At 63.9% G+C, this 55786-nt stretch carries 53 protein-coding genes and 1 tRNA gene; 30 read left to right on the top strand and 24 right to left on the bottom strand.

What is annotated here, in order from left to right; genetic code table 11:
- The first annotated feature begins 173 nt into the window (after positions 1 to 173).
- Together rlmB and rpiA are read left to right on the top strand one after the other, a co-directional pair.
- A complete protein-coding gene (gene rlmB / locus FSO04_RS19160) occupies positions 174 to 917 on the top strand; it encodes a 23S rRNA (guanosine(2251)-2'-O)-methyltransferase RlmB (protein WP_063496380.1) in 744 nt (247 codons plus the stop codon).
- A 43-nt stretch (positions 918 to 960) separates the two neighbouring features.
- A complete protein-coding gene (gene rpiA / locus FSO04_RS19155; protein WP_154561401.1) occupies positions 961 to 1656 on the top strand; it encodes a ribose-5-phosphate isomerase RpiA in 696 nt (231 codons plus the stop codon).
- Between the two features lie 77 nt (positions 1657 to 1733).
- On the opposite strand, the gene FSO04_RS19150 is transcribed toward rpiA, so the two are convergent.
- On the bottom strand, positions 1734 to 3017 hold the full coding sequence (locus tag FSO04_RS19150) for a glycosyltransferase family 4 protein (protein ID WP_154561399.1): 1284 nt from the start codon (positions 3015 to 3017) through the stop codon (positions 1734 to 1736).
- A gap of 176 nt (positions 3018 to 3193) precedes the next feature.
- On the opposite strand from FSO04_RS19150, the gene FSO04_RS19145 reads away from it, so the two are divergent.
- The 3 genes from FSO04_RS19145 to FSO04_RS19135 all read left to right on the top strand — a co-directional run bounded on the left by FSO04_RS19145 (position 3194) and on the right by FSO04_RS19135 (position 5348).
- Complete coding sequence (locus FSO04_RS19145) at positions 3194 to 4411, top strand: glycosyltransferase family 4 protein (protein WP_154561397.1); 1218 nt, start codon at positions 3194 to 3196, stop codon at positions 4409 to 4411.
- 218 nt (positions 4412 to 4629) lie between these two features.
- Positions 4630 to 4929 (top strand): type II toxin-antitoxin system HigB family toxin, encoded by a 300-nt coding sequence (locus FSO04_RS19140; RefSeq protein WP_154561395.1) that lies wholly within the window; start codon positions 4630 to 4632, stop codon positions 4927 to 4929.
- Positions 4926 to 5348, top strand: coding sequence for a helix-turn-helix domain-containing protein (locus FSO04_RS19135; protein WP_154561393.1), 423 nt, complete (start codon positions 4926 to 4928; stop codon positions 5346 to 5348). The genes FSO04_RS19140 and FSO04_RS19135 overlap by 4 nt, the downstream gene beginning before the upstream one ends.
- A 94-nt stretch (positions 5349 to 5442) precedes the next feature.
- Here FSO04_RS19135 and FSO04_RS19130 read toward each other — a convergent pair whose 3' ends face one another.
- From FSO04_RS19130 to FSO04_RS19085, 10 genes are all read right to left on the bottom strand, one after another.
- Complete coding sequence (locus tag FSO04_RS19130; RefSeq protein WP_154561391.1) at positions 5443 to 7833, bottom strand: polysaccharide biosynthesis tyrosine autokinase; 2391 nt, start codon at positions 7831 to 7833, stop codon at positions 5443 to 5445.
- Positions 7834 to 7858: 25 nt separating this feature from the next.
- Positions 7859 to 9052, bottom strand: coding sequence for a polysaccharide biosynthesis/export family protein (locus FSO04_RS19125; RefSeq protein ID WP_154561389.1), 1194 nt, complete (start codon positions 9050 to 9052; stop codon positions 7859 to 7861).
- 37 nt (positions 9053 to 9089) lie between these two features.
- On the bottom strand, positions 9090 to 10043 hold the full coding sequence (locus tag FSO04_RS19120) for a glycosyltransferase family 2 protein (protein ID WP_154561387.1): 954 nt from the start codon (positions 10041 to 10043) through the stop codon (positions 9090 to 9092).
- A 2-nt stretch (positions 10044 to 10045) separates the two neighbouring features.
- Positions 10046 to 11431 (bottom strand): undecaprenyl-phosphate glucose phosphotransferase, encoded by a 1386-nt coding sequence (locus tag FSO04_RS19115; protein WP_154561385.1) that lies wholly within the window; start codon positions 11429 to 11431, stop codon positions 10046 to 10048.
- Between the two features lie 45 nt (positions 11432 to 11476).
- A complete protein-coding gene (locus tag FSO04_RS19110; protein WP_154561383.1) occupies positions 11477 to 12211 on the bottom strand; it encodes a Crp/Fnr family transcriptional regulator in 735 nt (244 codons plus the stop codon).
- Positions 12212 to 12840: 629 nt separating this feature from the next.
- A complete protein-coding gene (locus FSO04_RS19105) occupies positions 12841 to 15465 on the bottom strand; it encodes a glycosyl hydrolase 2 galactose-binding domain-containing protein (RefSeq protein WP_168435743.1) in 2625 nt (874 codons plus the stop codon).
- Between the two features lie 30 nt (positions 15466 to 15495).
- Positions 15496 to 16557, bottom strand: coding sequence for a DUF1839 family protein (locus FSO04_RS19100; protein WP_154561381.1), 1062 nt, complete (start codon positions 16555 to 16557; stop codon positions 15496 to 15498).
- A complete protein-coding gene (locus FSO04_RS19095) occupies positions 16554 to 17609 on the bottom strand; it encodes an amino acid--[acyl-carrier-protein] ligase (protein ID WP_154561379.1) in 1056 nt (351 codons plus the stop codon). The genes FSO04_RS19100 and FSO04_RS19095 overlap by 4 nt, the downstream gene beginning before the upstream one ends.
- 1 nt (position 17610) lies before the next feature.
- A complete protein-coding gene (locus FSO04_RS19090) occupies positions 17611 to 18909 on the bottom strand; it encodes an acyl-CoA dehydrogenase family protein (RefSeq protein WP_154561377.1) in 1299 nt (432 codons plus the stop codon).
- Positions 18906 to 19157, bottom strand: coding sequence for an acyl carrier protein (locus tag FSO04_RS19085; RefSeq protein ID WP_154561375.1), 252 nt, complete (start codon positions 19155 to 19157; stop codon positions 18906 to 18908). Before FSO04_RS19085 ends, FSO04_RS19090 begins: the two co-directional genes overlap by 4 nt.
- A 345-nt stretch (positions 19158 to 19502) precedes the next feature.
- On the opposite strand from FSO04_RS19085, the gene FSO04_RS19080 reads away from it, so the two are divergent.
- Genes FSO04_RS19080 through FSO04_RS19055 form a run of 6 tightly spaced genes read left to right on the top strand, consistent with a single transcriptional unit; the run spans position 19503 to position 27510 of the window.
- On the top strand, positions 19503 to 20036 hold the full coding sequence (locus FSO04_RS19080; protein WP_154561373.1) for a GNAT family N-acetyltransferase: 534 nt from the start codon (positions 19503 to 19505) through the stop codon (positions 20034 to 20036).
- Complete coding sequence (locus FSO04_RS19075; protein WP_154561371.1) at positions 20036 to 21583, top strand: O-antigen ligase family protein; 1548 nt, start codon at positions 20036 to 20038, stop codon at positions 21581 to 21583. The genes FSO04_RS19080 and FSO04_RS19075 overlap by 1 nt, the downstream gene beginning before the upstream one ends.
- A 30-nt stretch (positions 21584 to 21613) precedes the next feature.
- On the top strand, positions 21614 to 22792 hold the full coding sequence (locus FSO04_RS19070) for a glycosyltransferase family 4 protein (RefSeq protein WP_154561369.1): 1179 nt from the start codon (positions 21614 to 21616) through the stop codon (positions 22790 to 22792).
- The gene (locus tag FSO04_RS19065; RefSeq protein WP_154561367.1) at positions 22789 to 23943 is read left to right on the top strand and encodes a glycosyltransferase family 4 protein; all 1155 of its coding nucleotides are present in this window, start codon (positions 22789 to 22791) and stop codon (positions 23941 to 23943) included. Before FSO04_RS19070 ends, FSO04_RS19065 begins: the two co-directional genes overlap by 4 nt.
- Positions 23944 to 23956: 13 nt before the next feature.
- The gene (locus FSO04_RS19060; RefSeq protein WP_154561365.1) at positions 23957 to 26353 is read left to right on the top strand and encodes an NHL repeat-containing protein; all 2397 of its coding nucleotides are present in this window, start codon (positions 23957 to 23959) and stop codon (positions 26351 to 26353) included.
- Entirely contained in the window at positions 26350 to 27510 is a 1161-nt protein-coding gene (locus FSO04_RS19055; protein ID WP_154561363.1) for a glycosyltransferase, read from the top strand. Before FSO04_RS19060 ends, FSO04_RS19055 begins: the two co-directional genes overlap by 4 nt.
- Positions 27511 to 27630: 120 nt before the next feature.
- Here the strand turns inward: FSO04_RS19055 and FSO04_RS19050 are convergent, their stop codons facing one another.
- Complete coding sequence (locus FSO04_RS19050; RefSeq protein WP_074284441.1) at positions 27631 to 29088, bottom strand: oligosaccharide flippase family protein; 1458 nt, start codon at positions 29086 to 29088, stop codon at positions 27631 to 27633.
- Between the two features lie 218 nt (positions 29089 to 29306).
- Here FSO04_RS19050 and FSO04_RS19045 point away from each other — a divergent pair, with 218 nt between their 5' ends.
- From FSO04_RS19045 to lepB, 8 genes are all read left to right on the top strand, one after another.
- Positions 29307 to 30305 carry a glycosyltransferase family 2 protein gene (locus FSO04_RS19045; protein WP_154561361.1) on the top strand — a complete coding sequence of 333 codons (999 nt, stop codon included), beginning with the start codon at positions 29307 to 29309 and terminating at the stop codon, positions 30303 to 30305.
- Between the two features lie 157 nt (positions 30306 to 30462).
- A complete protein-coding gene (locus tag FSO04_RS19040) occupies positions 30463 to 32406 on the top strand; it encodes an alpha/beta fold hydrolase (RefSeq protein ID WP_168435742.1) in 1944 nt (647 codons plus the stop codon).
- Between the two features lie 98 nt (positions 32407 to 32504).
- Positions 32505 to 33338, top strand: a complete 834-nt coding sequence (locus FSO04_RS19035) for a class I SAM-dependent methyltransferase (protein ID WP_154561359.1) — start codon at positions 32505 to 32507, stop codon at positions 33336 to 33338.
- Between the two features lie 90 nt (positions 33339 to 33428).
- Positions 33429 to 35039, top strand: a complete 1611-nt coding sequence (locus tag FSO04_RS19030) for a mannose-1-phosphate guanylyltransferase/mannose-6-phosphate isomerase (RefSeq protein ID WP_154561357.1) — start codon at positions 33429 to 33431, stop codon at positions 35037 to 35039.
- Positions 35014 to 35721: a flavin reductase family protein gene (locus FSO04_RS19025; protein ID WP_233468810.1), complete on the top strand. Its 708-nt coding sequence runs from the start codon at positions 35014 to 35016 to the stop codon at positions 35719 to 35721. Before FSO04_RS19030 ends, FSO04_RS19025 begins: the two co-directional genes overlap by 26 nt.
- Before the next feature lie 414 nt (positions 35722 to 36135).
- Entirely contained in the window at positions 36136 to 36852 is a 717-nt protein-coding gene (locus FSO04_RS19020) for a FadR/GntR family transcriptional regulator (protein WP_154561355.1), read from the top strand.
- 141 nt (positions 36853 to 36993) lie between these two features.
- Positions 36994 to 37992, top strand: a complete 999-nt coding sequence (locus tag FSO04_RS19015) for a Gfo/Idh/MocA family protein (protein ID WP_154561353.1) — start codon at positions 36994 to 36996, stop codon at positions 37990 to 37992.
- Positions 37993 to 38110: 118 nt separating this feature from the next.
- Positions 38111 to 38809, top strand: coding sequence for a signal peptidase I (gene lepB, locus FSO04_RS19010; protein WP_154561351.1), 699 nt, complete (start codon positions 38111 to 38113; stop codon positions 38807 to 38809).
- A gap of 25 nt (positions 38810 to 38834) precedes the next feature.
- On the opposite strand, the gene FSO04_RS19005 is transcribed toward lepB, so the two are convergent.
- The 7 genes from FSO04_RS19005 to FSO04_RS18975 all read right to left on the bottom strand — a co-directional run bounded on the left by FSO04_RS19005 (position 38835) and on the right by FSO04_RS18975 (position 44290).
- Complete coding sequence (locus FSO04_RS19005) at positions 38835 to 39494, bottom strand: amino acid ABC transporter permease (protein ID WP_154561349.1); 660 nt, start codon at positions 39492 to 39494, stop codon at positions 38835 to 38837.
- A 107-nt stretch (positions 39495 to 39601) separates the two neighbouring features.
- On the bottom strand, positions 39602 to 40396 hold the full coding sequence (locus FSO04_RS19000; RefSeq protein ID WP_093632562.1) for a cystine ABC transporter substrate-binding protein: 795 nt from the start codon (positions 40394 to 40396) through the stop codon (positions 39602 to 39604).
- 116 nt (positions 40397 to 40512) lie between these two features.
- Positions 40513 to 41490 carry a quinone-dependent dihydroorotate dehydrogenase gene (locus tag FSO04_RS18995; protein ID WP_233464910.1) on the bottom strand — a complete coding sequence of 326 codons (978 nt, stop codon included), beginning with the start codon at positions 41488 to 41490 and terminating at the stop codon, positions 40513 to 40515.
- Between the two features lie 173 nt (positions 41491 to 41663).
- Positions 41664 to 42485, bottom strand: a complete 822-nt coding sequence (locus FSO04_RS18990; protein WP_168435741.1) for an arginyltransferase — start codon at positions 42483 to 42485, stop codon at positions 41664 to 41666.
- 116 nt (positions 42486 to 42601) lie between these two features.
- Positions 42602 to 43339, bottom strand: a complete 738-nt coding sequence (gene aat / locus FSO04_RS18985; RefSeq protein ID WP_154561345.1) for a leucyl/phenylalanyl-tRNA--protein transferase — start codon at positions 43337 to 43339, stop codon at positions 42602 to 42604.
- A 9-nt stretch (positions 43340 to 43348) separates the two neighbouring features.
- Entirely contained in the window at positions 43349 to 43894 is a 546-nt protein-coding gene (locus FSO04_RS18980) for an NUDIX hydrolase (protein WP_097392281.1), read from the bottom strand.
- A gap of 319 nt (positions 43895 to 44213) precedes the next feature.
- Positions 44214 to 44290, bottom strand: a tRNA-Met gene (locus tag FSO04_RS18975).
- A gap of 259 nt (positions 44291 to 44549) precedes the next feature.
- On the opposite strand from FSO04_RS18975, the gene FSO04_RS18970 reads away from it, so the two are divergent.
- Both FSO04_RS18970 and FSO04_RS18965 read left to right on the top strand, forming a co-directional pair.
- On the top strand, positions 44550 to 45047 hold the full coding sequence (locus tag FSO04_RS18970) for a heme-degrading domain-containing protein (RefSeq protein WP_154561343.1): 498 nt from the start codon (positions 44550 to 44552) through the stop codon (positions 45045 to 45047).
- A gap of 10 nt (positions 45048 to 45057) precedes the next feature.
- On the top strand, positions 45058 to 45390 hold the full coding sequence (locus FSO04_RS18965; RefSeq protein WP_372342008.1) for a DMT family transporter: 333 nt from the start codon (positions 45058 to 45060) through the stop codon (positions 45388 to 45390).
- Positions 45391 to 45415: 25 nt separating this feature from the next.
- On the opposite strand, the gene FSO04_RS18960 is transcribed toward FSO04_RS18965, so the two are convergent.
- Both FSO04_RS18960 and FSO04_RS18955 read right to left on the bottom strand, forming a co-directional pair.
- Positions 45416 to 45799: a hypothetical protein gene (locus FSO04_RS18960; RefSeq protein WP_154561456.1), complete on the bottom strand. Its 384-nt coding sequence runs from the start codon at positions 45797 to 45799 to the stop codon at positions 45416 to 45418.
- 64 nt (positions 45800 to 45863) lie between these two features.
- Entirely contained in the window at positions 45864 to 46055 is a 192-nt protein-coding gene (locus FSO04_RS18955) for a hypothetical protein (RefSeq protein WP_154561339.1), read from the bottom strand.
- Positions 46056 to 46320: 265 nt separating this feature from the next.
- Between FSO04_RS18955 and FSO04_RS18950 the strand changes: the two genes are divergently transcribed.
- A complete protein-coding gene (locus tag FSO04_RS18950; protein WP_154561337.1) occupies positions 46321 to 46605 on the top strand; it encodes a DUF1488 family protein in 285 nt (94 codons plus the stop codon).
- Between the two features lie 67 nt (positions 46606 to 46672).
- On the opposite strand, the gene FSO04_RS18945 is transcribed toward FSO04_RS18950, so the two are convergent.
- Complete coding sequence (locus FSO04_RS18945) at positions 46673 to 47683, bottom strand: NAD-dependent epimerase/dehydratase family protein (protein ID WP_154561335.1); 1011 nt, start codon at positions 47681 to 47683, stop codon at positions 46673 to 46675.
- A gap of 135 nt (positions 47684 to 47818) precedes the next feature.
- Between FSO04_RS18945 and FSO04_RS18940 the strand changes: the two genes are divergently transcribed.
- Positions 47819 to 48757, top strand: a complete 939-nt coding sequence (locus tag FSO04_RS18940) for a TetR/AcrR family transcriptional regulator (RefSeq protein ID WP_154561333.1) — start codon at positions 47819 to 47821, stop codon at positions 48755 to 48757.
- Between the two features lie 46 nt (positions 48758 to 48803).
- Complete coding sequence (locus tag FSO04_RS18935; protein ID WP_154561331.1) at positions 48804 to 49940, top strand: enoyl-CoA hydratase/isomerase family protein; 1137 nt, start codon at positions 48804 to 48806, stop codon at positions 49938 to 49940.
- A 19-nt stretch (positions 49941 to 49959) separates the two neighbouring features.
- Here FSO04_RS18935 and FSO04_RS18930 read toward each other — a convergent pair whose 3' ends face one another.
- Positions 49960 to 50385, bottom strand: a complete 426-nt coding sequence (locus FSO04_RS18930; RefSeq protein ID WP_154561329.1) for a hypothetical protein — start codon at positions 50383 to 50385, stop codon at positions 49960 to 49962.
- 521 nt (positions 50386 to 50906) lie between these two features.
- On the opposite strand from FSO04_RS18930, the gene ssuD reads away from it, so the two are divergent.
- From ssuD to FSO04_RS18900, 6 genes are all read left to right on the top strand, one after another.
- Complete coding sequence (ssuD, locus tag FSO04_RS18925) at positions 50907 to 52067, top strand: FMNH2-dependent alkanesulfonate monooxygenase (RefSeq protein WP_154561327.1); 1161 nt, start codon at positions 50907 to 50909, stop codon at positions 52065 to 52067.
- A 56-nt stretch (positions 52068 to 52123) separates the two neighbouring features.
- A complete protein-coding gene (gene ssuC, locus FSO04_RS18920) occupies positions 52124 to 52981 on the top strand; it encodes an aliphatic sulfonate ABC transporter permease SsuC (RefSeq protein WP_154561325.1) in 858 nt (285 codons plus the stop codon).
- Positions 52978 to 53982, top strand: a complete 1005-nt coding sequence (locus tag FSO04_RS18915; RefSeq protein WP_154561323.1) for an ATP-binding cassette domain-containing protein — start codon at positions 52978 to 52980, stop codon at positions 53980 to 53982. Before ssuC ends, FSO04_RS18915 begins: the two co-directional genes overlap by 4 nt.
- A 47-nt stretch (positions 53983 to 54029) precedes the next feature.
- Positions 54030 to 54245 (top strand): TOBE domain-containing protein, encoded by a 216-nt coding sequence (locus tag FSO04_RS18910; protein ID WP_011488137.1) that lies wholly within the window; start codon positions 54030 to 54032, stop codon positions 54243 to 54245.
- Positions 54246 to 54467: 222 nt separating this feature from the next.
- Complete coding sequence (locus FSO04_RS18905; protein ID WP_054034588.1) at positions 54468 to 54665, top strand: hypothetical protein; 198 nt, start codon at positions 54468 to 54470, stop codon at positions 54663 to 54665.
- Positions 54666 to 54772: 107 nt separating this feature from the next.
- Positions 54773 to 55015, top strand: a complete 243-nt coding sequence (locus tag FSO04_RS18900; protein WP_154561321.1) for a DUF6566 family protein — start codon at positions 54773 to 54775, stop codon at positions 55013 to 55015.
- Positions 55016 to 55278: 263 nt separating this feature from the next.
- Here the strand turns inward: FSO04_RS18900 and FSO04_RS18895 are convergent, their stop codons facing one another.
- On the bottom strand, positions 55279 to 55548 hold the full coding sequence (locus tag FSO04_RS18895) for a hypothetical protein (protein WP_120291432.1): 270 nt from the start codon (positions 55546 to 55548) through the stop codon (positions 55279 to 55281).
- Between the last annotated feature and the right edge of the window lie 238 nt (positions 55549 to 55786).

Genomic DNA, 55786 nt, shown 5'->3' with positions numbered 1-55786 from the left:
AAGGCTTGAACCGCGCGCATCGGGTACGTTGAAACGTACCGGTTGCGCGCGGTCTTCGTTTCATCGCAAAGAAGTCAGTTACCGAAGCAGCGACTCAAGCAACACAGCAAGCAGGTTCGCATTCATCACAGCAGCGCGCTTTCAAAGCGCGCTCAATCAAAGGTTTGTCAGTCATGTCACGTCTCAAGGTTCTATACGGTTTCCACGCAGTGACCGCACGTATGCGGCACGATGCGTCGACGGTCGAAGAGGTTTACTACGACGCCACGCGCAAAGACCGTCGCATGACCGAGTTCCTGCACGCGGCGAAAGAAGCCGGCGTGCGTCTGATCGCCGCCGACGAAACGCGTCTGTGGGGCCTCTCGCATACCGAGCGGCACCAGGGCGTGGTGGCGCGTGCGGGCGATATGCCGCTCGCGCAGAATCTGGCCGAACTGCTCGACGGCATCAACGGTTCGCCGTTGATTCTCGTGCTGGACGGCGTGACGGATCCGCACAACCTTGGCGCCTGCCTGCGGGTGGCCGATGCGGCCGGCGCGCATGCGGTGATCGCGCCGCGTGACCGCGCGGTGGGCTTGAACGCGACGGCAGCGAAGGTGGCGAGCGGCGCAGCCGACACCGTGCCGTACATCACCGTCACGAATCTGGCGCGCGCGCTGCGTGAGTTGAAGGACGCGGGCGTGTGGGTAGTCGGTACCGCCGGCGAGGCCACCAAGAGCCTCTACGAGACCGAGCTCGACGGTCCGGTCGCACTGGTGATGGGTGCCGAAGGCGAGGGCATGCGCCGCCTCACGCGCGATACCTGCGACGTGGTCATGCAGATTCCGATGGCGGGTACGGTCGAAAGCCTGAATGTGTCCGTGGCGAGTGGCGTGTGTCTGTTTGAAGCCGTGCGCCAGCGGTCGGTGAAGAAGTAAACTCCGGTAAACTCATCGTTTTTACTGCTCGCCTGCATTCCCCATGACCCAAGACGAACTCAAGCAACTGGTCGGCCAGGCCGCCGCCGACTATGTGAACGCCAACGTGCCGGAAGGCTCCGTGATCGGCGTCGGCACCGGCTCCACCGCGAACTGTTTCATCGACGCGCTGGCCGCCAGCAAGACCCGTTATCGCGGCGCCGTGTCGAGTTCGCTCGCCACCACCGCGCGTCTGCAATCGCACGGTTTCAAAGTGCTCGACCTGAACGAAATCGATTCGCTGCCGGTGTACGTGGACGGCGCCGACGAGATCGACCACAGCGGCGCGATGATCAAGGGCGGCGGCGGCGCGCTGACGCGCGAGAAAATCGTCGCGTCGGTGTCGGACGTATTCGTCTGCATCGCCGATGCGAGCAAGCTGGTCGACACGCTCGGCAACTTCCCGCTGCCGATCGAAGTCGTGCCGATGGCGCGTACGGCGATCGGCCGTCGCGTGACAGCGCTCGGCGGCGTGCCGGTGGTGCGCGTGACCAGGGAAGGTGTGCCGTTCATTACCGATAACGGCAACGAGATCATCGACGTCAAGGGTCTGCGCATCAGCGACCCGCGCGCGCTGGAAATGCACATCAATGCATGGCCGGGCGTGGTGACGGTAGGCCTGTTCGCGGGCCGCGGCGCGAATCTGTGCATGCTCGGCACGGATACGGGCGTCGAGACGATCGAATACAGCAAGAGCTGATCACCGCGCTTTTGCGGCCGCGAGCGAGCCTGCTTTAGCGGGCTCGCTCTGCTGCATTGGCGAGGCTCCGACCAGCATCAGCGCGCGGCGCGCCCAATCGCCTGCATCATTCGCTGCAAATACTGATCCACTGAAAACTCGGTTTGCGCATCGGCGAGCGCCTGATTCGCGAGGCGCTGCGCCAGCGCCGGATCGTCGCGCAATGCGCCGATCGCATCGGCCAGCGCGGCCACATCCCCCGGTTTCACGAGCCAGCCATTGCGCCGATGCCGCACGATCTCGGTCACGCCGCCCGCGGCCGCTGCGATCACCGGGCGCGCAGCCGCCATGCCTTCGACGATCACCCGCCCGAACGGCTCCGGCTCGGTCGAGGTGTGCAAGATCACATCCATCGCTTTCATCCACACGGGCACGTCGTCCTGAAAGCCCGCGAAACGCACGCGATCCGCGACGCCCAATGCCTCGGCCTGCTCATGCAGCCGTTGCGCGTACGCGTCCTCGCCGAATAGCGGTGCACCGACCAGCACCAGGTGCACGCCGGGCAGTCGCGCCATTGCTTCGAGCGCAATGTGCTGACCTTTCCACGGCGCGAGACGGCCGAACAAACCAGCAAGCCACGCATGCTCGGGCAAACCCAGTCGCCGGCGCAGTGTGGCTATGTCGCTGTCGTCGATGCGTTTGAACGCGTCGGCGTCGACCCCGTTGTAGATGACCGGCACCGAGTCGGCCGCGATGCCCGTCAGCGCGATCAGCGAGCGCTTCGATGCCTGCGAATTCGCAACCACGTGGTCAACTGCGAGGCGCACCAGCCACTTGATGACGCTTAACTGCACGCGTCCGAAATGCTCGCGCGTGAGGATGTCGTGCTGATACCAGATCACTGGTTTGCGATGCAGCGGTTTGCCGAGCGCGCCGAGCACGAGTGCCTTTTGTGTGTTGAGAAACAGCACGTCGAATTTTCGCGCGCGCGCCGCGATTGCGCGGACCTGGCGCAGGATGCCGGGCACAACGCGCAGGCAGTTCGACCCCGACGCTTGCCGAACGATGCCCGATACGCGCGCGTCGTTTAACACTTGCACGCGTGCGCCGAGTGTTTCGAGCCGCGCGCGAAATGGACCGTCGGAGAGCAGCACGACTTCGCTGCGCGCAATGCAACTGCCGGCCAGTTGCAAGAGCGCGAATTCAGCGCCGCCGAGTTGGCCGCTCTGGTCGACGAATAGCACGCTCGGGATGGTCGGCGAGAGCGTTGCCGAGCTTGCAGCCGATGCCGATGATGCGGGCGCGGCAGATGGATCGATCAGGGCCGGCTGAACCAGCGGCAAGGAATGAGCGAGGGGCGTAGCGTCGATCGTCGGGCGCATAAAGTGCAAAGTCGGGCGAAGTGATTGGACTCGCCATTCGCAAGAAGCGAATAGCGAGTCTTCATTATTCGCGGACTGTCGCGCGTCGAATGTGGGCATACGCACGCACGGCAAATGATGCGGCACTTACACTCGTTGCTATGGCCATGGGTCGTTAATCAATAGGCGGGGAGATCATGAAAGTGGCGATCGTGCACGACTGGCTCGTCGCACCTGGCGGAGCCGAGAAAGTGCTCGAACAGATCATCGAGTGTTTTCCCGATGCCGATCTCTTCAGCCTCGTCGATTTCCTCGAAGACCGCAGGCCGGTAGGCGGCAAACCTGTCACCACGTCGTTCATCCAGGGCCTGCCGTTTGCGCGGCGCCACTATCGCGCGTATTTGCCGCTGATGCCGCTCGCGATCGAGCAGTTCGATCTCTCGGGTTACGACCTCATCATCACGAGTTCTTATGCGGTCGCCAAGGGTGTGCTGGTCGGCCCGGATCAGACGCACGTGAGCTACGTGCATTCGCCGATGCGCTACGCGTGGGACCTGCAGCACCAGTATTTGCGCGAAGCGAATCTGACGCGCGGGCCGAAGTCATGGCTCGTGCGTGCGTTGCTTCATTATCTGCGCGGCTGGGATTCGCACTCGGCGAACAGCGTCGATCGTCTGATCGCGAATTCGCAATTCGTCGCGCGGCGCGTGATGAAAACTTACCGGCGCGATGCCGCAGTGATTCCGCCGCCCGTCGACGTGCACAAGTTCGAACTGTGCACGCACAAGGAAGACTTCTATCTGACCGCCTCGCGGATGGTGCCTTACAAGCGCATTGAACTGATCGTCGAAACCTTCAACGCGACGCCGCACCGCAAGCTGATCGTGATCGGCGACGGACCGGAGATGGCGGCGATTCGCGCCAAGGCCGGTCCGAATGTGACGATCCTCGGCTATCAGCCGTTCAAGGTTCTCAAGGATCATCTGCAACGCGCGCGCGCCTTCGTGTTCGCCGCCGAGGAAGACTTCGGCATCGTCGCGCTCGAAGCACAGGCGTGCGGCACACCGGTCATTGCGTTCGGCAAGGGTGGGGCGCTCGAAACAGTGGTGCCGATCGGCGAGGCACGTCCTACCGGCGTGTATTTCGCACGCCAAACGGTCGTGTCGATGCTCGACGCGATCGACCGCTTCGAGCGGCAGAGTGAACAGATCACACCGGCGGCATGCCGCGCGAATGCGGAACGTTTTTCCGCGGCGGTTTTCCGGCGCGCCTTCATGGCTGAGGTGACGCGCACGATCGCGGCATCGGGCTGGCGTCTGCGGGTCGCGGCAGCAGAGCGCGTCGAACCCGATCTGGCCACCGGGGATCTCGGGTGGCCCGGCGAACGCGCGCAAGGAGGCAGTTGGGGACGTTGACGCGCTCGCGTGCAGACCATGAAGCGCGACAGATTATCTCTTTATTCGCATATTGCGAACTTCGCTATATGCGAATAAAATGACTTCGTCGTACCGCAGTAAGCCATAGTGGGCTGTTCGGCCTATGCCGCCCGGCTGACTATCGGTGTCGAACCCGTCCCTTAGCCTCGCAGGTAGAGCGTGCTTGTCCAGTGCGCGTGTGCATGCGAGGAAATACGATGCGGGTCATTTCAAAGAAAGCGTTGCTGGACTTCATAAAGAGGCATCCGGAGGCGCGCAGTGCGCTGTTGACGTGGTACTCACTGGCGCAGGCTTGCCTCGCGTATGGCTATAACGACCTGGAGCAGACGTTCGCGGGCGTGGACTACGTACCGCCGCAATACACCGTTTTCGATGTAGGCGGCAACCGGTTCCGGATCATCGCGGCGATTCCCTACAACAGGCAGTCGTTGTTCGTTCGTCACGTATTGACGCATACGGAATACGACCTTTGGACGAGGAAGAATCTAAACTTATGAATGCCGATCGCCTTCCGGGAGCCTTTCCCGACATCGCTCAAACCTGGGCTGCCCTGCAAACCCAGTTGCCGATCACACCCATTCGTAATGAGCAGGACTATCAGAAGATGGTGCGGCTCGCCAACGCGCTCGCCGATCATCTGAACGGTAACGAGAAGGATCCGCTGGCCGATCTGTTCGCGATCGTCACCGACCTGATCGAAAGCTGGGAAGTGAACAACGTGACGATCCCGAAAGCGGAGCCGCGTGAGGTGTTGCGGCATCTGCTGGAAACGCACGGGCTCAAGCAGAAGGACCTGATCGGTATCGCATCGCCCACCGTGGTGAGCGATATTCTCGCGGGCCGGCGCGCCATCAGCAAAAAGGTGGCGAAGGCACTGGCCGCGCGTTTTCATACCGACGTCAGCGCGTTTCTGTAAACGAACGCGGCGCACAGCGCCAGTTGTGCGCCAATAAAAAAGGGCTGCGCCTCGATCCGGCGCAGCCCTTTCGCTTTACTGCTTTTAACCCGATCTATCGTGATCCGTGCGTATCGAGCGGATCGCCGGCGGAGTAGGTGTACGCGTAGGCATAGTCGTACGTGCCGTTCTTGTTGTGGCTCTTGAGCGGCACCGCATTCATCACGCCTCCCACCACCCGGGCCCGCGCGCGCCGCAGTTTCTTCAGCGCGTCGGCCACGTGGCCCTCTGTGTGAGCACCGGAGCGCATGACCAGCACCGTCGAACCGGCGATATGCGCAATCACCGCCGCATCGGCCACCGCCAGCAGCGGTGGCGTATCGACGATCACCAGATCGAACTCCTGCTCGAAGCGCGCGAGGATTTCACCGAAGCGCGACGACGTCAGAATCTCGGACGGATTCGGCGGATACGCGCCCGCCGCGATGAAGTGCAGGCCATCCACGCCCGTGGCGCGAGCCGCGACTTCGAGATCGACCTGACCCGTCAGCAGTTCGGTCAAGCCACCATTCGGCGAGCGGCCGAGATACTGCGCGAGACGGCCGCGCCGCAGATCGGCATCGATCAGCAGCACGCGCTTGCCCGATTCCGCGATCAATGCAGCGAGGTTCGCGCACAGAAAGCTTTTGCCGTCCGAAGGCGCCGGACTCGTGATCGCTACGATGCGGTTGGGCGCATCGACCAGGCCGAATTGCAGCGTGGCGCGCAGCCCACGCAGGCCTTCCACCGTGGTGTCGTACGGATGGGTCTTCACCAGCAGCGGCCGCATCGGCGTTTTGCCCGACGCAATGACGGTTTGCGTACCGACGGGCACCTGCCCCTGGCGGGCCGCCGCCGAACCAGGCCGAAGCGCTCGCATGACGCCCGACGATCCCGCGGACACTTCGGTCGGTGTCGACCTGGGGCCGTGCAGCGCTGCGGCGCGCATGGCGCTCAACTGCCGGTCGCTGCGCGCCTGTTCCGGGCTGAAGGCGATCGAGCCGAAGATCGGCAACTGGAAGCGCCGCTCGACGAACTCAGGATCGGCCACGCCGGTAAAGAACGTGTGCCGGCAAAACGCGAACAGAATCCCGCCGATGATGCCGAGCAGCGTGCCCGCCGAAATGATCAGCGCCGATTTGGGCCGCACCGGCTGGGACGGCAGCAAGGCGGCGTCGATGATATGCACGTTGCCGATCGTGCCGGCACGCGAAATCGACAGCTCCTGGGTTTTATTCAGCAGCGCCACATAAATTTCCTCGGCAACCTTCGCATCGCGCTGCAAGGAGAGGGCGTTGCGTTCGGAGCTCGGCAGCGTGCTGAAGTGATCCTCGAAACGGGCTTTTTCGCGCGACATCGCCGCCAGTTGCGCGTCCACCTGTTGCACCTCCGGGCTTTCTTCCGTGAAGCGCTGCAGCAGTTGCGCGCGCTGGATGCGCAGCGTCGCAATCTGCTTTTCGTAGTCCAGACCACCGGCGAGGTAGACGCCGGCCTCCTGGGTCGGCTGGAACGATCCGGCTTTCGACTGGTACTCCGACAACGCGGTCTCGGTCTTTTTCACCTCGGCGCGCAGACGCGGCAATTCACTGTTCAGGAAGCTCAGCATGTGGCTCGCTTCTTCCTGCGCGCGTTCTGTGCGTTGCGCCAGATACGACGCCGCCACCGCATTGGTGATCGCGGTGATCGCGTGCGGATCGGTGCCCATGTACGACAGTTGCACGACACCGGTGTCACGGCCTTTTTCGGCGACCTGCAATCCGGACGACAGGGCGGCGACCGCGTCCAGTTGATTGAAACGCGTCACGTAGAACTCGGTGCCGGGACGGGCCACCAGCGTCTTGACGAACAGTGTGACGTCGTTGCCGCTTGCTTCCTGACCCGCCACCCCGGTGAGGATCTGCTGCCCGAACGAGTCCGTCAGCTCATAGCGGCCGTAATCGAGCACGTGCAGTGTCAGGCGCGCGCCTTCCAGCGATTTCGGCACCGTGATCGACCCGACTTCGAATTGCTCGCCGCCCCACGCATACGAGTCCATTCCGAAGGCCGCGCCGAGCGGGCGGCCCGGATGCGCGAACCACGACGAAATCTTGCCGAGCACCGGCATGGTCTTCGCCGCCGTGCTGAAGTTCAGTTTGAACTGCTCGACCACCGGCTCGACCACCGCGCGGCTCTTGATGATTTCGATTTCCGCTTCGGTGCGCATCGGGGCCACCGAAGGCACGAGTGACGGCGTGTTCTGACTCTGCGAACCGTTGTTGCCGGTCTGCGTGTCGACCTGAAGCAGGGCGTCGGCGGAGTAGATCGGCGTGGCGAGCTTCGTATAGATCACCGCGGCGAGTATCACGCAACCGGCAATGGCGAGCACCCACCAGATCTGATCCATGATCATGCGCAGCAAGTCGCGCATCACCGCATCTTCGTCGCTGTTGGGCGCCGGTCCGTGATCCAGCATGTCGTACGTACTCATAGGAATACTCCGTTGCGAGCGTTGTTCACCGGCCCAACTGCACCGTGTAGAAGATGGACTGCAGAGTCGGCGTGATCTGTTCGAGTGCGCGGTTAAAGCGTGCTGCGCTCGAGACCTGCACGTACACCACATCTTTCGGCTGGAGTTCGAACTTGGTCATCAGCATCAACGCGTCGACCTGGGTCATGTCGAGCTGATAGACGTCGGGCGTGAGCGTCTTGTCGGCGCCGCGCAGCACGTAGACGAAGCGCGGGTCGCCGGTCTTGACGTCGAGGCTGCCGGCGCCGGTCAGCGCATCGGCGAGCGTCAGGCGGCCGCGGTTCATCGGCAGCGAAGTCGGCTTGTTCACTTCGCCGAGCACGAAGACGCGGCTGTTCGAGCGGTCCGGCACGTCGATGATGTCGCCGTCCTTCAGCAGCACGTTCTGTTGCGGATCGCCGGTTTCGAGCAGCGAGGCGACGTCGACCGTATAGCGCTTGCCGCTGCGGGTCACGCCCACGTTCTGCAGATCCGCGTCGGGCAATGCGCCGCCTGCGCGATTGATCGCGTCGAGAACGGTCAGCGGCGTATCGGTGATCGCTTCGGAGGCGGGCGTGCGCAGATTGCCGGTCACCTGCACCGACTGACTGTTGAAACCCGACACGCGCACATCGAGCTGAGGATTACGAATCGTCTTCGCGAGACCCCTCGTCAGCGATTCCTGAACCTGCTGCGCGGTCATGCCGAGCACCTTGACGCGGCCCACGCGCGGGAAAAAGATCGTGCCGTTGTTGGCGACGCGCACGGTCAGTCCGCCTTCGCCGCCGCCTGTCAGCGTCGGCGCGATCGGTGTCGCGCCTTGCGTCTGCGTAGGTCCGGGCGTTGGTGTTGCGCCGTTGCCGACGCCCGGCAGCGGCGGCACGCCGCCAAGTGTGCCGCCGGTCAGTTCCGGGTGATCCCAGACGATGATGCTCAACTGGTCGCCGATGCCGAGCCGGTAGTCGTAAGCACCGCGCGTCTGCGGCGTCAGGCACGACAACGGGCAGGCGGCCGGTACCGCGGCTGCGCGTTGCTGGCGAAAATAGCCGACGTCGATCGTGTGCACCGGAAACTTCTCGGCGGTCTGCTCCGGCGGAGCGGGCGGCTCCAGCCGGTTGGTGTCCAGATAGGGTCCTGGCGCCAGTGCACAGGCGCATAGAGATGTGGCCGCGAGCCCTGCGGCAATCGTTCTGATAGTCATTTTAGTGGTCCCTCGCGTGAAGCCGCGCACTGTTCGGTCAGCGCGCCGCCTCCTGCCATGCCCCGCGCATTGCGCGTAAACCAACTCTCCATTTGCGAAGCGCGAGTGCCACGCCGCCGCGCTCGAATGCCAACGACAATGCGCGCAGGAACCCCGGGTCCGCGCGATCGCCGATCAGCGTCGAGTAAACGACGAACGCCCATCGGCCGGGAGGCGTCAGGTATTCGCACATGATGAGTCGGAGATTGAATGACGCGTTATAGAAAGCGGCGTCGTTAAATGTGAAGCGCTGGTCTTCGTCGCTGCGCTGGGCCGGGAAGTGCTCCACCAGCAGCGTCGGGTCGTAAATCAGGGTCCAGCCGCGCCGCTCTACGTCCAGACTGAAGGCCATCTCGCAGTGAACCTGCGCGCCGGTGCCGCGCAAGCGGGCGTCGAAGCGCAGCGTGCCGATCGCCTCGCGGCGAAACGCCATGTTGACGCCCTTGAGCACCTGGACTTCGCGTGCCGCGCCGTGGCCGATATGGTGATTGCCGATGGTCCGGCCATACCAGCGCACGATGCCCACGCGCAGCTTCTGCCCCTGCAGAATGCCATTGCGTTCATGCACGATGTCGCGTCCGCCGAGGCCGCCGAGTGCCGGATCGCTTTCGAACGCGCGGACGATCCGCGTGATCCAGTCGGAATGCGGCGCGGCATCGTCGTCGGTGAAGCAAAGCACGTCGCCACTGGCGCTGTCGATACCGAGGTTGTAGGCGGCGACCACGCCCGGCTTGTGCACGAGCACGATCCAGCGGCGCGGGTCGGGCCGGTTCGCTTCGCGCGTGCGCAGCCAGTCGAGCGTCGCGTAATCGTCGTGGCGTGCGATCACGATCACTTCGTCGGCGCGGCGCTCCTGTGCATCGAGCGCCGCGAGGCAGCGCGCGAGATCGGCGGTGCGCCGGTACGTCGGCACGATCACGGAGACTTTCAGGGACGGTTTCCGGAGTGGCATGATCAGAATGCGTTGCGGCCGACGAACCCCTTGAAAATCGTGATGAACACGATCTTCATGTCGAACCAGAACGACCAGTTGTGGATGTAGAAGAGATCGAATTTGACGCGCGTTTCCATCTTTTCGACCTTGGTGGTGGCGCCGCGATACCCGTTCACCTGCGCCCAGCCGGTGATGCCCGGCTTGATCCGGTAGCGGTTCATATAGCCGTACACCTGATCCTTGTAGAGATCGTCGTGCTCGACCGCATGCGGACGCGGACCGACCACCGACATCTGGCCGAGCAGCACGTTCAGGAATTGCGGCAGTTCGTCGAGACTGGTGCGGCGCATGAAGCCGCCGAGTTTCGTGATGCGCGCGTCGTTGCGCGCGGCCTGCGTGACCTGGCCGTGCGCTTCGTGGTGCACGGTCATCGAACGGAACTTGTAGATCGCGAACGGCTGGCCGTCCACGCCTTTGCGGGTCTGGCGGAAAAACACCGGCCCGGGCGAGCTCAGCTTGATGCCGATCGCGAGCGCGATAAGCACGGGCGCGAGCGCGAGCAGCGCGGCCGCCGCGAACAGGCGGTCGAAGATCAGCTTGGGCCACATCTGCGGCGACGGGATGGGCGTGGCGCTCAGATTGAGCGTCGGTAAACCGACGACGTCGACCAGCGCGTGGTTGAACAGCGAGAGGCTGCGCACGTCGGGTATGAAGCGCAGATTCACGAAGTCATGCCTAAAGAGGCGCGTGAAGCGATAGATCGTATGTTCTTCCGAAAGCGGCAACGCGAGCCACACTTCGTTCACGTGTTCGTCGCGCACCTTGGCGGCGAACGCATTCAGATCGGTCAGCACCGGCAGGCGGCTGAGCCGCGCGCCATAGGTGCCGGCCGCTTCGATGCTGGTGTCGAAGACGCAGACCGGCTTGAAGCCGGCTTGCGGAGCATGGTCGAGATGCGCGAGCAAGGTGCGCGAGAAGCCGGGCGCGCCGACGATCGCGACCGTGCGGAAATTCATGCCGCGCCGGCGCACGCTGCGCAAGGCCACATGCACGAGGCACTTGGTGGCGATGATCAGCGCGCCGGAGATCAGCGTCGAGTAACCGAACCACAGGCGCGAAAGCGCATCCATGCGGTGCAGTGTGAACGCCAGAACAAGGGCGGTGGCGACCACCACCAGCCATGCGGCGGCGACTCTCAGCAGCATGGAGGGCAGTGCCTTGCCACGCCACGTTTCATAGACGCCGAAGCCGGGAAACATCAACAGCACGAGCACGCAGTTAAAGGCGATCAGGAGGCGCTCGGTGTCCGACAACGCAATCGGCGTCGAAAAGCGCATCCCGTGAGCGAGCAGCCCGCCCGCAATCACAAAGAGTGCGTCGAGACATCGCGCAGTATTCCTGAACATAATGATCTACCCTGTAATCGAACGATGCAGCCTTGAGTTGACTGCTTATTCGACGGTCTCGGCCTGGCGAAGACGCGGCAGCAGGCGGTCGAATTCCCGCTTGACGAGGCCGTAGCATTCGCAGGCGCGCGCTTCGAGACCCTTGCGATCGAGTATCTTGATGTGGCCGCGGCTGTGATGAATCAGGCCTTCGTCGTGCAACTTGCCGGCCGCTTCGGTGATGCCTTCGCGGCGCACGCCGAGCATGTCGGCGATCAGTTGCTGGGTGACCGTCAGATCGTTCGACGCCACGCGGTCCACTTCAATCAGCAGCCAGCGGCACAGTTGCTTGTTCAACGCGTGGTGGCGATTGCAGGCGGCGGTCTGCGCGACCTGCGTGAGCAGGGCGTGCATGTAAAGCAGCATCAGGCGGCGCAGGAAGTCTGAGCGTGCGAATTGCTGCTTGAGCGCCTGTGCGTTCATCCGGTAGGCGAAGCCGGCGCATTGCACCTGCACGCGGTTCGGCATGGTTTCGCCGCCCGTGAGCACCGGCACGCCGGTCATGCCTTCGCGGCCGACCGCGGCGATTTCGACCGAGCTGCCGTCTTCCATCGTCGAAAGCATCGAGATGATCGCGGTGGTCGGGAAGTAGACGTGATGGATCCGTTGACCTGAGTCGCACAGCAGTTGCTCGGTGCGCAGATGAACGAGTTCGAGATGAGGGGCAAGTGCTTGCCATTCGTGGGACGGCAATGCGCCGAGCAAATGGTTGCCGTGCAGATCTGATTGAAGTGTCAACATGATCGGTCCTTGCTGAAGCGGCGCACAGCGCAACCTCGTGTTTTTGATCCGATGCCTGCATCCTTGAATGAACGACGTGCTACCTGGCGAGCAGCGAGGATGAACAGGAACGGCCCCGTATTGGCCTGGTGCGCCACCGCCGTTCTTGTAGATCTCGTCGCGGCGTCGCGGTGTTGCGCTCTTTCTTTAGCGAGGAGCGTGCCAACCCTGGGGAAAACGAGTGCTGGTGCGGCGCAGCGAACAAAGCCCGAGCAGCGCGGGAAGCCAAAAGTGGCTTTTTGTTTCAATTCTGTACAACGCCTGCTTAACGCGCGCCCCCGGTGAGGGGTATTTTTATTCGAGTCAAGTCCTTGTTCGGATTGGGTTAGCGGCTGATGAGCGTCCCTTTGCGGGGGCTGTCTCACGGATGAACCAGCCTTTGCGTGTGCGTTATCGGGGGCCGTCCGGGTTGTGCCGGATTTGATTCATATGTGTTCCATGCGTTGCGTACGGTGGCGTACGCAACGCCTTTTTTGAAGACCGGAAAGTCGCGAAAAAACCAACAGTGACTCCGCAGACCAGACAGCTGGATTCGCGCAGCGCGAGGTTTTGCGCGCCTTGCGAAGGGATAGCTAGGTCAGGGGCGACATTCATCCGTAGATGATGGCGGATATCGCATTGATCGCGCGGACTTCGCCGGCGGGCACCCCGCATGTTGCATCAGCTTTAAACGCCGCGTTAGATGCGTGCGCAACGAGTTTCTCAACGGGGATGAGCGGTACGGCGCAGGGGCGGTTCGGCGGCAGATGGAACCAGTCGTGCGCGGCGCGGTAATGCGTGTCAATGATATGAACGAAGCGTGCAAAGCGCTTCGCTTCGATAATCAACTGCCAGCCGTCGGCGGTACGCTCGGCGCGGACCGTCAGACCGAGGTCGTGTCGTTCGCGGGCGCGCCGCTCTGGCAGATGAACCGCTTCTGACACGATCTTGCCGCTCGCCGGATCGCGCAGTGTTGCAATCGTGACGTCGTGGGCGCGCGGCCCGAAGCGGTATGCGTGCGTGAAATCGAAGAACTGGCCGAGGTGCCCGGCCGCGCCGATACGCTGCGCGCTGTGCGGCGCCAGTTCGACCGCGCGGCTGGCCGACGCGACCTTGACGCTGCCGTCGCGCAGGCAGACCAGCTCAAGTTGAGCGTGCAACGGCTCGGCACGTTCGTTCAGCAGATGGATATCGAGGCCGTTGAGGCCTTCGTCGATCATGACCACCTGGATGGGTTGCAGCGTCCGCGCGAGGCCGTGCAGGGCGCTTTTAGGCCGTCCTGTGGCGTCGATCAAGCCCCAGCCTGCGCCCGGCTGCAGATCCTGAAGCTGCCAGACCAGCGCGCCGCCGCACGCCGAGCCGGCGCGCCGCCATTCGGCGAATACGTCGCCCATCAGGTCGGCGACCACCGCGCGCGACAGATCCAGGTAGCGCTCAGGGTCTTCGTACCGCAACTGTGCCGGCTCGATGCCGTAGAGCGTCTGAAGATAGTGGTCGCGCACGTCGTCGAAGTCCCAGCCGGCGCCGGGGTCGCGCGGCACGGCTCTTTTCCAGCGCGGATCGTGCAGATGAATCGTGCCCAGCGCGTCGTGCAAGGTGGCGTCGTCCGGCACGTTGGCGAAGGCGAGGCATTCGGCGGCGAAACGGACCTGCGCGCGGCGCACGTCGTCGAGTGGGCGTTGATAGGCGCCGACTCCGTAGTAATGCGTGATGCCCTCGTTAGTCGAAAACGGCCACGCGCCGCCCGAGGGCGAGTTGCTCACATACGGTACGTCTGCGCGCTCGCGCGCGGCGATGGCGGGTAGCTGTTCGGTAAAAAGTGGTTGCGCGCGCATTGAAGCGGGCAGGCCGAACATGGCCGCCTGCTGGTCGACTTCGCTGCCGCCGCACAACACCGCGAGCGATGCGAAGCGCCTTGTGCGGGTCAGAAATTGCGTCGCTTCGCGCTCGATGGAAGCACCGAAGGCGGCATCGGTCGGGTAGTCGAAATTCGCCAGCGCGAAGTCTTGCCAGACGAGGAGGCCGTATTCGTCAGCCAGTGCGTAGAACGCGTCGGACTCGTACACCATCGTGCCGCCTACCCGCAGCATGTTCATGCCGGCATCGCGGGCGAGCGCGAAAGTGTGGCGCAGTTGCGCCTCGGTGCCGGTCAGCGTGACGAGATCCGCGCTGGTCCAGCAGGCGCCACGGCAGAACACCGGTGTGTCATTTACGCGCAATGCGAAGCCCGTACCGTCCGCGCCGCGATCCACTTCGATGCTGCGAAAGCCGATGAATCCCAATGACTGGGATATCGCGTGTTCGTCATCAAGCTGCAACGTCAGAGGATATAGAGTTGGCTCGCCGTGCGTGTGGGGCCACCAGCGTTCGACATGCGGCACACGCACGCTTCCGGTCAGTGTATAGGCATCGTTCCATTGCAAAGACGAAACACAACCGCCGCAATTTAACGTTGCGGTGCACGTGTCGACGTCATGCGGATGCACGAAATGTAGCGTAAGCGAAACAACGCCGTCGTCGTCTTCGAGGCGGTTTGTCAGATCAATCGTGTCGAATGCGTGCGGCGCGTCGCTCAACATTTCAATCGGCCGCCATGGGCCAACTGCCTGCACCGATGGACACCATCCCGGCATATGGCCGAGCAGGGTGGTGCGCACGTTGCGCAAGGTGGGTGGCGTGACGAGCCGTGGCCGCCAGCGGGCACGTGAGCGTTTGGCCGCCAGCGCCGGGGTCAGCGAGCGAAAGCACAGCGCGAGTGTCGCACTGCCGTGCAGTTCGATGTCGAGATCGTGCGCGACGAACATCGAATCCGACTCGATAAGCCTGATGCCGTCGAGCCAGACTTCGGCGAGCGTGGCGAGGCCGTGCAGGCGCAGGCGGCGTTTGCCTGTGCCCGTCAGCGTGAGCCGGTACCAGTGATCGTCGAAGGCAAGCGGCGGCGGATTCGCGGCGTCCAGCAGGCCCGCAGCACGGCGCGCGCTTGCCACCGTACCGGGTACTTGCGCGGCGAGCCAGCCCTGCGCGGGCAAGTCGGCGGGGGAGGCGCATGCGCCGGCCGGCGTGCTGACGCACTGCCAGCCTGTGTCGAGTGGCTGCGGCCAGAGGTCATGGGGTGAGGCAACCGCCGTGATAGCGCCGACAGCGTCATCAACTTCGGCCGCCTCCGGCGTTTTGGCAAAGGTCACCGGAAGCGAGCCGCCTGCATCCGGTACCCGGTCATTCGTCAGCACATCCACGGCGATTTCCTGAAGCTCGAAACGAGCTCGTTACAGCACAAGCGCGGCGAGTGGCGGCAGCGTCTTTTCATAGGCGCTTTCGAGCACGTCGAAGCAGTCTTCACACGAATCGCGGCGTCCGCGCGTGATCGCTCGCACGAGCCTGAACTGCATCACCATCGACTCCGACGCGATACGCTGCGCCGCCTCCGGGATCGCCGCCGGCATGTCGAAGCCTTGCGCGGAGAGCCACAACAGATACTTCGAGAGAAATTCGAAGTTCGCGCCGAGCTGCCGCATCAGGTTGAACGAGTAGGGGTGGAAGAACGCCTCGCCGCGTTCGAGCAGCGTATCGAGATGCGCGGGAAACGCGGCGCGCCACTGCGAGATGGGGTTAGTCAGCGGCCGCCGGTTCAGATGCGCGCACAACAATTCCGCCGAGGCTTCGGCGAGCGCGGTGCCTTCCAGCGCGGGCCGCGCCTGCTTGGCGAATTCAACATACGGAAACAACAGATCGGGCTGCTGCGCGAATTGCGGCAGCTTGCGGAACACGCCGTCGTAGTCTTCGCCGTCGAGCAGGTGATAGCCGGTGTTGTGGAAATAGCCGAGACGGTGTGCCGGGGGATCGATAAAGTCGATCCCCACCGTGGTTTTCGGATGCTCGCGCCGATATGACGTGGCGCGCGTATTCGGCAGGTAATAGCCGTCCACTTCCACCAGCACGGTATGGCCGCGCAAGGTCTGCGCGAGCACGCGGGCTTCGAGCGAGTCGTAGATCGCCAGTTCCTGCACCTGAGTGCCGTACAGCCGCTCGAGGTCTTCGAGTGGAAATTTGAAGAAGGTGAACTGATCGCCTTCGAAGTCCTGCGTGACGGTAAAGCCGAACGCCGCGCGCGGATCGAGCCCGAAGCCATGCAGCAGTTCGATCCACAGGTCGACGTAGCAGTTGGTCTCCTGCCAGACGCGCTCGCCTTGATGCAGCGCGTGCGGTGCGTGCTGGCGCAACGGCGTGGCAGGCGCGGCCGCGCCGCCCTGAGCCGGCAGGTCGAGCCGGCGGGGCAACGCAAAGGCGGACGGCACGCCCTTCGGCACGGGGATCAGGGATGGATTCATGCGCTATCTCCGGCACCCTGTTCAGCTACCGTGGACGCCGACTGCATGCCCTGCGCCACGCGTGCCTCGGTGTCGCCCCACAGCAGCGCGCGCACGTCGTCGGGCCACGCGTTGACGTCGAGCCCATGATGACGGAATAGCGCCAGCGTGATGCGTTCCATGCCGAAGCCGACGCAGCCCGTGTGCGCCACCGCGCCGTCTTCGCACTCGATCTTCCAGATCGCGCCGAAGTGGTCCATGTGATAGTTGAACGAGAGGCACGCGGTCTTGCCGCGCGGGTCGGCCACCGGAATCAGCAGTTCGAACTTGAGCGCCTGGGCACGCTGGCTATCGGCGACGATCTTGCCGCCGCGGCCGAAGAACGGATCGTTGGCGAGATCCACTTCCACCGGCAGTTGCAGCAGCGTAATCAGCAGCGAGCCGCGTTCGACCCACATCTGCCGGAATGCCATTACCTGTTCGGCGTTGCCGAGGCGCACGTATTCGCGCTGCCGGAACATCTGCATGCGGCCCGGATCGAGCGAGGGTTCGTGGCGGAAGCAATACGACAGCACGTCGATGGTGCGGCCGTCTGCGGGCAGCGGGCCGCGCCGCGCCATCACCGGATAGATCGGATAGCAGGCGGCCGGCGTAAGTACCACGCGGGTCGGTTTTTGCTGCGCCATCCATTCTTCGCTGCGTTCATCGTCGCGCTCGGTCATCGCGTCGTCGAGTGCGCGCAACAGGCGCTGGTGGCCCATGTCGTTGCCGCAGAACGAGTGGATCGTGCCGGCGAGGTTCGGAAAGCTCTTCAGATATTCGCTGTCTTCGAAATCGGTGCGGCGCATGGCGGGCGGAAAGCGCAGCACTTCGGGCTGCTGGTCCGCGCCGAGATGCGTGATCGCCACGTTCAGACGGTCCACCACGTCTTCGAAAACCTGGCTGCGACCGTACAGGCCGTTTTCGCCGGTATCGATCAGCAGGCCCGTGGCCAGCAGTTCGTCGCGGAAAGTCGGCGCCGAAGATTCCGGAGCGGCAGCGGCGAGCGCGGCGGTATCGGTCATCGTGTTCATGTCAGGCTCTCCCCGGGGCGGCAGGACGTTGCGCGAGCAACAGGCTTGCCGTGTTCTGCGCGATACGGTCGTTATTGATCATCAGCGGCGCGGAGTAGAGGTCGCGCAGATGCCGTCCCACGCTGTATTCCGTGCCGTTCTTGTAGCCCGCCATGCCGCAGATCATCAGCACTTCCTGCACGACTTGCAGTGCGGTGGTCGAGATGCTGGTCTTCAGCGTGTTCATGTCGGAAGCGAAGCCGAGCATCGCCGAGAGCGGCGCGTCGGCCTGGCAGCCGCCGTGTTTCGCGTGGTGGGCGGTGCGCGCGGCTTCGAGCGCGACCGACAGGCGCGCCTGCATCATCTGCAGCAGGCCGACCGCTTCGGCGAGGCGCAGGCCGGCCGGCGGAATCGAGCCGGGTTTCGAGCGGGCCTGCGCGCGAAAGAAGGCTTTCGCGCGATTCACCGCGTCGCTGGCGACGCCCGTCCATACCGAAGCCCACAGCGTGTGCGACACCGGCAGCATGGTCTGATCCGCGATATCGGCGAACGGTGTCGGCAGGATCTGCTCGGCGAGACCCGTGGCGACGAGCCGGAAGCCCTCGCTGCAGGTGCCGCGCATGCCCATCGAATCCCAGCCGCCGCGTTTTTCCAACAGCGTTTCTTCACGTAACGCCACGATCAGCACCTGGTCGGCCGCGGCCGACTCGGCGGTGCGGCGCGCGGTGACCAGGATGCCGTCGGCGTGCGCGCCGTACGAGATCGTCGGCGCGAGTTTTTCGATGCGAAAGCGCTGCTGGCCGGGCTCGCCGTCGAGTTCGACCGAGCAGGCGCTGGTGCGCATGTTGCCGCCGATGGTTTCTTCGGAGGTCGCCGAAGCCAGCAGCCATTGATGTTCAACCAGTTGTGCGAGCAACTGCCGGTGCCATGCCGACTCGCTGCCATACGCCTCGATGCAGGCCACCTGGATCTGATGCATTGCATACACCATCGCAGTGGAAGCGCAGCCTTGCGCAAGCGTTTCGCAGATCGCAGCGACATCCGCGAGCGAGAGCCCCGCGCCGCCGAACGCGGCCGGCACCATCGCCGACAACAACCGTTCGCGCTTGAGCGCGTCGAATGCTTCGTGGGGAAAGCGCGCTTCGCGGTCCACCGGATCGGCGAACTGCGCGGCTATGGCGGCGCAGCGCTGCGCCGCGGCGCGCCAGCCCGGTTCGGTTTCCACCGCGCTCAGCACGACGCTTGCGCCGGCGGGTTGTACCGCAGCGGGGTCGGCGAGCGGCGCCGGCACCGCGGCCGTGTCCAGCAGCGGGGCGTTCATGCTGCCGCCTTCGCCTGTTGCAGCTCGGTGACCGCGGTGGCCATCGAATCGATGCTGGAGAACAGCCGGCGCGTCAGCATGCGATCCGGAATCTCGATGCCGAATTCATCTTCGATGGCCAGCATCAGATGCACGGTGGCGAGCGAGGACAGGCCGGCGGCGTACAGATCGGCGTCGTCGGCCAGCGTGTCCGGCGCGACGTCGAGACGGGCCGATTCGGAAAGGATGCGTCGCAGTGCGGTTTTCATGTTGAGGTGCCCCCTTGTTGGTCAACGGTCTCTCGAATGTTGCTGACGTAAAACGAACAGACTTCTTCGCTTTTGGTGTTTATTGCAGCGCGTGGCGCAGGCGCGCGTCTTCGCCGCGCTTGCACGGTGCCCTGAGGGCCGCTTTGGCGGCTTCCAGCTACACCATGTTCTAACGCCTTGTATTTAAGAATTGTCAAAGGCCTGCGTCGGTGCGATGCCGCACGGAAACACGCGTTTCGGGGACGTACCGTGTAGCCATGACAACAGGTCGGCGTGTCGAGCCAGGCCGTCGGAGGCGGCGTGCGATGCCGTGCTCGCTGAACTTATTTACCGCTGGGGAACGTGATGAACTGGAAAACGCTGGAATTCGAGCAGCTTTCGGCACGCGAGCTGTATCTGATCTTGCGGGCGCGCAGCGCGGTCTTCGTGGTCGAGCAATCGCACGTCTTTCTTGACGCCGACGGTCGCGACGAGAACGCGCTGCATGTCTTCGCGGTTGAGGATATGGCGCGGCCGATGCCGATCCTGGCCTACGCACGCCTGCAACCCGGCGACGCCGAAGATCCGGAAATCACCATCGACAAGGTGCTGACGAGCCCGCTGCGGCGCGGCGACGGCACCGCCGAAGTGTTGCTCGAACGGGTATTGCAGGCGATCGCCGAGCGTTGGCCGGGGCACGCCGCGCGGGTGAGCGCGCCGCTCGGTTTGCGCGACTTCTACGAGCAATTCAGCTTTCGCAAGACAGAAGGGCCGTACCTCGAACATGGCGTGGCGTTCATCGGCTTGACGCGCCAGGTGCGCGGCAGCCAGCCGCTCTTCGGGACGCGCCGCCGCGAGCGTGACGGCGTGGCACTCGTCAATACGTTTGAGCTCCTGTAATGGTGCGAACACTGATCACGCCTTCCACCCAGGTTGGACTATCGACATCGCCGGGTAAACCGCGTGCGCTGCCTGGTGAGGCGTTTGTGCCTGAGCGGGCCACGCCTCGCGCGCCGGCAGCGCGCCCGCGACGCAAAGGCTTGCGTCATCCGCTGAGCTTGCCGGTGCTCCTGTTTGCCATGACCTTGGGCCTGATCCTTCTGCATCAGGGCGGGCTGGTCGAATATTTCTTTCCGCTCGGCGCGTTCGGCGTGGCGTTGGTGTTGTATTGGCGCTCGCCCGCGCATTACATCGGCTTCGTCTGCTGGCTGTTCTTTCTGACGCCCGAAGTGCGGCGCCTCGCGGACTTCGTCAACGGTTCGTTCAATCAGCAAAGCCCGATCATGGTGGCGACGTTGCTCGCTGTCTCACTCACCGGCCTGACCTTGCTCAAGCATGTTTCGTTGCTTGGGCAACGCCGCGCGGCGCCGCTGGTGCTGATCGTGATCGCGTTGCTCTATGCCTTTGTCGTCGGCATGGCGCAGGTCGGTCCGGCGGCGGCGACGTTTACGCTGATCAACTGGCTGTATCCCGTGATGGTGGCGTTTTACCTCACCGTGACGTGGCGCCACTACCCGGACTATCACCGGGTTCTGCTGAAGACCTTCGTTTATGGCGGACTCCTGATGAGCCTGTACGGCCTGCTCGAGTTCGTTTCGCCGATGCCGTGGGATGCGTTCTGGCTGATCTCCTCGAAGATGCTGTCCGAGGGGCAGCCGGTGCCGTTCGGCATGCGCGTGAGCAGCACGATGAATTCATGCGGCCCCTTCGCGGTGACGCTCATGACGATCCTGCTGATGTCGCTGGCCGCGCGGGGTAAAGCGCGCATCGTGCTCGGATGCGTCGGGGTTCCCGTGTTGCTGCTTACCAGTGCGCGCAGCACATGGGGCGGCTTTGCGATCGCGCTGGTGTACTCGTTCGTCATGCTCGACGGCAAGAGCCGTAGGCGGCTGATGGCCGGCGTGCTCGGACTGGCCGTGGTGGCTGCTGCGCCGCTGATGATGATCGATCAGGTCGCGGAGCCGGTGCTGCAGCGCTTGAGCACGATTCAGGACCTCGGCAAGGACGACAGCTACCAGGCGCGCGCGGAGTTCTACAAGTCATTCATGTCGTCGGCGCTCACCGATATCGCCGGCCAGGGGCTCGGTACGACCGGCCTCGGCAGCAAGCTGTCCGACGACACGGCGTCGCAGGCGAGGCTCAATTTCGACAGCGGTCTGATGGAGGTGCCCTTCGTGATGGGGTGGCCGGGCACGCTGCTTTACACCACCGGCATCGTCATGCTGCTGTGGCGCGCGTATCGCGCGAGCCGCCAGCATCCGACCGACCTGCTGGCGGTCTCGGGCGTCGGCGTAGCGGTGGCGATTTTCTCGATGATGGTGTTCATCAACACGCTGACCGCGGTGTCGGGGATGTTTTTCTTTCTCGGCGTGACGCTGCCGGTGATTTCGCTGCGCTACGCACGTGAACGCCACGGTGCGGTCGCTGCGGCTCCGGCGCGATTCTAAAAAAAAGACAGGCAGATGAAGGACAACAGGATGCGGATTTTGATTGTCACCCATGTCGTGCGCAAAAACGATGGGCAGGGACGCGTCAACTACGAGATCGTGCTGGCCGCGCTCGCGGCCGGTCATTCGGTGACGCTGCTCGCCACCGGGGCGGCGCCTGAGCTGGTGCAGCACCCGCGCGTGCGTTTCGTGCAGATCGCAGAAAGCCGGCTGCCGACCAAACTGGCTCAGTACCAGATGTTCGCGTGGCGTTGCGGCGCGTGGATCCGCGCACATCGTCAGGACTTCGATGTGACTCACGTGAACGGCTTTATCGCGTGGGCGCGCGCCGATGTCAATGCGGCGCATTTCGTTCATGACGGCTGGTATCGCTGTGGTTTTTACCCGTTCCGCCTGTGGCGAAGCTTCTACGATGCGTATCAGGTGATCTACACGTTACTGAATATCGGCTGCGAAACATGGGCTTTCCGGCATGCGGAGGTCGTCGTGCCGGTGTCGCATGCGGTCGCCGCCGAGGTCCGCGCGCTGGGCATCGGCCGGGCGCGCCTGCAAGTGATTTATAACGGCGTCGACGTCGACGAATTCGCACCGGGTCCGTCTGAGCGGGCCCGCTTCGGTTTGCCGACGGCACCGTTCATGCTGCTGTTCGCAGGCGACCTGCGCATGTCGCGCAAGAATCTCGACACGGTGCTGCACGCACTCGTGCACACCTCGGCCGACGTGCATCTGGCAGTCGCGGGGATTCTGCACAATAGTCCGTATCCGGCGCTGGTGGCGTCGCTCGGGTTGACGGAACGGGTCCACTTCACGGACATGGTGATGGACATGCCCGCGTTGATGCGTTCGGTCGATGCGTTCGTGTTCCCCTCGCGTTACGAACCGATGGGACTGGTGCTGCTCGAAGCGCTGGCCGCGGGATTGCCGGTCATTACCGTGCGGACCGCGGGCGGCGCCGAAGTGATTACGGCCAGAAGCGGCATCGTGCTCGACGATCCCAACGATGCGACCGCGCTTGCCGCAGCGATCGAACACCTCGCGAGCGATCGCGAATACGCCCACCGGTTGGGGCAGGCGGCGCGTGAAGTCGCCAGAACCTTGAGTTGGCAGGCCATGGCGGAGCGCTATTTGTCGCTCTATGAGCAGGTGCATGCGCGGCGCGCTGCGCAATCGTTGCCGGCCGGCTGTGCGACTGCATCGGTGGACCTATGAGCGCGCCAATCGATTCGCTGCAGATCGGCATGCACTGGTTCAACGAGCGGCCGGGTGGCCTCGATCGCATGTTCAAGGCGCTGATCGATACGTTGCCGGAGCAGGGCGTCAATGTCCGTGGGCTGGTGGCGGGCAGCCCCGGGGTGTTCAATGCGTCGGGTGGCAGTGTGCTGGCCTTCGCCGGCGTAGAGGCGCCGCTCGGCACGCGCCTGTGGGGCTCGCGCAGGCAGTCGCGCGCGCTGCGGGCGGCGAAGATGCCCGACGTCGTCGCCACGCATTTCGCGCTCTACGCGGCGCCGACCGCGGGCCTGTTCAGACACGTGCCGAAGGTCGTGCATTTTCATGGACCCTGGGCGGCCGAGTCGTACCCGGGCGGCGGTGGCGGCTGGTCGCGTGCGATGCGGGTTGCGCTCGAGCGCTTCGTGTACCAGGGCGGCACGCGTCACATCGTGCTGTCGCAGGCGTTCGGGAAGATTCTGCGCGAGACCTACGGCGTGGATGAAGCGCGCATCCGGATCGTGCCCGGTTGTGTCGACGTCGGGCAATTCGATACCCGCGTGACGCAGCGGCAGGCGCGTGAGCGTCTCGGTTTGCCGATGGACCGGCCGCTGCTGTTCTGCATGCGGCGGCTCGTCTCGCGCATGGGACTCGAGGACCTGATCGATGCGATGGCCATCGTCAAGCCGATGCTTCCCGACGTACTCCTGACGATCGCCGGCAAAGGGCCGCTGGAGGCGGAGTTGCAGGCGCGCATCGCCGCGCGCGGGCTCGAGCGTCACGTGCGGCTCGCCGGCTACGTGCCCGACGACAAGGTGCCGCTCTGGTATCGCGCCGCGGATTTGACGGTAGTGCCGACCGTGTCGCTCGAGGGCTTCGGGCTCACAACAATCGAATCGCTCGCCGCCGGCACGCCGGTTCTGGTGACGCCGGTGGGCGGTCTGCCGGAAGCGGTCGCGCCGTTATCGGCTGAGCTGGTGCTGTCCTCGGGCGGATTCAAGGCGATCGGCGAAGGTATTGCCGATGTCCTGCTTGGCCGGCGCGTGATGCCGGACTCGCAGGCATGCCGCACCTATGCCCGCCGCCATTTCGACCGGCCGGTGGTCGCCGCGCAGGTCGCCCGGATTTACCGCGAAGCGATCGACGCGTTCTGACGCGTAAAAGATCATGCGACGCATCACACGCAAAACTTTCGAACGGCTCGTATGCGCCGCCGCGCTGGCGTTGCCGGTGCTCGTGCTGATCGCGGCAAGTGGCCCGGGGGGCGGCACGACACTGGGGCCGGCGCAGACAACCGGGGCCGCGCCGGGTGCAAACTTCGTGGCTTCCGCTAGCAAGCCCGCCGACGAAGTACGCGCCGCCGCCGCGCATCCGTCGCTGTCGTACCGCACTTCGTGGATCGGCAATACCTGGGGCTACGCGGATCATCGCTGGGTGCAGATCGACGTGCAGGCGCTTGCTGTCACGCCTGATGGCGAAGTCTTCACGAACGCACCGTGGGACGAAGGCGGCGGTGAGATCGGCCAGTACCGTAACGGTCAACTGGTTCGCTACGGCGGCGAGTCGCACGGCTGGGGCATGATGGGCGGCGACGCGATCGCCGTGAACGACGAGTACGTGTTCGTCGCGCAAACCGTCGTCAGTCTTGGCAACGAGATGGCGCAACACCGGCGCATGCCGCACGAGGGCGAAGTGTGGACCGGCGTGGCGCGCCGCAGCCGCGCCGATATCCGCGATGGCGTGCCGTTTGCCGGGCAGGTGAGTTGGCCGGGCGGCAACCGTCTGGCGTTTCTGCTGGTCTCGACTTTCTCGAGTAAAGAGGATTACGCGATCCGTGGGCTTGCCGCGGACGAGGCGCGGCTATTCGTGTCGAATCAGCGTGACAACCGCGTTCAGATCTTCGACGCCCAAACCATGCAGGCGGTCGGCAGTTTTCCGGTGCACGAACCGGGCCGTCTCGCGCTCGCGCCCGACGGTTCGCTGTGGATCGTCGAGAACAGCCGCACCGCAGGCGCCGAGCGCGTGGTCCATCGTGCGCGCAATGGCGCGCGCCTGGGCGAGCTCGCCTTGCCGCCAGGCGTGGTGCCAGCGGATCTGACGGTCGACACCCGCGGACGGCTGCTGATCGCCGACAACGGCGTGCGCCAGCGGATCCTGGTTTTCACGGCGAGTCCTGACACAGCGGCATCCACCGCCGCGCAGCCGGGCGCGGGCATGCACCTGTCGGCGAGTTTTGGGGAAGAGGGCGGCATTTATGCCGGCCGCGCCGGTGCGCCGGGGCCGCGGCGTTTCAATGGATTAACCGGCGTCGGCGTGGACCGGGCCGGCAACCTCTACGTGTCGATGAACGGTGCGGGACCGCGTCCCATCGGCACGGGGCCGAGTACCTACGACGGTGCGCTGATCGAGAGCTATGCGCCCGACGGTACGCAGCGCTTCAGTCTGCAAGGGCTGCTGTTCGTCGATGGGGCGCAGTTCGTCGATGGCGAGCCGCCCTCGGTCTATAGCGGCAGCAAGCGCTTCACACTCGACCTGACACGCCCGGTCGGCGAGGAGTGGTCGTACGCCGGCTACACCGCCGACCGTTTCCGCTATCCCTATGATCCGTATTTCCATCTCTACCTCGGCGGCCAGCGCGGCATGCCGCTCGTGCGCGATGTCCACGGACATCGGCTGCTCTATACGACGGACATGTATTCGTCGTATCTGCGCATCTATCGCTTTACAGCCGATCGAGAGACGGCGATTCCTTCGGGTCTGTTCGCGCAGTCGCACATCGACGGCGCGTGGCCGCCCAACCAGCCGGCTCAAGGCGAATGGATCTGGCGCGACGCGACCGGCAAGGGCGATTTCTCCGCCGGCGCGTTCGACCAGAACACCGGCAGCACCGATGCGCCGCAGATGCGCGCGTGGTGGGTCGATAGCCATGGCGATATCTGGCAGGGCACGGAGTCGCAGGGCATCCGCCTGTTTCCTTTAGAGGGTTTCGACCGGGTCGGCAATCCGATCTACCGCTACGCCGCGATGCGGCAGTATCCGCCGCCCGCGCCGTTCTACCGCATCGCGCGCCTGAATTATTTCCCCGCTGACGACACGATGTTCATCTCCGGGTCGACACCGGCGCATCCATTTGTTCAGGACAACTGGAATAGCGCGGGCTCGCAACTGGCGCGTTATGACCACTGGAAGAGCGGCAAGCCGGTGCTGCGCTACATCATCGGCTTGCCCGACCGTGGCGCGCCCGACTGGTCGTCGATCAGCGGCTTCGCGGTCGCGGGCGACTACGTTTTCGCCATCGAAACCCGCACCGCGATCGTGCGCGTCTACGACCGGGATACCGGACGCGATGTCGGCCGGCTCGAGCCGGGCAAGGAAGTCGGTTCGACGAGCGGCTGGATCGATGTGCCGATGCCGCTGACCGCTCATCGCCTCGCGTCGGGCGAGTACCTCGTGCTGGTCGAGGAAGACGCACACGGCAAAGCGCTGATGTATCGCTTCACGCCACAGACGGCGCCGCTCGCCGCGGCGCCCCCTCACTCAACGGATGTTGCGCAGACTCCATGAAAATCATCCATCTCGCCAATCACGCGCAAAGCGTCGGCAACGGTATCGTCAACGTGATGATCGACCTTGCCTGCCTGCAGGCGCGCGCCGGCCACGACGTCACGGTGGCGTCGGCGGGCGGCGGCTTCGAAAACCTGCTGGCGCGGCACGGCGTGCGTCACGTGCTGCTTCCCCAGTCGCCCAGGCCGTCGCGTGTGCCGGGCATGGTGGCGGGCTTCAGACGCCTTGTCGCGCAGGTCGATCCCGACGTGGTGCACGCGCACATGATGACGGGCGCGCTGATTGCACGCCTGAGCGCGCTGCGGCGGCGTTTCGTGCTCGTCACGACAGTGCACAACGCGTTCCAGCGAAGCGCCACGCTGATGCGCGTCGGCGATCACGTGGTGGCGGTCAGCGACGCCGTAGGGGTGGAGATGGTGCGGCGAGGTATACCCAGGACGCGCCTGAGCGTGGTGCGCAACGGCACGATCGGCACGCCGCGCCTCGCCGGCATGCCGGTTCCCGCGGCGCCGCAATTGGCGCATCCGTGCGTCGTCACGGTGTCGGGCATGTATGAACGCAAGGGCATCGGCGATTTGCTGCACGCCTTCGCGTTGCTGAGCAAGCGCGTGCCGGACGCGGTGCTGTATCTCGTTGGCGATGGTCCCGACCGCGCCGCGATGGAAGCACTCGCCGGGCAACTCGGGATTGCCGGGCAGACGCACTTCGAAGGCTTTGTTGCCGACCCGCGTGCTTACCTCGCGCAGGCCGACGTGTTTGCGCTGGCATCGCACTACGAAGCGGCCGGGCTGGTGCTGTGCGAGGCGCGCGAGACGGGACGCGTGATCGTAGCGACCCGGGTGGGCGGCATTCCCGAAATGCTGGATGACGGCGAGGCCGGTCTGCTGGTGCCGGCTCACGACCCGGTCACGCTGTCAGAGACGCTCGGGCTACTCCTGACCGATCGCGTTGCGCATGCGGCGCTGGCTGCGCGGGCGGCGCAAAACCTCGACACGTTCAGCGTGCAGCGGGTGAGTAACGGCTATCTGTCGATTTACGAACGTACGTTGGCACGTTGCCAGCCGCGCCGCTTTGCGACCATTGCGACGCGCAGCGGCAGTGTGCCTGGTATCGCCACGGCCACGCTCGCGGTGCCGGATGCCTTACACAAGCCTTGAAAAAGCGGATCGCCATTTGAAATGCACCCCAAAAGTTGGACACCGATTCAACCTTTGGCGTGCAGTTCAATTCGTGGCCCGCTTCAACTCCCTGTTTCACCTCCCGCTGCAACCGCTCGACTAACTCGCCGACAGCGTCACGCGCGTCCAGAGTTTGTAGACGACACTCCTGAGTTCGCTGGACCCATGCAGCGACATGCCCAGATTCGCCGCCGCCATGACAAGTGCCGCAGCGATGAGCGTCGGCAACGCGGTGATCGATTCGGAGAGCACCAGCGCGACGACCAGGAACGCGAGATGGACCACCATATTGCGCACGATGGACCAGACATGCAGTCGCGCAAACCATAGCAGCACGGCATAGTCGAACAGCGACTTCGTCACGACGACGACGCCCGCGCCCATGATCCCGAACCAGTGAATCCCGCACCACAGCGCGCCGGCGAACACCGGCAGTTCGAGCCAGTTCACGCTCGCGATATAGGCCGGATTGGTCTGCGCCTGAATCAGAATGCCCAGAATGCCCGACTGGCCACCCAGCCACACGCCCAGCACGAGCACGCTGGCAACCGGCGCTGCGGCCGCGACCGCCGGCCCCAGCCATAGCGTCAGAAAAGGCTTGAGCGCGAACAGCGCGACGATCACGCACGGCGTGAAGGCGCCGTTCAGAAAGGCGAGGGCGCTATGCGCAAGGGCGTCGGCGTCGGCGCGCGAGACGGCTGACAGGCGCGGGAAGAGCGTGCGCACCATCGCAATCGGCAGCAGGTTAAGGCGCGTGATGAGGTTCTGCGGGGTCGCATAGTAAGTAACGAAGCGCGCGCCCAGCAGCCCGCCGATCAGCACCCGGTCGAGTGTCGACGCGATCATGTTGGCGCCCGAGAACATCAGCATCCAGCGGCCATAGCGAAAGAGTTCGGCCATCACGCGCCATTGCGGCATCCGCACGCGGCGAATGCCGATCGCGCGGAACGCCGCCGCGCCGAGCAGCACACCGGCGATCAGACGGGCCACCACCGCGGCGGGAATCACCACCGCCAGCGAGGGCGAGAAGCAGAAGATCGAAGCGAGTGGCAGCAGCTGGAACAGCGCCGTACCGAGCGTCTGGTTGATATTGAAGCTGGTGAAGCGTTCCACCCCGTTGATGGCGCCGGCAAAGACCCACGAGACGTTCGCGATCGGCACGGCCACTGCGATCCACGGCAGGCTCGCCATCACCTCGCGCTGAAAAGCCGGCTCGATCTTCACGCCGTGCGTAATGTAGAGAAACGTGCCGAGGTAAACCAGCACGCCACCCACGATGCCGGTCCCCAGATTCATGAACCACGCGCTCCAGAAGATGCGCTCGATCGAGTCGTCATTGGCGGCGCGCGCCTTGGAGATCTGATTTTCGGTGGCGAGACTCGTGCCGAGATCGAGCACGCTGAAGTAGCCGATGAGCGCCCACACCAGATTGATGACCCCATAGCGCTCGACACCCATCAGGTGGATATAGGCAGGCACGGTGACGAGGGAGATGAAGGTCGGAGCGATTGCTCCTGCAAAATTGATGAAGATGTTCTTGACGATACTTCTTTCCATGGTGCGCTTTTCCGGCGGGTGAAGTCATTGGATGGTGTGGTCGATCGTCGATGCTGTCGGTGCGCAGCCGCACCCAGCAGCGCGCTTGAAACGAGGGCGCCGGCCTGTCGTATGCACTCGATAGTGCACCTTCGCCCTTTGCGGATGTGTGGGTGGCCGTACAGATAATTAGGGTCCGGCAGGGTTAAATGAAATCCGTTACGATTTTCGGAGCCCCCATGATTGAGACCACGAACGAGGCCGGGCAGGGTAGCGGCAGCGAATTGACCGTGCGTCTGATCTCCATCTGCATTCCGAGCTGCAATCGGCCCGCCTTGCTCGAACAGGCCATCGAGAGCTGCCACGCGCAGACGTATGGCGAGTTTGAAATCGTCATCGGTGACGACTCGAACGACGACCGCGCGCAGCAGGTGGTGGAGCGGTGCCGCTTGCGCAGCACGCGGCCGATCCCGATTCGTTATGAACGCAATGTGCCCCGCCTCGGACAGGCGGCCAATGTGAACCGGCTGTTCGCGCGCGCGCAAGGCGCGCGGCTCGTGCTGCTGCACGACGACGATCTGCTTGAGCCGGACGCACTGACCTGTCTCGACGCGTGCTGGCACGCGTATCCCGAGTTGACCGCGGCGTTCGGCAAACAGCACGTTATCGCCGACGACGGCACGCCGCGGCCGCAAGCCACTGAACGTCTGAACCGCGATTATCTGCGTGTGCCTGAACGCGCCGGCCGCCTGCCGGTGCCGGCACTGGCAGGGATCGACCAGATGTTTCCGAATAACGGCTATCTGGTGGATACGCTGGCCGCGCGCCGGATCGCGTACCGCGCGGCGGCCGAGGTCGGCGAAGCGTGTGACTTCGATTTTGGCTTGCGGCTCAGCGTCGATGCGGTCGCGATCTGTTTCGTGAATGAGTTCGTGTCGGTGTCGCGCGAAACGGCGCTATCGATATCGACTCACGCGTTGCCGGCGATGCACGCGTTCGCGCAATTGCGCGCGAGCAGCGTGCCCGCCGCCGCGCAGGCCGCGCGCGAGGACGCGCTGCGGCGCGTGGCGCCGCGCGCCGCATCCGCCTATGCGCGCGCCGGCGAATCAGCCGCCGCATGGCGTGTGCTGCTGTCGCGGCATTACCCGATGCGCGACCGGCTGCGCGCGCGGTTTTTCTATCACGTGCTGCTTGCCACCCGCTCGACCTTTGCCTTGCGAGCGCCGCACGGCAACTGAAGGGATCGTCAAGTTGAAGCGAGTCGGCCATCTCGGCGTGTCAATCAGCAAGCCGCATAAGCATCGGTGTCCGACCTAATGTGGGAGGACGTACAGATGAAGCAGACGGCGTTTGTTGTAGTGATCGAAAGCGGAAATATGCGGTGAGGAGCCTAGCGTGAGGCCAGTATTGTTCGATGGCCGGTTCGGATGGTTGCATCCGGCGGAGGGGCCAGGTGGCGTGGTGCTGTGTTCCCCGTTCGGGTACGACGCACTGTGCACCTATCGCGGCATGCGGCGGCTGGCCGAGCGGCTTGCCGCGCGCGGCATGCCGGTGCTGCGGTTCGACTATCCAGGCACCGGCGATGCGGCGGGCGAGGCGAGCGAGCCCGGCCGCTGGCGCGCGTGGATCGACAGCATCAAGCAAGCGGTGGCGCTGCTGCGTGAGACCACCGGTGTCGAGCGCGTGACCCTGTGCGGGCTGCGGCTCGGCGGCACGCTCGCGGCGCTCGCCGCTCAGGAACTCGGCGGCGTGGATGGGCTGGTGATGCTGGCGCCGGTGTTGTCGGGCAAGAATTATCAGCGCGAGTTGCGGGCGCACTACCGCAAGTGGCTGCTGATGCCGGCCGCGATGGATTGCGAAGCTGAGCCCGATACCGACGCATTCGTCGAAGCATACGGTTTTCGTCTCTATAGCGACACCCTGGAGAGCTTGCGCGCAGTCGATTTGCGGCGCGATGCCGCGCGGCCCGCCGAGCGTGTGCTGGTGCTCGATTCCCTGGACCCCGCGCGGGTCGACGCGCTGGTTGCGCATTATCGTGAACAGGGTATGCAGGTAGAGCGGCAGTCGTTCGACGAATACGGCAAGTTCATGATGGAGTCGCTCGATAGCGCGATTCCGCGGGCGGCGTTTCAATCGATCGAAGACTGGCTGGCTGGCGCTGCCGGTGACCCGGTTGCGCGTGAGCGCCTGACTGCCGGGAGCGGCGCGGACGGTATGGCGGATTGCCTTGCTGACCAGGTGTCGGGCCATATGGCGGAGCGCCTCGATGACCACACCACAGGACACATAGTCGAACCGGGCGTCGTCGAAACGCCGGTGTGGCTCGAGGGTGGCCGGATGTCCGGCATCTATTGCGTACCTGTATCGCGTTCTGACGCTGAAGCACCCGCAGTGCTGATGGTGAATACCGGTGCCGTGTCGCGCATCGGCAATGCGCGACTCAGCGTGCGCTGTGCCCGACGCCTCGCGCGCCAGGGTATCGCATCGCTGCGTGTCGACCTTGGCGGTCTGGGCGACAGCCAGCCATCGCTCGACGCGGTGAGTCTCGATGCTCTGTACGCGCAAGCGGGTGCCGACGATGCCGCGTGCGCGGCGCGCTGGTTGACGGCGCAGGGACATCGCGGCGCAGTGCTGCTCGGCATCTGCGCGGGGGCCTTCGTCGGTCTGCATGCCGCATCGCGTGAACCGGCGGTGATCGGCGCCGTGCTGGTCAATTTGCAGAAGTTCACTTGGCAGAACATCTGCGATGAACACGGCAAGCCGACCGTTCCCGTCGCCGCTTTCGGCTCGACGCGCAACTACTTGCGCTCGATGTGCCAGCCGCGCAAATGGCTTCGCGTCGTGCGCGGGCAGACGGGCGGATTGCCGGTCGCGCGCGAGTTGGCGGCGCGCTTCGCGGCCAGGTTTGGCGCGACGCTCGCCGACCGGATCGAACGCATCTGCGCAATGCAGCTGGGATCGAAGGACGAGCAACGCCTCTTCACCGCGTTGCACGCGCGAGGCGTCCATACGCGTCTTTTCTACGGTGTGCTGGACGAGGGCGTCGAGGAGCTTGAACGTTACTTCGGTGCGCGCGGCGGACGGCTGCGGCGCTTCGGCCGGATTGGGGTGACGTTTTGCGAGCGCACCGACCACGCGATTCTCTCGGCCCGTGCGCAGGAAAACGTGATGTCATACTTCGAGGATTTCTTTGCAAACACCTTTGGCGAGGGCCATCAGCCGGAACCATCCATTGCAGTCGAACCGCTCCACGCGCGGCTTGGCTGGCGGCATGCGCGCGCCACACAGTGGCTTCTAAAACGTGCGCGTGCGCTTCGTCTATCAGGGGAAGCGCAATGAACACGCGACGTCATGTCGATGCAGCGAACCGCTTGCGCACCAGTGCGCAAGCACGCTGGTTGTCGATCCGACGCACCCCCACTGAGATGGAGTAAGCCATGAGCAGCCAATCCGAGCTGGACCGCATCAACCGTGTCGCATGGAATTCGCCGGACGCCACTCGCGTATTCACGATCGAGAAGACCTTCTCGGACCCTGGCGAACAGGCCGCGTTCGAGTGGCTTGCGCCGCGCTGCGTCGGCGAGCCCTTGCTCGATATCGGCATCGGCACCGGCCGCACGATTCCGCTGATGACATCGATCTCGAACGATTACATCGGCGTCGACTACACGCTGAAGCTGCTGGAGATCGCGCAATCGCGCTATCCCGGGCTCGACTTGCGGCATATGGATGCGCGCGATATGTCGGCGCTGCCATCCGGGCATTACGGGCTCGCGGAGTTCAGTTGGAACGGCATCGACTGTGTGGACTACGACGATCGCGTGACGATTCTCGAAGAGATGTACCGCGTGGTGCGGCCCGGCGGTTATGTGCTGTTTTCTTCGCACAACCGCGGCGGCCCGGGTTACCACGAGAACATCTGGCAATTGCTGCCGCACTTCACCTTTAATCCGCTCAAGCTCGGCTGGCGCACGCTGCGTTCGATGCGGCACTTTCAGCTCGGCACGCTGAACTATATGCGTAACGTAAAGCTGAATCACGACTACGGCGACTACGCAGTGAAGACGGCGGCGGCGCACAACTTCGGCATTGTGATCGTCTATACGACGCTGCGTGAGCAGCGCCGGCAACTCGCGCAGATCGGCTTTGAGAGCAGCGCGGTATTCGGCAGTTGCGAAGGCAACCGTATCGCTGACGACGTGGAAATCAGCGACACGTGGTGGTTTCACTTCATTGCGCGCAAACCGCTTGCCGCGCGCTGTTTCGATTGACCGCCGTTGATCGGGCGAAGGCGGTGCGCCACGCGCATTGCACACAATAAAAGCACTAACAGACCAGATTGAACATAACGGGAATCGCACATGAATCGCATCGTTGAACCAGGCAATCCGATCGTGTCGGCTGCGGGTGTCACCGGAAAGGCCACGCGTTTGTGCGTCCAGCCGGTGATTCTCGCGGGTGGATCCGGCACGCGGCTATGGCCGTTGTCGCGCGAACGTAATCCGAAACAACTGATCGGCCTGATGGGCGGTGAATCGCTGCTCGAAGCGACCTTGCGCCGGATCGACCTTGCGTTCGCCACTGCGGGGCACAGTGCGACGGCGGCTGAGAGGCCGACTGAGAGGCCAACCGCGGCCACGCTGAGCATGGGCACGCCGCTCGTGGTGTGCTGCGAGGACCTGCGCCTGCAAACGCTCGAACGGCTCGAGCAGTGCGCCCGGCCGGTGCGGATGGTGCTCGAACCGGTGCCGCGCAATACCGCGCCGGCGCTGACCGTTGCGGCGTTGGCCGCGCGCGCGGCAGCCGCGGCCGGCGACGATCCGATCCTCGTCGCGTTGCCGGCGGACCATCTGATTGCCGATCATGCGGCTTTCGGCGCGGCGCTTGCAGAAGCGCTCTCTCACGCCGCGCGCGGGGCGATCGTGACGCTCGGCGTGCCGCCGCAGCGCGCGGAAACCGGTTACGGCTATATCCGCACAGGTATGGCGCTCGGCGCGCGCGGGGCGCGTGCGATCGAACGCTTCGTCGAGAAGCCCGATGCGGAACTCGCCGGACGCTATGTCGCCTCCGGCGAGTACTGGTGGAACAGCGGCATGTTCGTGGTGCGCGCGTCGGTGTGGCTCGCGGCCATCGAGTTGTGCCGGCCCGCGATCGCGGCGGCTTGCGCGGCGGCTTTCGAGCATGCCGCCGTGGATGGCGACGGCACGCTGCATCTGGCGCGTGAAGCGTTCGCTGCGTGTCCTTCCGACTCGATCGACTACGCGGTGATGGAGCGCGTCGCCATCGACGCTCGCCTCGCCGGCGTCGCGGTGCCACTGGTCGCGGGTTGGTCGGACGTGGGTGCCTGGGATTCGGTATGGGAAGCGTCCGATAAGGACGCGTGCGGCAACGTCGCGCGTGGCCGCGTGATGTTCGAGGACTCGACCGACAGCTTCGCGCATTCCGAGGGGCGCCTCGTCGCGTGTGTCGGCGTGAGCGGCGTGGTGGTGGTCGAGACCGCCGACGCGGTGCTGGTCGCCGCGAAAGATCGCGTACAGGACGTCAAGGCGATCGTCAGCCGCCTGAAGGCGGAGCAGGGCGCGGAGGTGCAGGAGCATCGCAAGGTCGGCCGGCCGTGGGGCTTTTACGACTCGCTCGAGCGCGGGGAGCGCTTCCAGGTGAAGCGCATCGTCGTCAAGCCGGGCGGGCGTCTGTCGTTGCAGATGCATCACCATCGCGCGGAACATTGGATCGTGGTGCGCGGCACCGCGCGCGTCACGCGCGGCGATGCGTGTTTCCTGCTCTCGGAGAATCAGTCGACGTATATTCCGCTCGGCGTCACGCACCGGCTCGAAAATCCGGGCAAGACGCCGCTTGAAATGATCGAGGTGCAATCAGGCGGCTATCTCGGCGAAGACGACATCGTGCGCTTCGACGATCAATACGGCCGCGATCAGGAGAGCGGCCATGCAGGCGCGGGTACTTCACGCTGACGCACAGCAGGCGGTGCGTGCCGCGACGTTGCAGGACCCTGTGGCCTGCAGCGCAGGCGGCGCGGCCGGTTCAGGTACTGCCTGCGCGGGCACGACCGCTTTGAGTGCGGCGGCCTCAAACGCAGCAGACCTGAACGTGGCGAGCTTCGACGAGCGCCGTTTCCGCCATGCGCTCGGGCGTTTTGCCACCGGCGTCGTGGTGATTTCGACCGGCAGTGGCGACGGGATGCATGCGATGACCGCCAATGCCTTCATGTCGGGTTCGCTCAAGCCGCCGCTGATCGTCGTGTCGGTCGGGCACCGCGCACGCATGCACGAGCGTCTGATGAACAGCGCGAGGTTCGGTGTGAGTGTGTTGTCCGACACCCAGGAACCCCATAGCCGCCACTTCGCCGGTGAGCCGCAGGGCCGGCTTGCGCCGCGCTTCGCGCCGGTGGACGGCTTGCCGGACGTGGTGCTGCTCGAACACGCCGCCGCCCGTTTCGCGGCGCGCATGGTGGACCGGCATCCGTGCGGCGACCACACGCTTTTCGTCGGTGAAGTGCTGGTGTTCTCGCTCGACGAACACGCGCCGCTGATCTTTTTTGGCGGGCGCTATGGATCGGTGGCCAAGCCGTTCGAGGCGCCGGTGACAATGCCGGTCGGAACGCCGGTCACGATCAGCCCGCTGCTGAAGCGGTGAGTGCGCCGGATTTCCTTTCAATTTGCCCGCGATTTTTTCGCATTCTTTTGCCGACGATGCTCGGCCCCTGAAGCGCCGCATCGTTGCGCAAGTGCTTTCGCGCCTGTCCGGAACCGTCCAGGGCGTGTGGATCAGACAAATCGATTCGCTACGTGCGTCTTCGCACTATGCAAATTTCGCAACGCAGGCACGCTTGAGACGCAAGCTTATGGCCCGTCAAAACATGCGGCGTTACATGAACGAAACAATTCTTCAGAGGGATAACCCTCTCAGGACGTTTCCCAACTGGCGCAACCGTTTCGAAGCTAGCAACGTATCGTAAAAGAACAACGACACCTGGATAAAACGACACATGAGGGCTGCTTGATCAACAGGCTACGCGGGGGCAAACACCGCTTCGGGGAGAGTGTCAAAATGGAACAGGCAAACAAGGATCGATCGCTGGTCAGCAAAGTCATGGATGGACTCGTGACCGGCATTGTCGAAGAGAAGTACGGCGCCATCCTGCCACCGCAGGACGTGCTGTCGAAGGAATTCGACGTCAGCCGCACCGTCATGCGCGAGGCGCTGTCGATGCTGCTCGCGCGCGACATGCTGGACGTGCGGCCCAAGATCGGCACGCGCATCCGGCCGATGAGCGATTGGCGCATGATCGACGAGGACGTCGTGAACTGGCGCTTTCGCGCGAAACCCGATCCGCTGTTTCTGCGCGACGTGATCGAGTTTCGCATCCTGATCGAACCGCGTGCTTCGGCGCAGGCGGCCGCGCGGGGCAGTGCGGCCGACATCGCCGCGATTCGCGAGGCGTTCGACGCGTTCCGCGTGATCCGGCCGGGCGAGGCCGGCTATCAGGCCGCCGACGAACTGTTCCATGCCCGCATCGTGGTGGCGAGCGGCAATCAGTTCTTCAAGCAGATGGCGGCCATCATTCGCGGCGCGCTGTCGACCGTCAACCCGATCGTCAATCAGAAGGACGGGATGTGGGAGAAGGCGGTGAGCACGCATCAGCGCGTGGTCGAAGCGATCGAACGGCGCGATCCGAAGGAAGCGGAACTCGCCTCGCTGGCGATGATCGACTACACCACGGAAGAGCTCGGCAGCAACTTTACGCCGGAGCCCCCGGTGCGCTGAGCGCGGCCGCTACCAGTAGCAACTGGGGGTGCCTTCCTGCGGGACCTTGCATAACGAACGGCGCGACAGCATGCCTGCGCATGCGCGCGTGGCTTGCGTCACAATAGCGCCTGTTCTGAACTGCACGGACTCGAAGGAACGATGACAATTGCACTGCAAGAAGCCCCTGGGGGCGGCGTGATTCGCTGGGGGATCGTCGGGACGGGCCGCATTGCCCGTCGCTTCGCTCTTGGACTCAATCATGTGCCGCAGGCGTCGCTGAGCGCGCTGTGGTCACGCCGCGCCGAACCGGCCATGGCCTTCGCCGGGGAATTCGGCGGCGAGGTGTGCGCGAGTTTCGACGCGCTGCTCGCGAGCGGTATCGACGCGCTTTATATCGCCACCGTCCAGGACAGTCACGCCGATTACGCGATCGCCGCGCTTAAAGCCGGTCTGCACGTGCTGTGCGAAAAACCCGCCACCATCAACAAGCCGCAACTCGAGCGTGTACTCGAGGTCGCGCGCGCCGAGCAACGGCTTTTCATGGAAGCCATGAAGCCGCCGTTCTATCCGCTGTACAGAAAGTTGCGCGCGCATCTGGATGCCGAGCCGATCGGCGAGGTAGGTCTCGTGCGCGCCGGCTGCTCGGTGCCGGGCGTGCCGGACGATCATCCGTCGCTGTCGTTCGAGCATGCGGGCGGCGCGCTGCTCGATATCGGCGTCTACGAGATGTTTCTCGCGATCGACTGGCTCGGTGCGCCGCGTGAGGTACAGACGCTCGGACGGCTCGGCTCGACCGGCGTCGATACGTTCGCGAGCCTGAACAGCCAGCATGAGCGCGGCATCGCTCAGTTGTTCTGCGGACTCGACCTGCACGGCAAGGGCGACGCGTTGCTGATGGCCACGAGCGGCCATGTCACGATTCATGAACCATGGTGGAATCCGGCGCGCGCGACGATCCGGTACGCCGACGGTCGTGTGGTCGAGCTCGACGAGCCGTTCGAAGGCGGCGGTCTGAACTACGAGACCGCGCATTTCTGCGAGCTGATTCGAGCGGGGCAGATTGAGAGCCCGCTGATGCCGCACAGTAAGTCGTTGCAGATGATCGAGATGGCCGATGCGGCGCGTGCTGCGTTGGGGCTCAAGTTCGCGGGGGAGTGAGAGTCCGTCGCCGCGTTGCTTCCCGCGGCGGTGGTACGATTTGCGCGGGCGCGCGGACTCGAACAAAAAGGGCCGCGTACCCACAGCTTTCGATCACCTTCCACTGGAGCCGCCTGCGATGCGCATGCTTGGAAAACTGTGGCGCGACAACAAGAGCCTCGTCGCCTTTCTGTTCCTGATGGTGCTGTTTCGCAGCGCCGTGGCCGACTGGAACGTCGTGCCGAGCGGCTCGATGTTGCCGACGATTCGCGAAGGCGACCGGATTTTCGTCGACAAGATGGCCTACGATCTGCGCGTGCCGCTCACCCATATCACGATCGCGCATCTGCACGATCCGCAGCGCGGCGACATCGTCACGATCGATTCTTCGGCCGCGCATGAATTGATCGTCAAGCGTCTGATCGGCTTGCCCGGCGACAGCGTCGCGATGCGCGACAACGTGCTGTATGTGAACGGCGTGCGCGCACGTTATCAGCCGCTGAAACTCAAGCCGTTGCCGGGCGATGCGACATCCCCCGGCGACTATCTGACCGAACGCTTCGACGGCGTTACGCACACGGTGCGGCTTGCACCTGAGGCGCCGAGTCCGCGCAATTCGTTCGGTCCGGTGCTCGTGCCGCAAGGCGAGTATCTGATGCTCGGCGACAATCGCGACAACAGCGCCGACTCGCGTTACTTCGGTTTCTTTCCGCGCAAGGAACTGATGGGCCGCACGCGTCACGTCGCGTTTTCGCTCGACCCGGATCACTTCTACAAACCGCGCTTCGAGCGCTTCGGAGCGCCGCTGGATGCAGCGGCGCTAGCTGCCAGCCGGTAGGTTGGCGGGGAGGTGTGGAGGCTCCTCAGTGGCGCGACGGCAGCGCCAGGCGCTTTTCGTACCAGTGCTGCACCCACTCGAGCACCTGGCACAGCACCCAGTAGACCGCGGCTGCCGCGAGGTACAGCGGCAGCGGCTGATAGGTCGACGCGATGATTTCCTGCGCGCTGCGCAGCAACTCGGTCACGGTAATCACCGACACCAGCGACGTATCCTTGATCAGGCTGATCAAACTGTTCGACAGACTCGGCACGGCGATGCGCAAGGCCTGCGGCGCGATCACGTAGCGTAATGTCTGACGCCGCGAGAGCCCGAGGCTATAAGCGGCCAGCCACTGGCCGTTGGGAATGCCGAGAATCGCGCCGCGCATGCTCTCCGACAGATACGCCGCCACGTTCGCCGACAACGCGATCACGCCCGCAGGCGTGGGGTCGAGCGAAATACCGAGACTCGGCAAGCCGTAATAGATCACGAAGATCTGCACCAGCAGCGGCGTGCCGCGGAACACGCTCACATAAACGCGCGCGATCCAGTTCAACGCGCGGTTGTGGCTGACGCCCATCACCGCGAGCACGGCGCCGGCAAGCAGGCCGAAGATCATCGACAGAACCGCGAACTTGACCGTCAGGACGGCGCCCTGTGCGAGCACAGGAAGCGATTGGACGAGCAGGGAAGTGGTGGACATGAGCGGTGGGTAAGGTTGACGCGCAAAGTGCACATGGGGGCACATCATGGACAAAAGCGAAGGGCGGCATCGTCGACGATGCCGCCCCTCGTTTCATCCGGCGTGCGTTACTTGATCGGCTTGCTGACGTCGATGCCGAACCACTTGTCCGAAATCTTCGAGAACGTGCCGTCCGCTTCGAGCTGGGTCATCGCGTCGTCGATCGCCTTGGCGAACTTCGGGTTGCCCTTCCTGAACGGAATGCCAGACGGGTTGCCCGCGCCGACCGTCGCGCCCGTGCGCAGCGGCAGTTGCGAGTTCTTCATCAGATACGCGAGCATCAGGCGGTCGTTCAGCGCCGCATCCAGACGGCCGGAGGCCAGATCGCGCAGGTATTCAGGCGCGCCCGGGTACGTCTTCACGTCGATGCCCGGCACCGACTTCGCCATGTCCATGTAGTTGGTGCCCAGACCGACGCCGAGCTTCTTGCCCTTCAGATCGTCGAGCGATTTGAACTGGCGCGTGTCGTCCTTGCGCTGGATCAGTTGCGCGGCCGAGTACGTGTACGCCGGCGAGAAGTCGAGTGCCTGCTTGCGTGCGTCCGTAATGCCGACCTGGTTGACGATCACGTCAAACTTGTTCGCCTGCAGACCGGCGATGATGCCGCTCCACTCGGTCGTGACGAATTCCGGCTTCACGCCGAGCTTGGCCGCAACGGCCTTGGCGATGTCGACGTCATAGCCGACCAGTTCGCCCGACGGCGCTTTCGAATTGAACGGGGGGAAGGTGCCTTCCAGGCCGATGCGCAGCGTGCCGCGTTGTTTGACCTGGTCGAGCAGGTCGTCCGCGTGGGCGGTGACCGCGGTGAACGACGCGCCGATCAGGCCGGCGACGAGCATCTTTTTCAGCAAGCCAAATTTCATCGAGTTCCTTTTTTGTTCGTCTGGCGTTTTAACAGACGAAAGCATAACAAAGCAGACTATCGAAACCTAAATATCGTTTGTTTATGTCTATATTACGGAGGCGGGTCACGGGCGGCTTAGCGCAGCGCCTGCGCGCATTCAGCCACCAGCGCGGGTCCGCGATAGATGAAGCCGGTATAGAGCTGCACCAGCGAAGCACCTGCCGCGAGCTTGGCGCGCGCATCTTCGCCCGAGAAAATCCCGCCCACGCCGATGATCGGCACCGTTTCGCCGACTTCGGCGCGCAGCTTGCGGATCACTTCGTTCGACGCGTCGAACACGGGCTTGCCCGACAGGCCGCCGGCTTCATCGCCGTATTGCATACCGGTGACGGCGGTGCGCGACAGCGTGGTGTTGGTGGCGATCACGCCTTCGAACTTGTGGCGCAACAGCGTATCGGCGATCGATTTGATCTGCTCGTCGTCGAGATCCGGCGCGATCTTCAGGGCGAGCGGCACCAGCTTGCCGTGCATGTCGGCCAGACGCTGCTGCTTGTCCTTAAGCGCCGCGAGCAGCGCGTCGAGTTCGCCCGCGCCTTGCAACTGGCGCAGATTCTTCGTATTCGGCGACGAGATGTTGACCGTCACGTAGCTCGCGAACGGGTACACGCGTTCGAGGCAGTACAGATAGTCTTCGGCGGCGCGCTCGATCGGCGTGTCGGCGTTCTTGCCGATGTTCAGCCCGAGAATGCCGCGATAGCGCGCGGCCTGCACGTTCTGGACGAACTGGTCGACACCCGCATTGTTGAAGCCCATCCGGTTGATCACGGCATTCGCCTCGGGCAGGCGGAACATGCGCGGACGCGGGTTGCCCGGCTGCGCGCGCGGCGTGACCGTGCCCACTTCAATGAAGCCGAAGCCGAGCGCCGCCAGACCGTCGATGCACGCGCCGTCCTTGTCGAGGCCCGCGGCGAGCCCGACCGGGTTACGGAACGTCAGCCCCATCACGGTGCGTGGCGAATCCGGCACACGTGGCGCGAGCGCGCCGGCAAGGCCGGTGCGGCCCGCGGCGCCGAGCATGCGCAAAGTCAGGTGGTGAGCGTCTTCCGCGTCCATGCGAAAGAGTTGGGCGCGTACGAGCGGGTAGAGGGAACTGAACACGGGACGAAGCCGGGCGGCCGGAAAATGGGAACCCGCCATTTTACCGGCTTTGGGGCATTAATGAGACTAACTGGTAGGGACCGTTATGGCCACGTTGTGGCCACCTTCGGGTTACCTTATGGCCGGGGTTAAGGCCGCAGCGGCCCGCGCCGACCCTGAATCGCCAGATCGACCGGCGGCAGATCGATGCTGGTTGGATCGAGCACCTTCCAGACACCGTCGATCAAACCTTCGAGCGGCCGGAAATTCGCCTTGTACGCCATCTTCGGGCTCTCGCGAATCCAGTAGCCGAGGTACACGTAGGGCAGCTTGAGGCTTTTCGCCTGCTCGATCTGCCAATAGATGTTGTAGGTGCCGAAGCTGGTGTGCGGCAGTCCCGGTTCGAAGAACGTGTACACCGACGAGAGCCCGTCGCCGAGGATGTCGATCATGCTGATCATGCGCAGAATGCCCGGTGCTGACGGATGGTCCGGCAGCGGCTCGCGGAATTCGACCAGCCGCGAGTTGATCCGGCTCTGCAGCAGGAACTGTTCGTACTGGTCGCGGCTGTCGCGGTCCATGCCGCCGCCGGCATGCCGCGCCGATTGATAGCGCATATAGAGCGCGTAGTGCTCTTCGTCGTAATGCAGCGGGGCAACCGTTGCGATCAGCTCGCCGTGCTTCTTCCACACCCGGCGTTGCGTGCGGTTCGCCTCGAAATGATCGACCGGCACGCGCACCGGCACGCAGGCGCGGCAGCCATCGCAATACGGGCGGTAGGTGAACACGCCCGAGCGACGGAAGCCGGCTTTGACGAGGTCGGTATAGACGTCGGAGTTGATCAGGTGACTGGGCGTGGCGACTTGCGAACGCGCGATGCGTCCATCCAGATAACTGCAGGGATAGGGCGCCGTTGCATAAAATTGCAGCGCCGAAAGCGGAGAAAGAGGCAGCTCGTTGGGATGAGTCACGTTGGCAGCTCTCGAAGCGTCTCTGGTATTGCAAACCCGGCGCCTTGCGGTTTGAAACCCGCGGCTCGTGACCCGCGGCTCGGTTGGCGACGGATCCGGATTCGGCCTGATTTTTCCTACGCCGCCGGCGCTACGACATCGTGCAAGACGGTCTTGTCGAAACGCCAGGGAATCGGCGGTGCATCGACAGACGCGCGAACATGCGCGATGAACGCTTTGCGCGCTATCTCGCGACCGCCCAGCGACGCCAGATGCGACGTGTTCTGCTGGCAGTCTATCATTTCTATTTCGTGACAGCGCAAGTGTCCGACAAGCGCGGCCAGCGCCATTTTCGACGCATCGGTGACCTCCGCGAACATCGATTCGCCGAAGAACATCCGGCCGAACGACACCCCGTACAAACCGCCTACGCGTTTGCCTTCGAACCAGGTTTCGATGCTGTGTGCATCGCCGACCCGGTGCAGCGACGAATACGCTTCGACGACATCCGCGGTGATCCACGTGCCGCGCTGGCCGCGTCGCGGCGCCTGCGCACAGGCGCGCATAACAGCTGCAAAATCATGGTCGACACGGATTTCCCACGCGTCCTCGCGCAGCACGCGCTTGAGCGTTTTACGCAGTGACGGCGATAGTTTGAACTCGGCGGGGCGCAGGATCATGCGCGGATCAGGACTCCACCACAGCACCGGCTGGCCGTCCGAATACCAGGGGAAGATGCCGCGCCGATAGGCGTCGATCAGCCGCGACGGCAGCAGGTCGCCGCTGGCGGCGAGCAGGCCGGGTGCGCCGCTTGCCGCGCCGAGCGCGCGCTCGACGGAGGGAAACGGATCGTCAGGTCCGAGCCAGGGAACCATGCGCGCCGCTCAACCTTCGCGCAGCGAGCGGAAGATGTCGCCCGTATGCAGCCCGAAGCTGCCGGCGGCACGGTCGGCGAAAAAGAAACGCAAAGTCTGGCCGACGGTGGGGAAGGCGATCTCGTCCCACGGAATGTCGTGTTCCTCGAAGAGTTTCACTTCGAGGCTTTCTTCGCCGGCGGCGATGTCGAGATCGAGCAGGCGCGCCATATAGAACAGATGCACCTGATGCACGTGCGGCACGTTCAACAGCGAGAACAGGCTCTGCACCTCGACGCGGGCGCCGGCTTCTTCCAGCGTTTCGCGCGAAGCCGCTTCGGCGGTGGTTTCACCCATTTCCATGAAGCCTGCCGGCAGCGTCCAGTAGCCGTAGCGCGGTTCGATCGCGCGACGGCACAGCAGCACTTTGTCGTCCCAGACCGGGACGGTGCCGACCACGTTGCGCGGATTCTGATAATGCACCGTACCGCAACTTCCACACACGAAGCGCTCGCGGTTGTCACCCGGCGGAATGCTCAGGCTGACGCCGTGGCCGCAGACAGAACAGAATTTCATAGGAAGGGGACGAGAAAGGGTGATGGGAGTTTATCACTGGGGCGAGCTTTGTCGGGAGCGGGCCATGACGGTGTGGGCCAGTCGGTGTGGGGTGGGGAATTTCGCTGATCAGGCGCCCGTCGATGCGACGGCATTGCGAATACTGTGGAGGAAAAATGCGGATATGTTTGGAGTCCGGATCAACGGGCACGAGCGGGCGTCAGCGCACGCAGCCGCGAGGCGGAAAACGGGAGACAGAAAACAAAAAAGGCCTGCCGGTTGGGCAAGCCTTTGAAGTTTTTCGACGTCTTCGAACCGATTTAGCTACTTAAGCGCTACTTGGTTGCGGGGGTAGGATTTGAACCTACGACCTTCGGGTTATGAGCCCGACGAGCTGCCAGACTGCTCCACCCCGCGTCCGTCGAAGAAAAGATTATAGAACAAAGCGGCGACCAGCGCAATAGCTTGTTAAGAACCGGCTTCAATGCGCGCCGCTGCGGGCGAACTTCAAAGCGGAACGCCAAAGCGCAGCGGCCTCCAAAGTCGCGGCGTGCATTGCCGGCGTCGTATGCCGGAAGGCCTGCGTTGCACGCTGCGCTAGAATCCAGGTTCTCTTCGCGCGCCGGGATGCATGTGCAACGGCCTGCGCTTCACTTCTTACCTTGTTCAGAACTCCATGGATATCGCTCACGATCTACAGGTGATTGCCGCTCAGGAACAAGCGCTGGTGTTCCCGCAATTCGATGCCGACCGCGCATGGCAGATCGGCGCCTATCTGCACGAAGTCGCGAAAGCACGCGGCATTGCCGCGGCTATCGACGTGCGCACATTCGGTCAGCCGCTGTTCTTCAGCTTGCTCGAGGGCGCGACGCCGGACAACGTCGACTGGGCGCGTCGCAAGGGCAACACGGTCGCGCATTTCCGGCGCAGTTCGTATGCGATCGGTTTGAAGATGCAACAGGCAGGCAGCACGCTCGCCGACAAGCACGGCTTGCCGGTCACGGAATATGCGTCCCATGGCGGCGCGTTTCCACTGACGGTGGCGGGCGCCGGCGTGATCGGCTCGATCACGGTGTCCGGTTTGCCGCAACGCGCCGATCATGAGCTGGTGGTGGAAGCGCTGTGCGCGCACCTCGGCCACGACTACAGCAAGCTCGCGCTTGCAAAGGCCTGAGGCGATGCGGATGCCGCCTTATGCGTTGCTCGCCATTGCGATCGTTGCCGAAGTCATCGCGACCTCCGCCATGCGGGCCTCGGAAGGTTTTTCGCGGCTGCTGCCCGCAGCGGTCGTGGTGATCGGCTACGGCATCGCGTTCTATTGCCTGTCGCTCACGCTGAAGACTATTCCGGTGGGCATCGTCTACGCAGTGTGGTCAGGCGCCGGCATCGTGCTGATTACGCTGGTCGCGGTCGTGATGTACCGGCAAGTGCCGGACGTGCCGGCCATCATCGGGCTCGGGCTGATCATTGCCGGGGTCGCCGTGCTGAACATGTTCTCGAAGATGCAGGCGCACTGAGCGCTCATTGAGCGTCCACTGAGCGTTACTTGCAGCGCACGATCATCGAACGGTTTTTCACGTTAGCCGATACGACGTTCGTGACGCTGCCGCCCGCGGCGCCGCCTTCGTCGTTGTCTTTCGACACGATGTCGTAGCCGGTTGCGCCACACGCCTTGCCGGCCTGCACGTAGCAGGAGGCCCAACTGGACGCGGCGTCGGCGCCGCTGCAGTTCACCGCAAAACCCGTCTGGCCGTTCGGCAGATTGATCAGCGAGGTGGTGTTCGACGATGCGCAGCCCGCGAGACCCGCGCCGAGCAGCACGGCGGCGGGCAGCGCGGCAGACAGGGACGCCCTGCGGACGAGAGCAAGCGCGGCGCTGCTGGGTAGGAAGCGGCCGGAGCGGCGCAGTTGCGTCATGAAATGCATCGTGATGTTTCCTTTCAAATAGGTATCGAGGCTCGCCACACACACGGGGCGTGTGCCCATAAGGCTAAGGCGTTTCGATCGTGATGCCTGCCGCGCGGACCAACTGGCGGCTTTCCGAGCCGCTTTCGGTCGCTGCGTCTTCCCAGATGCTGATGGCTTTCGGAATGTCGATGCCATGGCTTTCTGCGTAAGCAAACCAGGTGTTTGCGGCATCCGGTTCAGGCAGTTCGTGGTTCTGCAGGAAATATTTTCCCATACTGTGTTCGCTGACCTCGAAAAGGCGTCACTGCGTCAGCACGGATCGTGCCGATGAACCGGTTCGACCGAAGCAGTCGGCACAAGTGCAATCCGGCGTGTCGATTTGCCTGCGAAGCTTATCGGCATGGGGCGTACGACGTTGATCAGGCGGGCGCTGGAGGCTGGACCGCAGTCCAGTCGCGCGAGTACCATAGCGGGCATATCCGGGGCGGCCGGTACTCCCCGGTGTCCGTTTCCTGCCGGATCCTTCTGATGAGGCGACCATGGAAATTCGGTTTCCCGCGGACGCGCCCGCTTACCGCGACTCCAATCTGACGGTGGTCTTTCGCGCGCTCGTGGACGGCGAACCGGTGCCGTGCGCGATCTCGGTCGAGGCGCTCGAGGATCACTTCGGCGCGTACACCGAGGATCTCGAAGGCTGGATGCGCGCGTTCGACGCCGGACGTCCACACATCGAGGCGGTTGCGCGCGAACATTTGCAGATCAGCAATGGCACGCCTGTGTTGCTCAAGAGCGGCCACTTTCCGCCCGGCAACATGGCGGGCTGATCCGGTTCATTCGCACACGCACAAAAAACGCGCTTTAAAGCCGCTCGCTTGCGAAAGCCGTCCACAATCAGGCCGTTTTCGCGGCGTCCCGTTGCGTGTCCGTATTCGCCGATGCCGCTGCGCGCGCGGCGTCGAACGCATGCCGGATACCGTCTTTGTACGAGGTTTTGGCGATCGGACCGAGCAGTTGTGTCAGTGCCGAGTCGTCAAGCACAACCGGCTCGGTCATCAGGTAGTTCATCTCCACCAGTTCCCGCATCAGCGGATTGAAGAGGCCGAGCACGCGCAGCATGGTCTTGCCGGCCACCATCAGCTTCGGCTCGCGGCCCGCTAGCGCATAAGCCTGTCTCGCCACTTCGCGCTGCGTGATCGTGCCCGTGCCGGCCAGATGCCACCAGCGGCCGTACGCTTCGGGCGTACGTGTGAGTTTCTCGACCACTGGTCCGATATCCGGCAGGTAGATGAATTCGTGCTGCACATCCACCGGCCCGATCACCTGCGCGCGCTTGCCGTGCGCCGCGCCCTCGAATATGCCGTTGATCAGACTGCGTTCGATGCAGTGACCGTAGAAATCCGGCAGGCGCAGCACCAGCGTCGACAAACTGGTAGACCCGCTCGCGCGCCCGTGTGCCGCCAGCACCAGTTTTTCCTGCTCGAGCCGCATCTTGCCTTTGAACGTATGGGGCTCACGCGGATGATTTTCGCTAATCGGATTGCCGCGCGCGCGGCCGTACGGATACACGGTGCCGATCAGAATGAAGCGTTCGACGCCTGCCGCCGTCACGCCGTCGAGGGTTTTTTGCATGAGTGGCGGATGCGAGGCGAACTGATCGTAGGGCACGCCCACCAGATAGATCACCGTCTGCAAACCGGCCGCCGCGGCGCTGATCGAAGCCGGGTCGTCCGGATTCCACGTGACGATTTCCGCATGCGGGTCGTGGCCGAAGGCCGCCTCGAGCGGCGCGCGCGAGCGGCCGACTACCCGGTAATCACGGCCCGCCGCGCTCAGCGCCGCCCCGATGATTTGACCGGCGGCGCCCGCGGCGCCGAATAAACCTACTTTCCCTGTAGCTTGCATGAACGACTCCTGAAGACGGCGCCGTATTGCGCCTGGGTGAGCTTGTCTGATCGATGAGAATTTAGTGAACACCGTTCAGTAAACAGTGTTCAGTTTAATTTGACATTTCAGTTTGTCAAGCCGAAAATGCCCGGCATGGGAATCGTCGAACGAAAAAGCCGCCAGAAACAGGCGCTGCGCGAGCGCATCCTCGATGCAGCGCGGCGCATCGTGATGCGCGAAGGCTTCGCTGCGCTGTCAATGCGCAAGATTGCCGACGCCATCGAGTATTCACCCGCCACGCTGTACCTTCACTTCGCGAGCCGCGATGAAATTGCGCAGGCCTTGTGTGCGGAAGGTTATGCGCAATTGCTGGCCACCTTCGTGCCGCTCGCGCAGATCGCCGATCCGGCTGAGCGCTTGAAGGCGCTCGGGCGTGCTTATGTGGCATTCGGTGTTGCTCATCCGGAAACCTATCGGCTGATCTTCATGGAAGACCCGAGCTACACAGGCGCGGCGCTGGGCGGCGCGGCTGCCGCGGCTGGTAAGGGTGCGGGTGGGGCGGTGGCTGCCGTGGCGGATGCAGGGGTGACCGCCGCGAGCGAAGCGGTGGAAACCACGGCCGCTGGGACAACGGCCGCAGGAACAACCGCGGCGGCTTCCACCGCGTCCGGAAAAGCGAATCTTGCGCCTGCGAAACCGGACGACGATCCCGGCGACGCCGCGTTACACATCATGCTCCGCGCCCTCGAAGAGTTGAAAGCAGCAGGGCGCTTGTCCGCATCGATGGACGTGGCCGTGTGGGCGGAGGCGTTCTGGGCGACCCTGCACGGCATCGTCGCGCTCAACCTCACATGCCCTGTGTTTCCGAGCGCGCCGCTGGATACGGTGGTGGGTGTCGCGCTCGATACCTGGCTGGGCATGCAACCCGCCGGGCAGTCGCAAGGCGCCGCAAAATCCACGCGTGCCGGCAAGAAAAAGTCTGCTGAAGCGCCAGCGGAATTGCACGCAGAAGCGCACTCAGAAGCGCACGCAGAATCGCCCGCTGAGACGGGCGTCAAACCCGCCACCAAGCCCAAAGCCGCGAGCGCGTGATAACGTTCAGTTCCGATTCATTTCGCGCCATCGCGCTTCGCTCTCCATGTCTATTTCCGCCTCGCCCGCCGTCAGCGACGAAGTCGCGACTTACGTAGCCAACCGCATCGGTTTCATCGAACTGGAGAGGCCGAAGGCGCTCAATGCGCTGTCGACCGGCATGATTCGCGCGATGCACGCTGCGCTCGATCAGTGGCGCGAAAATTCCGACGTGCTTGCCGTGGTGGTGCGCAGCCAGCATCCGCGCGCGTTCTGCGCGGGCGGCGATGTCCGCTTTCTGTACGAGTCGGCGCAGCGCGGCGAGCATGATGCGCGCGATATCTTTTTCACTGAGGAATACCGGCTCAATCACGCGATTTTCACTTACCCGAAGCCGTATATCGCCTTGACGAACGGTGTCGTGATGGGCGGCGGCATGGGGATTTCGCAGGGCGCGCATCGTACCGGCGGCCTGCGGGTGGTGACGAACTCCACGAAGATGGCGATGCCCGAGACCCGCATTGGCCTCTTTCCCGATGTCGGCGCGAGCTGGTTTCTGGCGCGCACGCCGGGCGCGCTCGGCCGCTATCTGGCGGTCACGGGCGAGACGATCGGCGCAGCAGACGCACTCTACGCAGGTCTAGCCGACGCCTATATCGACGACGCGGCATTGCCCGCGCTAGCCGATACATTGCGCAGCGAGCCGTTCGAACGTGGTGCAGACGTGGTGGCGAGCATCGAGCGTGAGGCCGCTAAGCATCAGGTCGTACCAGAACCCCACGCTTCACTGCTAGCGAGCACGCGAGCGTTGATCGACCGGCATTTCGCGTTGCCTGACATGACGCAGATTCTCGCGTCGCTGGAGCAGGAACGGGAGCACGGCGGCGATTCGGCCGATTGGGCTGAGCAGACGATTGCCGTGTTGCGCGAACGTTCGCCGTTGTCGATGGCCGTGTCGCTGGAAGTGGTGACGCGCGCGGAGGGTTCGATGGCGGACGTGCTGCGCGGCGATCTCGATCTGACGCGCACGTGCTTCGCGCAAGGCGACACAATCGAAGGGATTCGCGCGCGCATCATCGATAAGGACAACGCGCCACGCTGGCGTTTTGCGCGTATCGAAGACGTGAGCGCCGCCGACGTGGCGAAGATGTTCGAAAGCCCGTGGCCGGCAAACGAACACCCGTTGCGAGATCTGCGAGGTTAAGCAGACACCAGGAAGACGCTCAGTCTTCGTCTTCGCTCGCCATGAATGCGCGCATGAACACCAGCGCGCCCCAGCCCCACATCGCGTTCGCCGCGAAACCCACCGCGAGGCGCGGCAGCATGTTGCCGCTCGGCCAGATGCCGCGCAACGGATCGACCACAAACACGCTCGCCGCCGTCAACGCAAGGCCGCCGAACACGAAGGCGGGCACCCACGGCGCGCGGCGTCCCGGCGCAACGCGCAACAGCCACGCCATCAGCACAGCCCAGAATGCGCTCCAGATCGCGTTCGCAATAAACTCCGGCAGCCCGAGCGGCAAAAACGGCGCGGTCGAAAAACCGGTAGGGTCGATCAGACCGGCTGCGTGCAGCAGCGCCAGAGTCGATTCATGAAAGAACAGGGAAGCCAGAAAACCGGCGATGAACGGCAGGATGAGTTTTTGCATGCATTGCACCGCGAGAGATCAGGCGGCGTGGTTCACGCGGCCTGCACCGGATTATTGGAAACGTAGCGCCATTATATATAGGGGTGCCCGGCTTCCAGCGTAGGTAAGGCGCAACATCCGTATGCTTTAGCGTCGGGCTAATCACGAAAGTGGAAAACCTAAGCTAAAAAAAATCGTTCAAAAGCCGCGCCCCGATCCATAGACTGTTTCTCCATGCAGACGGTGTTTGCCGCCGTCGCCCATTTAATCGAGCGCATCACGCGCACGTCTGGTCGAGGGAAGCCGTCGCGATGTCCTGCCTGATGCCGATCTTCAGCCGCTCCATGGCACACACGCGCTTGCGGATGCGCTGTCGGAGCTAGTCCGCGCCTCGCCGCAGTTTTTCCGTTCCTTTTTGCGCTTGCATCTCCGGCTTTCGTACCGGATGGATGTGCGCGACCAGCGGCGCGCGGCCGGCGTGTGCACTTTCACTCGACGCACCGTTTCCATTCAATCCAGTTTCGAACAAGCAGGAGCAGCAAATGAATGTGTTCTGGTTCATTCCGACTCACGGCGACAGCCGCTATCTCGGTACGTCCCAAGGCGCACGCGCAGCGGATTACGACTACTTCCAGCAGATCGCCGTCGCCGCCGATACGTTGGGCTACGAGGGCGTGCTGCTGCCGACCGGCCGTTCGTGCGAAGACGCATGGGTCGTCGCGTCCAGCCTGATCGCCGCGACCAAACGTCTGAAGTTTCTGGTGGCGATCCGTCCGGGCATCTCATCGCCGGGTCTGGCGGCGCGCATGGCGGCGACCTTCGACCGTCTGTCGAATGGGCGTCTCTTGATCAACGTCGTGACAGGTGGTGATTCGGCTGAACTGGAAGGCGACGGCGTGTTCGTCGATCACGACACGCGCTATGAAATCACCGACGAATTCCTGCATATCTGGCGCAAGTTGCTGACCGCCGCACATACCAACGACGCGATCGATTTCAACGGCGAGCATCTGGTCTCGAAGGGTGGCAAGGCGCTGTATCCGCCGGTGCAGAACCCGCATCCGCCGCTGTGGTTCGGCGGTTCGTCGGCGGCTGCGCACGACATCGCGGGCGATCACATCGACACGTATCTAACGTGGGGCGAACCGCCCGCAGCCGTCGCGAAGAAGATCACCGACATTCGCGCTCGCGCTGAAGCGCGTGGCCGCAAGATCAAGTTCGGCATTCGCTTTCACGTCATCGTGCGCGAAACCGAAGAAGAAGCATGGGCCGCCGCCGACAAGCTGATCAGCAAGCTCGACGACGAAACCATTTCCCGTGCGCAGGCTTCGTTCTCGAAGATGGATTCCGAAGGACAGCGCCGCATGGCCGCGTTGCACGGCGGCAAGCGCGGTGGACGCGCGGAACTCGAGGTGTATCCGCATCTGTGGGCGGGCGTCGGTCTCGTGCGCGGTGGTGCTGGGACGGCGCTGGTCGGCAATCCCGAGCAGGTGGCCGCGCTGATGAACGAGTACGCGGCGCTCGGTATCGACACGTTCATCCTGTCCGGCTATCCGCATCTCGAAGAGTCGTATCGCTTCGCCGAATTGGTGTTCCCGTTGCTGCCGGGCCATCAAAGCAAGGTCGCGGGCGGTCCGCTGTCGGGGCCGTTCGGCGAGATCGTCGGCAACAACTATCTGCCGAAGGCGGCAAGTTCGAGCTGAGCGCTTGCGCCCGGTTCGGCAATGACGCCCATCGATAAGCAACGAGGACAATCATCATGGCTCAATCCACTGTGAGTGAGGAACGAGGCACACAGGCAGGCTCGGGCGCGGCTTTCAGCGCGGGCCTCGTCGGCGCATTGCGCCGCATCGGCGCGCCTCTGGCGCCGTGGCTCGTGCCGCTGGCGATTCTGCTGGCGTGGGAATTCGCCGCGCGCAGCGGCATTCTCTCGACGCGTGTGCTGCCCGAACCGCTCGCGGTCGTGAAGGCCGCGTGGTCGCTGATCCAGTCCGGCGAAATGTGGGCGGACGTGAAGGTCAGCACGTGGCGCGCGGTGTCGGGCTTTACGATCGGCGGCGGCATCGGACTCGTGCTCGGCCTTGCCACGGGTCTCTTCAAACCCGCTGAAATCGCGCTCGATTCGACTGTGCAGATGGTCCGCAACATTCCCGCGCTGGCGATGATTCCGCTCGTGATCCTGTGGTTCGGTATCGAGGAAGAGGCGAAGGTGTTTCTCGTCGCACTGGGTGTGTTTTTCCCGGTCTATGTGAACACGTTTCACGGTATCCGTTCGGTGGATGCCAACCTGATCGAGATGGCGCGCAGTTATGGCGTGAAGGGTTTTTCGCTGTACCGGCATGTGATTTTGCCGGGGGCGTTGCCGTCGATTCTGGTCGGCGTGCGGTTCGCGTTCGGGCTGATGTGGGTCACGCTGATCGTCGCTGAAACCATTTCCGCGCAGTCGGGCATCGGCTACATGACGATGAACGCACGCGAATTCCTGCAAACCGATGTGGTGGTAGTGGGCATCCTGCTGTACGCGGCACTCGGCAAACTTGCCGACGTGCTGGCCAAGAGTCTCGAGCGTGTATCGCTGCGTTGGCATCCTGCCTATCAACGAGGAGCGAAAACATGAGCGCAACGACATTGTCGACCTCGTTCGGCGGCATCGCGGGCAGCGATCTCGAAGCCGAACTGGCGCAACCGCGCACTGTCGATCATGACGCGGATGAGGCTGCCGGCTTCGACCGTGCGGATTCGGCGCACGATCGCCAGCGCGTGGGCGTCGTGCCTTCGGCGACCGGTGCATCGGCGCGCAACGACGCACGCCGCTCTGGCGATTTTTCGGTCGAATTGCGCGGCGTCGGCAAGCAGTACGGCGAGCGCACGGTGCTGTCCGATTTTGATCTGTCGATCGAGCGCGGCAGTTTCGTGGCGATCGTTGGCCGCAGCGGCTGCGGGAAATCGACTTTGCTGCGCCTGGTGGCGGGTCTGGAGAAGGCCACCTCGGGCGTGCTCGAAAAGCGCGCCGAAGACGGCCAGCCGCTCGACACGCGCATCATGTTCCAGGACGCGCGGCTCCTGCCCTGGAAGAGCGTGCTGCAAAACGTGATGCTCGGCCTCGGCCGCAGCGCCCGTGAAGATGCGCGCGCCGTGCTCGACGAAGTTGGCTTGCTGGAGCGCGCCAACGACTGGCCCGCGCAGCTCTCCGGTGGTCAGCGTCAGCGTGTGGCACTGGCGCGGGCGCTGGTGCATCGGCCGCAATTGCTGCTGCTGGACGAACCGCTCGGCGCGCTCGACGCGTTGACGCGCATCGAAATGCACGCGCTGATCGAACGGCTGTGGCGCGAACATCAATTTACCGCGCTGCTGGTGACGCACGACGTGCATGAGGCCGTCGCGCTCGGCGACCGGATTCTGCTGATCGAAGAAGGGCGCATCGCGCTCGATCAGCCGGTGCCGCTGGCGCGCCCACGGGCGCGTGCGTCGGCCGGTTTTGCAGCGCTGGAAGAACATGTGTTGCAACGCGTACTGAAGACGGCGCCGAACGACGACGCACTGTCCCATCGCGCTTACGACGCACGTGACGAGGGCCGCCTCACGCGGCGGCCGACAGACGTCCGCTGGGCCGTCTGACACCCCTTGACTGACTGTTTTCAATCGCTTTTCTGGAGTCACTCGACATGAGCATTTCCGCAATCAACGTACGCAATCAGTTCAAAGGCAAGGTCAAGGAAATCATCCGCGGGCCGGTGGTGTCCGAGGTCGATGTGGACACGCCGTTCGGTATCGTCACCTCGGTGATCACCACACGTTCGGTCGACGAACTCGACCTGAAGGTCGGCTCGGAAGTGGTCGCGCTGGTGAAGTCGACGGAGGTGTCGATCGCTCGTCTGTAAGCGCGCGAGGGCACTAGTCGCATTGATCGCATCTTCACGCGCGCCGACGCTATTTTGCGTTGGCGCCGCTTCGCTTGATCTCATCCTCCTTGCCGATACCACTTGCCGGTTTGTTGCCGCCACGCATCCATACGGCACCACGCAACCCGCATGCCTCAACGCGCCCCTGCGTGCCCCCGCAAAACTTGCTACGATGAATTGAGCACCACGACGGAGACGGCCATGTCGAAGTCATTAAGTCCGGAAGCGGTTGAAGCGTTGCGGCGCCTGAACGATGTCGGCGTCGGACAGCCCATGCCGAAGTTTGAGCAATCCGTCACGGCGGAGTTGCTGACGAACGGGCTTGCCGCCGAAGCAAGCGGCGGCGAAGTCGAAATCACCTGTAGCGGCCGGCAGTACCTTTCTGGCGATTGCGACTGATCGTCAGGCGAGGGCGGGCCGGTGCATGCTCCGAGCCGCAACGACGGCCCGGTGGAAAGGCGCGGCCGCCGACATTCAAGGGCACGCAAGACACCAAGGAGGCGATCATGGAGCCGAAAGGCCTCGACATGGGCGACTACCAGGAGCGCTATCAGGACTACGAGATTGAAGTCGCGGTCGAACAGGTGCTCACCGGTGTCAAAGCGCATTTTCGGGTGTTGCGCAACGACGCGGTGGTGGTCGACTGGCGGCTCGTGCATATCGACACGCTATGGTCCACTGAGCATGCCGCGGCCCTGGCGGGCTTCAAGGCGGCGCGGGAAACGATCGATGCTGGCCTCACCACGTAGCCACAAGCGCGCGAGCCGGCGAGCGCATTCAATTAAGCTGACGATCTTTCGACTTGCTGGAGACGGTCGATCCGTTCGGCAACCGGATTCGTTTTTGCGAATCGCCGAACAAGGATATGCGTGGGGCGTGATGAACCAGTGGCAGGGGCTTGACGCCGCGGTCGCGGCCGTCGTGTAAACGGAACCGGGCGCCGGCATGCATTGCATTCGCGGCGCCCAGTTCGGCTGCCGTCTTGTGAACGGCAACCTTCAACGGCGACAGATTAGTGGCCGAAGAAAACCGATTGCGGGCCCGACGAAGCCGGTGCACGCGTACCCGATTGCGACGACACGTTGTTCACGCCACCGTATGCGTTCGACTCGGCATTAGCGCGTTCAGCCGCGACGGTTTGTGCGCTCTGGCCTTGTTGCGAAGCCGGTGCGCCGACCGACGGACGGTAGAACGGTGCCGGGCCGTAGCCGCTAGCGAATGCGGGAGCGGCGATCGAGGCAGAAACAGCAACCAACAGGGCGGCGATGAGCTTGGTCTTCATGGTGTGACTCCGATAAGTTTCGATTTCATTTCAGGAAGGCGTCGCAGGGGCCGGTGAGGTGTGTCTGCAACGTCGATGGAAGGCAGTGTATACCCCTACTATTGAAAATTTGTACCGATAATCTGAAATTACTATTCTCGGTATTGAAATAATCGGTCGGAGGGTTATGCGACAGGCGTCAGCGGTGGTCTGCCCCCGTCTGTCAAGCGGTTTTGGCGGTCAAAGACCGGGTTGGGAG

This window comes from Paraburkholderia madseniana, assembly GCF_009690905.1.
Taxonomy (GTDB): Bacteria; Pseudomonadota; Gammaproteobacteria; order Burkholderiales; family Burkholderiaceae; genus Paraburkholderia; species Paraburkholderia madseniana.
The sequence above is the reverse complement of the archived record's forward strand: the minus strand, read 5'-3'. Positions and strand labels throughout refer to the sequence as shown.

What these genes read in the sequence shown, in the direction of transcription:
- rlmB (WP_063496380.1), top strand. Translation starts at nt 174, where the DNA reads ATGTCACGTCTCAAGGTTCTATACGGTTTCCACGCAGTGACCGCACGT.
- rpiA (WP_154561401.1), top strand. Translation starts at nt 961, where the DNA reads ATGACCCAAGACGAACTCAAGCAACTGGTCGGCCAGGCCGCCGCCGAC.
- FSO04_RS19150 (WP_154561399.1), bottom strand. Translation starts at nt 3,017, where the DNA reads ATGCGCCCGACGATCGACGCTACGCCCCTCGCTCATTCCTTGCCGCTG.
- FSO04_RS19145 (WP_154561397.1), top strand. Translation starts at nt 3,194, where the DNA reads ATGAAAGTGGCGATCGTGCACGACTGGCTCGTCGCACCTGGCGGAGCC.
- FSO04_RS19140 (WP_154561395.1), top strand. Translation starts at nt 4,630, where the DNA reads ATGCGGGTCATTTCAAAGAAAGCGTTGCTGGACTTCATAAAGAGGCAT.
- FSO04_RS19135 (WP_154561393.1), top strand. Translation starts at nt 4,926, where the DNA reads ATGAATGCCGATCGCCTTCCGGGAGCCTTTCCCGACATCGCTCAAACC.
- FSO04_RS19130 (WP_154561391.1), bottom strand. Translation starts at nt 7,833, where the DNA reads ATGAGTACGTACGACATGCTGGATCACGGACCGGCGCCCAACAGCGAC.
- FSO04_RS19125 (WP_154561389.1), bottom strand. Translation starts at nt 9,052, where the DNA reads ATGACTATCAGAACGATTGCCGCAGGGCTCGCGGCCACATCTCTATGC.
- FSO04_RS19120 (WP_154561387.1), bottom strand. Translation starts at nt 10,043, where the DNA reads ATGCCACTCCGGAAACCGTCCCTGAAAGTCTCCGTGATCGTGCCGACG.
- FSO04_RS19115 (WP_154561385.1), bottom strand. Translation starts at nt 11,431, where the DNA reads ATGTTCAGGAATACTGCGCGATGTCTCGACGCACTCTTTGTGATTGCG.
- FSO04_RS19110 (WP_154561383.1), bottom strand. Translation starts at nt 12,211, where the DNA reads ATGTTGACACTTCAATCAGATCTGCACGGCAACCATTTGCTCGGCGCA.
- FSO04_RS19100 (WP_154561381.1), bottom strand. Translation starts at nt 16,557, where the DNA reads ATGAATCCATCCCTGATCCCCGTGCCGAAGGGCGTGCCGTCCGCCTTT.
- FSO04_RS19095 (WP_154561379.1), bottom strand. Translation starts at nt 17,609, where the DNA reads ATGAACACGATGACCGATACCGCCGCGCTCGCCGCTGCCGCTCCGGAA.
- FSO04_RS19090 (WP_154561377.1), bottom strand. Translation starts at nt 18,909, where the DNA reads ATGAACGCCCCGCTGCTGGACACGGCCGCGGTGCCGGCGCCGCTCGCC.
- FSO04_RS19085 (WP_154561375.1), bottom strand. Translation starts at nt 19,157, where the DNA reads ATGAAAACCGCACTGCGACGCATCCTTTCCGAATCGGCCCGTCTCGAC.
- FSO04_RS19080 (WP_154561373.1), top strand. Translation starts at nt 19,503, where the DNA reads ATGAACTGGAAAACGCTGGAATTCGAGCAGCTTTCGGCACGCGAGCTG.
- FSO04_RS19075 (WP_154561371.1), top strand. Translation starts at nt 20,036, where the DNA reads ATGGTGCGAACACTGATCACGCCTTCCACCCAGGTTGGACTATCGACA.
- FSO04_RS19070 (WP_154561369.1), top strand. Translation starts at nt 21,614, where the DNA reads ATGCGGATTTTGATTGTCACCCATGTCGTGCGCAAAAACGATGGGCAG.
- FSO04_RS19065 (WP_154561367.1), top strand. Translation starts at nt 22,789, where the DNA reads ATGAGCGCGCCAATCGATTCGCTGCAGATCGGCATGCACTGGTTCAAC.
- FSO04_RS19060 (WP_154561365.1), top strand. Translation starts at nt 23,957, where the DNA reads ATGCGACGCATCACACGCAAAACTTTCGAACGGCTCGTATGCGCCGCC.
- FSO04_RS19055 (WP_154561363.1), top strand. Translation starts at nt 26,350, where the DNA reads ATGAAAATCATCCATCTCGCCAATCACGCGCAAAGCGTCGGCAACGGT.
- FSO04_RS19050 (WP_074284441.1), bottom strand. Translation starts at nt 29,088, where the DNA reads ATGGAAAGAAGTATCGTCAAGAACATCTTCATCAATTTTGCAGGAGCA.
- FSO04_RS19045 (WP_154561361.1), top strand. Translation starts at nt 29,307, where the DNA reads ATGATTGAGACCACGAACGAGGCCGGGCAGGGTAGCGGCAGCGAATTG.
- FSO04_RS19035 (WP_154561359.1), top strand. Translation starts at nt 32,505, where the DNA reads ATGAGCAGCCAATCCGAGCTGGACCGCATCAACCGTGTCGCATGGAAT.
- FSO04_RS19030 (WP_154561357.1), top strand. Translation starts at nt 33,429, where the DNA reads ATGAATCGCATCGTTGAACCAGGCAATCCGATCGTGTCGGCTGCGGGT.
- FSO04_RS19025 (WP_233468810.1), top strand. Translation starts at nt 35,014, where the DNA reads ATGCAGGCGCGGGTACTTCACGCTGACGCACAGCAGGCGGTGCGTGCC.
- FSO04_RS19020 (WP_154561355.1), top strand. Translation starts at nt 36,136, where the DNA reads ATGGAACAGGCAAACAAGGATCGATCGCTGGTCAGCAAAGTCATGGAT.
- FSO04_RS19015 (WP_154561353.1), top strand. Translation starts at nt 36,994, where the DNA reads ATGACAATTGCACTGCAAGAAGCCCCTGGGGGCGGCGTGATTCGCTGG.
- lepB (WP_154561351.1), top strand. Translation starts at nt 38,111, where the DNA reads ATGCGCATGCTTGGAAAACTGTGGCGCGACAACAAGAGCCTCGTCGCC.
- FSO04_RS19005 (WP_154561349.1), bottom strand. Translation starts at nt 39,494, where the DNA reads ATGTCCACCACTTCCCTGCTCGTCCAATCGCTTCCTGTGCTCGCACAG.
- FSO04_RS19000 (WP_093632562.1), bottom strand. Translation starts at nt 40,396, where the DNA reads ATGAAATTTGGCTTGCTGAAAAAGATGCTCGTCGCCGGCCTGATCGGC.
- FSO04_RS18995 (WP_233464910.1), bottom strand. Translation starts at nt 41,490, where the DNA reads ATGGACGCGGAAGACGCTCACCACCTGACTTTGCGCATGCTCGGCGCC.
- aat (WP_154561345.1), bottom strand. Translation starts at nt 43,339, where the DNA reads ATGGTTCCCTGGCTCGGACCTGACGATCCGTTTCCCTCCGTCGAGCGC.
- FSO04_RS18980 (WP_097392281.1), bottom strand. Translation starts at nt 43,894, where the DNA reads ATGAAATTCTGTTCTGTCTGCGGCCACGGCGTCAGCCTGAGCATTCCG.
- FSO04_RS18970 (WP_154561343.1), top strand. Translation starts at nt 44,550, where the DNA reads ATGGATATCGCTCACGATCTACAGGTGATTGCCGCTCAGGAACAAGCG.
- FSO04_RS18965 (WP_372342008.1), top strand. Translation starts at nt 45,058, where the DNA reads ATGCCGCCTTATGCGTTGCTCGCCATTGCGATCGTTGCCGAAGTCATC.
- FSO04_RS18960 (WP_154561456.1), bottom strand. Translation starts at nt 45,799, where the DNA reads ATGCATTTCATGACGCAACTGCGCCGCTCCGGCCGCTTCCTACCCAGC.
- FSO04_RS18955 (WP_154561339.1), bottom strand. Translation starts at nt 46,055, where the DNA reads ATGGGAAAATATTTCCTGCAGAACCACGAACTGCCTGAACCGGATGCC.
- FSO04_RS18950 (WP_154561337.1), top strand. Translation starts at nt 46,321, where the DNA reads ATGGAAATTCGGTTTCCCGCGGACGCGCCCGCTTACCGCGACTCCAAT.
- FSO04_RS18945 (WP_154561335.1), bottom strand. Translation starts at nt 47,683, where the DNA reads ATGCAAGCTACAGGGAAAGTAGGTTTATTCGGCGCCGCGGGCGCCGCC.
- FSO04_RS18940 (WP_154561333.1), top strand. Translation starts at nt 47,819, where the DNA reads ATGGGAATCGTCGAACGAAAAAGCCGCCAGAAACAGGCGCTGCGCGAG.
- FSO04_RS18935 (WP_154561331.1), top strand. Translation starts at nt 48,804, where the DNA reads ATGTCTATTTCCGCCTCGCCCGCCGTCAGCGACGAAGTCGCGACTTAC.
- FSO04_RS18930 (WP_154561329.1), bottom strand. Translation starts at nt 50,385, where the DNA reads ATGCAAAAACTCATCCTGCCGTTCATCGCCGGTTTTCTGGCTTCCCTG.
- ssuD (WP_154561327.1), top strand. Translation starts at nt 50,907, where the DNA reads ATGAATGTGTTCTGGTTCATTCCGACTCACGGCGACAGCCGCTATCTC.
- ssuC (WP_154561325.1), top strand. Translation starts at nt 52,124, where the DNA reads ATGGCTCAATCCACTGTGAGTGAGGAACGAGGCACACAGGCAGGCTCG.
- FSO04_RS18915 (WP_154561323.1), top strand. Translation starts at nt 52,978, where the DNA reads ATGAGCGCAACGACATTGTCGACCTCGTTCGGCGGCATCGCGGGCAGC.
- FSO04_RS18910 (WP_011488137.1), top strand. Translation starts at nt 54,030, where the DNA reads ATGAGCATTTCCGCAATCAACGTACGCAATCAGTTCAAAGGCAAGGTC.
- FSO04_RS18905 (WP_054034588.1), top strand. Translation starts at nt 54,468, where the DNA reads ATGTCGAAGTCATTAAGTCCGGAAGCGGTTGAAGCGTTGCGGCGCCTG.
- FSO04_RS18900 (WP_154561321.1), top strand. Translation starts at nt 54,773, where the DNA reads ATGGAGCCGAAAGGCCTCGACATGGGCGACTACCAGGAGCGCTATCAG.
- FSO04_RS18895 (WP_120291432.1), bottom strand. Translation starts at nt 55,548, where the DNA reads ATGAAGACCAAGCTCATCGCCGCCCTGTTGGTTGCTGTTTCTGCCTCG.